Source organism: Bacillus sp. SRI_025, assembly GCF_057592095.1.
Genome location: NZ_JBYEGB010000004.1, coordinates 1 through 57,671, shown reverse-complemented (window position 1 = coordinate 57,671; position 57,671 = coordinate 1). Strand labels below are relative to the sequence as shown.

Below are 57,671 nucleotides of genomic sequence, written 5' to 3'. Positions count from 1 at the left end.
CTTGCACTTGTTTGTACCAGTATAAAACAGCCATGAGATGGAAGTCTGTCAATTCTTGTTGGGGATGATAGAGAACTTTTGGTGGATTGTTATTGTTTTTGTCGAGGAATGAGAGCGTAAAGCAAGGGAGTGTGCTCCTGGACAAGCCTTCAAACAATTGTTCGAAATGAAAAAGACACACTCCTAGGAGTCGTGCCTTTTTTCAAGGATTATTTTTCATTGATATTTAATGTGCCTGGAGCCTTTTGTCGTGTGACATTTCCATAATCATCCCGCACAATCACTTCAATGACTGCACCTTTTGCTTTGGCAGTAGAGGTAGCTGTCCAGTAGCCTTCATATGTTCCGTTAGCTACCTCGCGAAGCGGCAGCTCTGTTGTATTTTGCAGCTTTGATCTAGCATTTGTCAGCGGCATATGAATGACAAACGTTGCGTCTAACTTTTCTCTGCTGTGAAATGAAATTTTAACAGACTCACCTGATGATAGATTGACATTCTCTGCTGGGGTCAGCTTCGAAATTTCAGGTGCTTCGTATTGAACATCGATATCGACTTTTTTAGTCGTTTTGTTTCCTGCTGCATCTTTCGCTGTTACTTTGATCGTATTTTTCCCGTTTTCAAGCAGTATTCTTGCAGTATATTTCCCATCTTTTATTGCTGCCTTTTTTCCATCCACAGTGACTTGATCAAGATGATCATCCGTTACCTTTCCTTCTACAGTGAGAGATTCTTTGTTAGACTTTTCCCCTTTTTTCGGTGTATCTATCGTTAACGCTGGGGCTGTTTGATCAATGATCACCTTTACTGATTTGGATTTTTTCGTTGCGCCTTTATCCGTAACAGTAGCAGCCGTGAATACATGCTCTCCGCTTGACACTGTGACCTTCTCTTTGAAAACACCTGACTGGTCTGCTTTTACTTTGGCAATCTCTTCATCATTTTGATAGATCGCTACATCAAGCCCTGGAGAGGCTTTTCCTTCAATCTCCAGTTCATCTTTGTTCGTGACCGTTCCTGCTTTTGGAGACGTTATTTCTGGTACATCTGCTTCATATTGGACAAGCGCACGAATCATATAATTTCCCTCTTCTTTTGGAGAAGGAGAAAAGGCACCGCTTGTCAGCTGCCAACTTCTTTCAGCATTTGGTCCATCTTCATCTGTTGCAAGGCCTGGAGATTCCGTATTCTTTTTCGTTTGAATATAGACAAGGTAGAAATCTCCCTCCACCGTAATGGCTTGATCTTCTAAATCTACTTTTGTCCATTCACCATTGCGCAGCGCATTCGCTTTGAAAGGTCCAGCGACTTTCTCACCTGGAGCGCCGTCCTTCCCGGATGCATCATACACTTCAACCGCAAATTCATTCCCGCCAGGGGCTGGCCACTCTGTTGTCCAGAAACGGAAAAGCCCACCTGTGACTTGCGCTTGTTTCTTCCCCTTTTCTAATGAAAATTTCACCGCCCAGCCATTGCCAGGATCATAGAACGCCCGCGCATTTTCAGCTGTTCCGTCATCGTAGCCAATTTCGCCAGCAAAACCGATGAATGGTTCAAGCTTAATTGCTTTTTCAAGCGGCTTTTCTGTCACATCCGCTGTAAACGAATATCCTTTAAACCCTTTCGCAAATACTTTGACTGTATACACACCGCTCAATGCCTCTAGAGAAAACTCGCCAGATTCATCTGTTTTGACCGGCTCAATTTTCGCATCTTCTACAAGATAAACCGTGGCATCCTTGACTTTTTCACCCGTTGTTTCGTTTACAATTGTGCCGGAGATCGTTCGTTTCTCAAGTGGCTGCAAAGAGAAATTCGCCTCTGCCGTGTCATTTGAGGAAATATTGACTTTTTGGGTGCGTGATTCAAATCCATATGCTTCAGCTTTCACTGTAAACTCCCCTGCACCATGAGAAAGCTGATATCTCCCTGTCGCTTCATCTGTGTACGTGGACTTGCCGCTTTCAAGAACACTGATTTCTGCCTTCATCGGAAGAGCTTTGATAGACGGAGCATCTAAGCTTTTTTCCTTTTTCATCTGGACATGTTTTTCTTTTATTTTAGCAGGCTTTGCCCTTTTCGGATCAACGGGTTTCTTCTGCTCCTGTGCTGGCTTTTCTTTTTTGATGATGCCAAGTTGTTTCTTTGCCTTTTGAGGCAAGGCTTCATCTGTTATTTTCACATCATCTAAATAAAAACCGTCTTTTGTCACACTGCCATCCGTTCTAAGCTGAAAAATAACCCTCACGTTTTGACCTTTGTAGGCAGATAAATCAACTTCTCCTTTTGTCCATGCACTTGTTTTACCTGTATAGGCTGCCACCTGGACAGCATCTTCCCCCTCAGGCTGCACATGAATATGCACATAGTCATAATTTGCTTCAAGGTCATGCCAGTATTGATATTGTAAAAAGGAAGAGCCTGACTCAGGTACAGCAATCATCGGCATAGATAAATGAGCATCTGTTGAATTTTCATAAGGACTGTCTAGGTTTGTGGCGTAAACATGATCTCCAGTAAAGGCTTGTTTCGGACCTGTGGTCGGCTTTCCCCACTGCCAAGGATCTTTTGTTCCACCACTGAACCATCCACTAGGCCACGCTTCAAAATCTTGCGAGTAGCCAGTCGTGATGGATGTTTTAATCGGAAGCGTATACGGTTCTGATGCGGCTTCATTTTCTCCAAAATCTTTCACAATCCATCGGTACGTGACGTTCTCTCCCTCAAGTTCTGGCAGCTGGACAACATATGTCCCCTTTAAATGATTTCCATCCGTACGTTTTGCTTGCAGCGTCTCCCTTTTCCCTTGATCCACTTGATAGCTCAAGGAGACATTTGTCACAGCTACTTCATCTTCGGCTGTGATGCTTAGAGGAGTTGGCGTAGAGGCAAAAATTTCATTCGGTCCTTTATGAGAAAAAACAGGTGGTTCTGTATCTTCTCCTTCTTTTGTTACCTGTCCTTCAATCTTGCCAATTCCATCTGTTAATGCTGTGATCGCCTCTCTTGCATCAACTAATCCTGCCCCATAGCCATTGTTAGGGGATTCCGGGAATTGCTGATCTGTCAGCGGCTTTGCAGTATCAATGAGAATTTCTTCGATCTCTTCCACAGACAGATCTGACTGTACTTGGCGAAGAAGAGCCACAACAGCTGAAACATGCGGACCTGCCATCGAGGTTCCATTCCAGCCATCCTCATACCCTTTTCCAGGTATAGAAGAACGAATGTTTACCCCTGGGGCCGCAATATCTGGTTTCATGACGCCATATGGAGAGGGACCTTGCAAAGAGAAAGAACCCAATTTGTTGTTTTGATCTGTTGCACCCGTCGCAAAGGCTTCTGGATAGTTCGCAGGATTTGCAATAGATCCCTCACCGCCAGGGTTAAATAAATCCGTATTACCAGCTGAAAACTCTGGGAAGATGTCTGCCGCTCTCCAAGCATTGACCACATCTTTATACCAATCATCAAGACCAGGCCCGCCGCCCCAAGAATTATTCACTACGTCAGGTGCCTTTTCCGGATGAGGGTTCCCATTTTCATCTTTTGGGGCTAAAATCCATTCACCTGCGTCAAGCAGATCAGCATCTGATCCACCATCTTCTGAGAAAGCTTTCACCGCAATCCATTTTGCACCTGGTGCGACGCCAATTTGATTCTCTCCATTTGGCTCAGAGCCAACCATCGTTCCCGTCACATGTGTACCATGCTCTAAATCATCGTATGGCGTTTCAGAACCTGTCGTTGCATCGTACCAATTGAATTCATGTGAAGGTTCATTCGGACGTGCAGGATCAAATCCGCGGTACTTTTCTTTTAATGCAGGATGATCCCATTCCACACCTGTATCAATACTTGCCACAACGGTACCAGTACCGTCATAGCCTAAAGCCCATGCTTCTGGGGCATGAACTTGAGAAATATTCCACTCGATTCCATCTGCTGCTTTGATTTGTTTGTTCGGCTTTGAAGTCTTCAAATCAACAGGACGATGAATTTGACGGATTTCATTTGGCAGCACTTGATCTACTTCTGGGAAGGAAGCAACCTTTTCCATGACTTCTTTCGTTCCCGTCACAGCGAGACCATTCACAATATAGTACGAATGAATATCCTTCACTTGCTTTTTCTTTTGTGCCTTTTGTAAATAAGCAAGCAGCGCTTCCTGCGTCTCTTCAGATGTTGCTCTTAGTTCTGATACAACAGCTGATCTTTTTGTGTACTGCGTTTTAGCAGCTGTTAACTTCTGTTTTTTTGCTTTTGACACAGCATCCTTCGCCACTTTTTTGACATTTGTTTGTTCCTTCATTTTGACTAAAAAGGTCACCTTGTCTTCTTGTTGAAACTGTTTCATTAACCTAGATGAGATCTTGGCTTTTGTTTTCTTGGAGGAAACAGCTTCCTCTTGATATGAGGTAGAAGTCGATTTTGCTTGAACCATCCCAAAGCTTGTCATCGTTAAAGTACCAATCACCAAAAGACTCATCAAACGATAGCCGGCGGTTTTGTGAAACTTCACTTTCAATCAAATCCCTCCTCCTCAAATGGTCAAACAGAGTGCGGGTCTCACTCCTCCCTTTCCTTTGTTCATGACAAGATTCATGGTGTTCTATTTAATGTAGTCAAATAAAGATCATCATTTTGTCGCTTTTTGTAATAGGATTTAAAAATGATTCTTTTTACTTAATCACTCTAAGCCAAAATACACATGTTGAATGAAGTGACCCAGACACATTCAAGACTTTTTATTCAGAAGAGATGCTGGTTTCTTTATATATGAGACATGAAAAAATCCCCTTCCAATGGAAGGGGATGAGTAATACTTGATTAGCGTTTATTACGATTGCGCAAGAACGTTGGGATATCCAGCGTATCATCGCTTGATTGTGTATTTTGTCTCGGCTGAGATGATGGCTGCTGATGCTCCTCACGTTTCACTTCACGCTTTTGAGGAATGGATTGATTTTGCTTTAATCCTTGTCCTAATGGATTTCTTTGTGGTTTTGTCACCTCTGGCTCTTGCTCAATAAATCCAGTTGCGATCACGGTTACCACAATTTCATCCTTCAAGTTATCATTAATGACAGACCCGAAAATCATGTTTACATCTTCGTCAGATGCAGAAGCAACAATGTCCGCTGCTTCTTGTACCTCATAAAGGCTTAGGTTCGTACCACCAGTAATATTCATGATGACACCTTGTGCACCATCGATTGCCGTTTCCAGAAGCGGTGAAGAAATAGCTTTCTTCGCAGCTTCAGCAGCACGATTTTCACCTGTTGCGACACCAATACCCATAAGAGCAGAACCTTTATTGGACATGATCGTTTTCACGTCAGCAAAGTCAAGGTTGATTAAACCTGGTGTAGCAATAAGATCTGAGATCCCTTGAACACCTTGTCGTAGTACGTTATCTGCTGCACGGAATGCTTCAAGCATTGGCGTGTTTTTATCAACAATTTCAAGCAAGCGATCGTTTGGAATCACAATTAATGTGTCAACTGCTTCTTTCATAGAAGCAATTCCTTCTACTGCTTGAAGCTGACGTTTTCTTCCTTCAAATGTGAAAGGACGAGTCACGACTCCAACTGTCAATGCACCAGAATCTTTTGCGATTTTTGCAATGACAGGTGCAGCACCCGTACCAGTTCCACCGCCCATACCAGCAGTAACAAAGACCATGTCTGCGCCTTTTAATACTTCTTCAATCTGTTCTTTGCTTTCCTCAGCAGCTTTTTTACCGACTTCAGGATTCGCACCTGCTCCAAGCCCTCTTGTCAGCTTAGCACCGATTTGCATTTTCGTTTCTGCTTTTGATAGATTTAACGCCTGTGCATCTGTATTAACTGCAATGAAATCGACACCTTGTACGTCATTTTCGATCATTCGGTTGACAGCGTTATTTCCGCCTCCACCTACTCCGATTACTTTAATTGATGCTAGGCCGTCTATATTTGTTTCAAACTCCAACATGCTGAATCCTCCTAATCCGTCGAAAATCTAATTCTATTCCCAGAACATATTAAATAGTTTTTTCATTTTGCCCGGTTTTTTATTTGTCTCTTCTTGTGCTTTTTGTTTTACTTTCGGTCTTGGCTGCGCTTCTTTTACTTGTGGTGCAGAAGAAACCGGCTCCATGGATGCGCCTACTTCATGAAACGCCTCATCCGGCATTTGGAATCCAACCTGTCTGCCCTGAATCTTTGCATTGCGATAAGCAAAGTGGATCAGACCCACTCCTGTCATATACTGAGGTTCTCTCACCCCAATATAATTCGGACTTGCAATTCTAACATTGTTTTGCAAGACCGTTTGTGCAAGAGAAAGGATACCTGGTATAGCTGCCTGTCCACCTGTTAGAACGAATCCGCCAGGCAAATCATGGACACCCATATTTCTTAATTCCTCTGCCACAAAGAGCAAGATTTCTTCCAGCCGAGCTTCGATGATATTGGCCGCTTCAAGCTGTGTATACGTCTGTTTCTGATCGGTACCGATGACAGAAACTTCAAATGTTTCATCAGACGATGCCTCATCATAAAACGCATGTCCAAATTGTTTTTTGATTCGTTCAGCTTCTTCAGTAGAAGTTCTAAGTCCTATAGACAAATCTTTTGTAATGTTCTCTCCGCCCAAAGGGATACTGTGAGTAGAATAGAGATGCCCGTTTTCAAATACGGAAATCGTTGTAGATCCGCCGCCAATATCAACGAGAGCTACCCCTAGATTTTTTTCATCTTTCGATAATGCTGCTGAGCCCGATGCGAGCGGCTGCAAGCAAATATCCATAATTTCAATTCCAGCTCTCTCTACACATCGGAGCCAGTTATGTAGAATCGTTTTAGAACCTGTAATTAACGATCCATCCACCTCTAGCCGAACACCAAGCATTTTTTTCGGATCAGTGATCTCATCTCTTCCGTCGACGATAAATTGCCTCGGGATGACGTCTACGACGAGATGTTCTTGAGGAATAGATACTACCTGTGCAGCATCTAAGACACGTCTCACATCTTCAGCATGTATTTCTTTGTTTTCACTAGATACTGCGACCACGCCGCTCGTATTCTGAATATGAATGTGGTTTCCGTTAATTCCGACAATCGCCTTTTGTAAAGGAAAACCTACCATTCTTTCAGCCTGTTCAAATGCTTGTCTAATAGAATGAACTGTCTCATCTATATCAACAATCGATCCTTTTTTTAACCCTTCTGAAGGGACATTTCCAACACCTATAATGTTAAGCGAATCATCCGCCATTTCTCCGACGATGACTTTAATATTGGATGTACCGATGTCAAGGCTGACGTAAATTTCATTGTTGTTCATTCTATGGCACCTCCTCACATATCAATACTTTCTATTCTATTATTTGCTGAACAACAATACAATGAATGTGTTTTTACAAGTGTGTAACAAAACTTAAAAAATCAACATTTTTTATTAGGATTACTGAAAATATTCGTTACATCATATGTATATCCTTTTTTATGACTCACTTTTTTTCTTTTTTTCTCTAGAAATTGTCCATTTAGTTAGTAGAATTCTTCGAATAACTGCTATATTTTGAAACAATCTAACGCCGAAAGCAAACATTCCGACTAAATACAAGTCTACACCAAGATGGACGCCCAGAAAAGCTAAACTTATTGCAAGTATAATATTAAAAAAGAAGCCTGATACAAACACTAGTTCATCGTATGCCCCTTGCAGATGTGCCCTGATTCCACCAATCAATGTATCAAGTGCAGCAAGTACAGCGAGGGAAAGATAATTAGAATACTCATTCGGTATCGTAAAATTTGTTAAGAAACCGATCGCAACTCCTATGATTAAGCCAAGTACAGGAAGCCACATTAAGATTTCCCCTCCTTTACATCGTCAAGAGGCTTCAACTCGTTTACCTGAATTGCACCGTCATATGCTTTTAATTGTATTTGTTGCTTTGGCTGGCTAATACTCAAGCCGAAATTTTCCTGAGCAAACAAATCAGCAATATCTGATACATTTAAACGGCTGTATAATTTGTCGGCCTGGTCGCTGATCATCTTGATGGTCACTTCATCACCATCTAAGCTGTAGCCATCCATTTTTGTCGTGCCATTAATATCTCGAATCACACTAGTATTAATCACACGGTGGTCATTAATGGAAATATGCTTTGCCCCATACATATTGGCTTCGTTGATTAGCTTTTTCAGAAGATCAGGCGGGATATTTTTCACTTCTTCTCCAGTCAGATCCTTTGAGAAGAGCTGAGAGATATCAACTTCAATTCCCTCTCCTGTCACTTCTGTAAAACCAGCCTTTTCTTTTAAATCTTTTAATGTTTTTGTTAGTTGAGCTTCTTTTGATTGATCACCTTGATGACCATACTTTTTCAGCATTTCATCATATTTATCAATTTCTTTCAGTAAATCCAATTCTTTACTTTTAGATGCAGATAAATCCTCTCTTAGCTCCCACACATCGCGAGTATCACGAACTTTGGGCTTTTGCAATGAGTTAAATTGGATGGAGACCATGATGCCGAATATCACCATTAAGACTGTCAAACTAAGTAAAGGCTTCTTTTTCCTCAACACCACTCACCTTTTCACTTTTAATCTTTGTGTTTTAAAAGAGGATTCATACGAATATCCTTTTTTTCAATCGTCATCGAAATATGATCACTTGTCAGCTGATCGACCACTCCTCCTGCAATATTTAATGCAGGTATTAACACAGCCGGATCACCGATAGCAGAAATGACAAACGGCGCTGGATGCTGTACACCGTCAACTGTGACAACTGGGCCGTTACAATGTATGTATGATTGGTGTGTAATTCTCTGTCCATTAATAGATACGGCAGAGGCTCCTGATATAAATAGTTCGTTTATCACATGAAAAATGTGGCTCTCATGAACAATGTAATTATTGACATTTTGTCCACTCGGGATATAAGATGCATCTTCAAGGGATACTTTTACCCCTTTTCCTTTTACGCCGATCTCTCCTGTAAACATCCTGTATTTCTCAACATCTTCCAATACATTAAAATACTGCTCTTTTTCATTTTTCAAATTGGACTCAGTGGCTTGAACCTGTGATTGAAGGCTGTATAATTCTTTTTCAAGTTTCTGATTCGCCTTTTCTTGCTTTGTCAGCTGACTTTTCAAGGAGTATTCTTTTTTCCATTGCTCTGTGCGAATGACCTCTGCCTGATGCTGCTTAGTATATTGGTATGAAAAAGAAATCAGAAAACCAAGAACAAGCATTACAATTGAGAATATAACTGTTTTGCCTCTCAACGTTCATCTTCCTTTTTCTTAGATTTAAACGCTTCAAAATACGTCGCGACTTCCATATGGATTGTGCCTTTTTCAGAAGGTGAAAGTTCTTTTACAATGGCAGGATAGGTTTCCATTTTATCAGCGAATGTTTTAATTGAAGCAATCACAGTGTTCCCATCATTCATATAAAATTTAACGAGCCATTGGTTTGAGCTTGTCGGCACATAATATATTTCCGAGATGAGTTCCTGAATAGAGGCTGGCAGCTGATTTAAAGATCTTACAGTTTGCTTCAGCTTCTCTTTATTGTCCCAATCCACAAAAATAGGTCCTGCATGACTTGGTGTGACTTCTTCTGGTAATGCTGTCCCATTTTCAAGAAGCTCATAGTATAGATTTCCCTTTTGAAGATACGCAATATTGGCATATTCTTTGACAGCAATACTGACCTTATTTGGAAAATGTTTTTTGATACTGACACTTTTAATCAGTTTGTTTTGTTTAATATGATCTGCTGTTAAATCTTTATTTAAATTCCAAAACTCTGTTTCGCCTTCTTTGATTTGAGAAAGTTTCACAAGCTGTTTTGTAGGGACATGCTCGTTACCCGTAATAGTTAAAGAAGAAATTTTACTGATTGGTGTCTGCAAATAAATAATGATTAAAACCATGATAAAAAACAGTAGAATAAAAGAGATTAGTCTCCGGTTCGCTTTCTGCTTCCTTTGTTCTTTAATTTTAGGAATTCGTTCTTCTATATTGACGATCTTTTCATTTTCATGATCAGGTCGCATGTATATTCTTCACCCCATTCAAAGCTGCTTGTCCACACCTTTGGGTCATCATTTTGATGAGAAAACAAACGGCATTCTTTCATGCCGTTTGTTTTCCTGTGATGCCATCATTCATAAAAACTAGCTTTTAATTTGCTTCACCGATAATTTCTACTTCTGTATGCATATCTACATTGTAGTCATCTTTAATTTTCTTTTGGATGTACTGAATTAAGTCCAGCACGTCTTGAGCAGTAGCACCACCAGCGTTCACAATAAAGTTGCCATGCATATCCGAGATTCTTGCTCCGCCAATTTGGTACCCTTTTAAATTCGCTTTTTCTACAAGCTGTCCTGCATATTCAGGCAGCGGATTTCGAAAAATACTTCCGGCACATGGTCGATTATAAGGCTGTGTTTCCTTACGATAGTCTTTATTTTGCTGCATTTTCTTTGTGATTTTCTCGCGATCATCCTGTTTGAGCTTAAACACGGCCTCGAGAACAATGCCTGGTCGTTCCTTTTGAAGGACAGATGTTCTATAGCTAAAGTTCATCTGCTCATTTGTTAGCCACTCGATGCTTCCATCTTCAAATAAGATTCTCGCTTTCACAAGGATCTTACTAATATCAGATCCGTGCGCACCTGCGTTCATATAAACAGCACCGCCAATAGATCCCGGGATACCAGCTGCAAACTCCAGCCCTGAAAGACCCTGCTTACTAAGAGACGTTGCAAGCCTTACAACAGAATAGCCGCCGCCAACTGTAATTTCTTCATCATTTACAGTTAAATGATCAAGTCCAGCGCCTAACTTCAGGACAACGCCACGTATTCCTTTATCAAGTACGAGTAAATTCGACCCTCTCCCAATAACCGTCCAGTCCGCGTGGTGTTTTTTTATCTGATCCATGATCGTTTTAACTGCATCGATATCTTTAGGAACGATCAATAGATCTGCCGGCCCGCCTATTTTCATTGTCGTATGATTTGCAAGCGGCTCATTTTCAAGCACTTTACCGACTTGCGTTTCTAATAATTCATTCTTCAAGTTCTCCATATTACCCTCCGCCTTACCTAATATCATTCCATCATGTAGTCGTAATTTCTTTTAATACATTATATAAACGTCCAGCCGCATCTGGTACTCCAAGTTCTTTTGTTAAGCGGCTCATTTCGTTTAACTTTTCTTCATTACCAGCAATTTCATCAATGGCATGAAGAAGACTCTCTCCAGAAAGCTCTGATTCTCTTAAAACGATTGCAGCGTCATGCTTTTCTAGTGATCTTGCATTAATTTCCTGGTGATTTGCTGTGACGTATGGGCTTGGAATAAAAATAGTTGGGATTCCAAGGGCTGTCACTTCAGCGATCGTTGTGGCACCCGCTCTTGCAACAATCACATCAATTGATTTCAAGTACTCCGGCATTTGATGCAAGAAAGGCTTTGTGATCATATTAGGTGCTGCATCTTTTTCCTTTAGTTCGTTCAGCACTTTTTCATAATGAACCTCACCTGTGATATATAAAAGCTGATAGTTCTTAGCCTTTAATTCATTTTGCATGTCAATGACTGCTCTATTAATCGGTGCAGCCCCCCGGCTCCCGCCAAAAATAAGAACTGTTTTTTTCTTTTCATCCAACCCAAACTCTTTAAGAGATTTCCCCTCTTTTATAGAGACGACTTCAGAGGCTCTAGGGTTTCCCGTAAATACAACCTTTTCAGAAGGAAAATGTGCCTTTGCTTCTTCAAAACAGATGGCTACCTTATCAACATATCTCGCCAGAAACTTATTTGTAATTCCAGGCAGACTGTTCTGTTCGTGAATAATAGTCGGGATTTTCAGCTTAGAAGCTGCATAAACAACAGGGCCGCACACATAACCACCTGTTCCAATGACCGCATCTGGCTTGAATTCTTTTAAGTAAGATTTACTTTTTTGAACTCCCTTTAGAAATCTCATCACCGTTTTTACGTTATCAAAGGAAAGCTTTCTTTTAAAACCTGAAATTTCTATGGACTTGAAAGGGATATTTTCTCTTTCTACAATTTTCTTTTCAAGTCCATTTTCAGTACCAATATATAAAAATTCTACATTAGGATGCAGTCTTTTCACTTCTTTAATAAAAGCTAAGGCCGGATAAATATGTCCGCCTGTTCCGCCTCCACTGATTACTATACGCATTATACCATTTCCCCTCAATTTTTTTCTGCTCTGAACAAAGTATAAACCCTGTTTTAAACAACAGGGCTCCGTTAAAACCTGTAAAGAAGAGTCAAAAAAACATGTTTTCAATACGAAAGCTGTCTTTTTCACTCTTCAAATCATTTTTTTGTACTTTTGCAAAATAAATGTCATCATGGTTTCATTAACTAGCAGCACATTAATATCTAGCGTACCTGCTTACATTCAGAAGTACACCAATTGCCATCAGCATTAATGTCAGTGATGAGCCGCCATAACTTAGGAATGGGAGCGTGATCCCTGTCACAGGGATGAGTCCAGTAACAACTGCGATATTAATCATCACTTGAATGGCAACCATTGAAATAATGCCAACTGCTAGGAAACTTCCGTATAAGTCTGGGGCTCCAAGTGCTATTCGTATGCCTCTCCATAATAGAACACTAAAGAGCAGCAAAATGAGTGATCCTCCTATAAAGCCAAGCTCTTCAGACAATATCGCAAAGATGAAGTCTGTTTGAGGCTCAGGTAAATAAAAGAATTTCTGTCTACTTTGACCGAGACCCATTCCGAACAGACCGCCTGGACCAACAGCGTATAAGGATTGAATAATTTGAAACCCACTGCCTAGTGGATCTTCCCAAGGATTTAAGTACGATGTAATTCGTTTTATGCGGTAGGGCGCTGATAAGACGAGTGCAGCAAATCCGCTGAGCCCTAAAAGACCGAGAAATATAAAGTGAGCAATTCTCGCACCTGAAACAAATATCATAATAATACAGGTTCCAACCATTACCGTCCCTGTTCCCAAATCTGGCTGCAGCATTATGATGGCAAATGCAGAAAAGACAATGCCTAATGCTGGTGCGAAACCTTTACGAAAGGATGTGATATTTTTTTGTTTTTCAGATAAGAATTTTGCAAGAAACGCAATCATCGCAAGCTTCATAAATTCAGAGGGCTGAATACTAAACGCACCGACACCGATCCAGCTTCTTGATCCATTTCTCTCCATACCGATACCTGGAATAAGTACAAGCAGTAAAAGGAGAAAACAAACAGCAATCAATATCTTTGACCAAGTCCGCCACGTCCAATAATCGACTCGCATAATGAAAAACATCGCGATAACTCCGATTCCGGCAAACAAAAGCTGTCTTTTTGCAAAATAAAACGAATCATCAAATTTATACGATGCCCACACAGCACTAGCGCTGTACACCATAATTAAACCAATCGTCAATAAAAGTAACGTAATGACAACAAGCAAAAAGTCCGGAGAAGTTTTCTTATTCGTCAAGAGACCGACACCCCAAGCATAATTCATTTGGGCTGTCAGTCATTATGAGAGACAAGCCCTTATTTAAGCATATGCACGGCGTTTACAAACATGTCTCCACGTTCTTCAAATGTTTTATGTTGATCCCAGCTTGCACAAGCCGGGGATAATAAAATCACGTCTTCTTCTTCAGAAATGTTAAACGCCGCAGGTACTGCTTGTTCAACATTATCGACATGTTTTACGTGATGTATTCCCAGTTCTTCACCAAGCTTCACAAACTTAGGTGCCGTCTCACCAAATGTGATGATTCCTTTTACATTTTTCATAAAAGGCTTCAATTCATCAAATTCATTACCGCGATCAAGCCCGCCGGCTAGTAAAATGGTCGGCTGCTTAAAAGCTGACAATGCTTTACTTGTTGCCAGTATATTGGTGGCTTTACTATCGTTATAGAATTTTCTGCTTTGAATTGTATCTACAAACTGGAGACGATGCTTCACTCCACTAAAAGTCGTGAGAACGTGTGCGATTGCTTCATTTGAGCAGCCAGTATTTTTCACAACACAAATAGCTGCTAAAATATTTTCTTGGTTATGCTCACCAGGAAGAACAACATCCTTTAAATCGATGATATGTTCATTCATGTAGTAAATCGCACCATTTTTAATATAAGCACCATGTTCTACTTGCTCTTTCACCGAGAAAAATACTTTTTTTGCTTTTGAAGCTTCAGCCAGTTTTACGACTGATGGATCATCGAGGTTAATGACAGCTATGTCATCTTCAAGTTGATGTGCGTATACTTTCTGCTTTGCTTTTTCATATTCATCACGAGTGTGGTGATAGTCTAAATGGGCATCAAAAATATTTAATATTAAGCTGATTTTAGGTCTAAAATCAACTGTTCCCATCAACTGGAAAGAAGACAACTCAGTTACAATCCACTCATCGCCAGCTGCCTTTGCAGCGACTTCGCTGGCAACTGTGCCAATATTACCTGCCACTAAAGTTTTTTGACTATCGCTTTTCAGCATTTCATAAATCAAAGTCGTGGTGGTGGTTTTTCCATTTGATCCAGTAATCCCAATAAAAGGAGCTGAGGTTAAATGATAAGCTAATTCAATTTCTGTCCAAACTGGAATTTGGCGGCGAATCGCCTCTTGAACCATCACATTTTCATATGGAATTCCTGGATTTTTAATTAAAATCGTTATTTCATTATCATCGAACATACGAAGAGGATGGCTGCCACAAATGACATCAATCCCCTTTTCAGAAAGAAGCTGAGCTGGTTCATTTTCTTCAAACGGCTTTTGGTCATTTACTATGACATTTACTCCATGCTCATGAAGAATTGAAGCTGCCGCATATCCGCTTTTTGCAAGACCTAATACTAGTACATGTTCGTTTTTTAACATTTGCATCTTATTCAATTATAACCACACCTCGATGTAAATTCCTAAAACAGCAAGTAATAAACCAGCTGTCCAGAAGGTGACAACTACTCTCCACTCAGACCAGCCAACTAACTCATAGTGGTGGTGAAGCGGACTCATCTTAAAGATTCTTTTTCCAGTTGTTTTAAAGGAGATCACTTGAAGAATAACGGATAACGTTTCGACAACAAATACTCCTCCAATAATGACAAGTAAAATTTCAAGCTTTGTTAAAATGGCAATCGCTACAATCGCTCCGCCTAAAGCAAGCGACCCTGTATCGCCCATAAATACTTTTGCAGGATGCGCGTTAAACACAAGAAACCCAAGAACGGCTCCAGCAACAGCTACTGAAAAGATCGCTACATCGTACTGTGATTGATTCCAAGCCAGTATAGCAAAGGCTCCAAAGGCAATAGCAGCGGTACCAGATAATAGACCATCCAGTCCATCCGTTAAGTTCACAGCATTAGAACCCCCGACAAGCATGAAAACGACAAGGATAAAGTAAGCCCATCCTAAATCGAAGCTGACATCTGTTCCTGGAATGCGAATCGTCGTTGCAAACTGATAATAATGGAAGACTGCATAAAAAATCACTGCGATCACAATTTGACCGATTAATTTCTGTTTTGATGTTAAACCTAGGTTTCGTTTCATCGCTACTTTAATATAATCATCTAAAAATCCTAATAGACCGTAGCCAAGCGTGACAAATAACAATAAAAACATTTCTGGACTAATCTCAGAAAATTTGTTGATCATCACAATCGTCGTAATTGTGATAGAAAAGATAATCATAATTCCGCCCATTGTCGGAGTACCTGATTTCTTTTGATGAGACTGTGGTCCTTCTTCTCTAATACTTTGACCAAATTTAAGTCTTCTTAAAAACGGAATAAAAATCGGGGATAAAAGAACACTGATTAAAAATCCCATTATGATTGTAAACAATATCACCTGTTCAAGCATCGTTCTTTACTCCTTCCGAATTTCCAAAGCCGTTTTCCATCAGAAAATTGCATTCATTATTAAGGTATTCATTCGCGTTCTTCGTATGTTGTTTTTGTACAAAATGCTTCATTTCATTACACTCTTTTCATCATTTTAAGATTTGTTTAGATCTAAAATAGCGTCCATTGCAACCTTTGCATCATCAAAATCGTACACTTGATCGCCAACGATTTGATATGTCTCATGGCCTTTACCCGCTATTAAGACTGTATCGCCTTTTTTCGCATTGGCAATTGCAAAAAAGATGGCTTGTTTGCGATTCACAAAGCTATGATAATATGCGTCTGGCACACCATTTTCCATATCCTTTAAGATAGCTGAAGGATCTTCGCTTCTTGGGTTGTCTGATGTAAATACAGGCTCATCTGCATACTTCACAGCGATTTGGGCCATTTGAGGACGCTTTGTTTTATCACGGTCGCCGCCGCAGCCTATCACACAGAAAATTTTGCCGGCTGTTAATTCTCTACACGTTGTCAGGACATTTTCTAAGCTGTCAGGTGTATGGGCGTAATCGACGATCACAGGGAAATCTTGATCACAGTTCACAAGTTCAAATCGGCCTTTGACTCCCTCCAGCTCTTCAATAGCACTTACAATCGTTTCAAATGTTAAGCCAGATACGATCCCTACTGATACAGCTGCTAGGATGTTGTACACATTAAACTTACCGATGAGGGCAACTGTCACATTTTTGGTGCCAATTGGAGTGATTAAATCAAATTGAGTTCCCTTCGGCTTGATTTGAATATTCTTTGCCATGACATCTGCTTTTTGCTCTAAGCCATATGTCATGACTTCAGCAGCTGTCACTTTTTCATAGTAACTCGAAGCATCATCATCCGCATTTAAAATCGCATGCTTTGGCTTATCGTGATGAAAGGCACTGCCCAGCTGTGAAAACAGCAAGCTTTTCGCATGTTTATATTCTTCCATTGTGTTGTGGTAGTCAAGATGGTCCTGCGAAAGGTTTGTGAAAACGGCAATATCATAGTCACATCCATGTACCCTGCCAAGATGCAGTGCGTGTGATGATACTTCCATAATGGCTGTGTCTACATCTTGATCAAGCATCTGTTTAAAGGTCTTCTGAAGTGTGACACTTTCAGGTGTCGTGTTTTTCACATCGAGAATGTCATCATTCACCTTCATATACATCGTACCGATTAAGCCTGTTTTCTTTTCGGCTTTTCTCATCATTTGTTCAATCATGTGTGTTGTGGAAGTTTTTCCGTTTGTGCCTGTGATCCCGATGAGATTCAGCTTATGAGTTGGCTGTTCGTAAAACGCATCAGCTATTCTTGCAAGAGCTCTTTGAGAGTGTTTCACAATAATGACTGGTACATCTGTTATGTTAAGAGGGTGTTCTGCTACAATCGCTGCAGCCCCGCTTTTCACCGCTTTTTCAGCATAATCGTGTCCATCTACTGTATAGCCTTTTATACAGACAAAAAGGCTTCCTTTTTTCACCTCTCTAGAATCCATTTCGATGGAAGTGATATCAGGATTTTCGTTTATTAATTCGTTGTTTTCACTTTTAAAGTATGTAAGGAGTTCTTGTAATTTCATTTCATATCAAACCTCTCAAATTCGTTCACGTGCATGTCTTGCGAAAAAAACACACAGTCTATATTTTATCGTAAAAAAAAGGATACATCCAGCGTATTCCTTAAGTTTCTCTTGGAAAAAACACACTTTAGGTTCTTTTTTTCAAACAGACCTTCTCTTTCAACAAAAAGAGGCAGCCGAATGAGTGCGGCTACCCTCTGTTCATTCTTTATTATTCATCGTTTAAGTATAATCTGATGGTGGAGCCTTCTTTGACCTTCGTCCCAGCAGCAGGTGATTGCTTCACCACTTTACTGCCAGTTCCAGAAGCATCGATCTTAAGATTAATCAGGAGGGATTCAAGGTCTGAAACAGATCCCCCTACAAGATTCGGTACTTCAATCGTTTTTGTGTCCAGCCACTGGTACTTCTTTTCAATTTGTCCTTTTCTTTTTTTCACACCCATTTCAGGCAGGCTGTCCCGCATAATATGACCCACAATTGGCGCAGCAACTGTCCCGCCAAATTGAATAGTGCCTTTCGGGTTATCTACAGCCACATATACAACGATACTTGGATCATCAGCAGGCGCAAACCCGATAAACGACACAATGTGGTTATTTTCCATGTACTTGCCGTCTTTTACCTTCTGTGCTGTCCCTGTTTTTCCGCCAACTCGATATCCTTCAACAAATGCATTTCGGCCAGTCCCTTGAGCGACTACACTTTCAAGCGCATATCTGATTTCTTTTGATGTTTCTGCTGAAATCACTTTCTTTTTGGCAATCGGTGATTGCTTTTTCACAACCTCTTTTGTGATTGGATCTATCCATTCTTTTGCAATGTACGGCGTGTAAAGTGTTCCGCCATTTACCGCTGCGGCTACGGCAGCTACTTGCTGTATCGGCGTAACAGATACACCTTGACCAAAGGCAGTTGTCGCCTGCTCTACAGGGCCAACCCGGTCCAGCGGGAACAAAATGCCTCGCCCTTCCCCTTGAAGATCAATTCCTGTTTTTTGGCCAAACCCGAAATTTTTAATATAGGAAAATAATTTATCCTTTCCTAGACGGTCGCCTAGTTCAACAAAGCCGGGGTTACAGGAATTTTGCACCACTTCTAAAAATGACTGTGATCCGTGGCCGCCTTTTTTCCAGCACCTAAGCCTTGCACCATCAACTGTTACAGATCCGCTGTCAAAAAAATGATCGCGTTTTAAATTGACTTTTTTCTCTTCTAGCGCTGCTGCAAGCGTAATAATTTTAAACGTCGAACCTGGCTCATATGTGCTCCACACCGGTAGATTTCGGTTAAACACTTTCGAGTCAACTGATTGATAATCCGCTGGATCAAAATCCGGTCTGCTCGACATTCCAAGCACTTCACCGTTCTTCGGATTCATCGCAATTGCAATCATGCCGTCTGGGTTATATTTCGCCTGCGCGTTGTCTAATTCCCGCTCTATGATGGTTTGTACTTTCGCATCGACAGTTAACTTCATATCAAGGCCATCTTTAGGCGGTGTATAATCATCTGCTTCATCTGGCATTTTCTGCCCTTTTGCATCGGAATAGAACTTTACAGAGCCTTTTTCACCTTTCAGGTCATCATCATAATAGGCTTCAAGTCCAAGTAACCCTTGATTATCAATTCCAGCGAAGCCAAGCACATGAGAAAGAAAACTGCCGAACGGATAGTGTCTGATGCTGTCTTCCGCAACATAAACGCCATCTAAATCAAGCTCTCTGACTTCTTTTGCTTTTTCATGAGATACTTTTCTTCCCTCTGGAGAAATTCGTTCGATCGATGTTTTCTTTGTGACGTGCTTGTACGCTTTTTCCTCTGACATATTCAGTACTGCCGCCAGTTTCTTGCTTGTTTCTGCGGGATCTTTAATTTGACGCGGAACGACCAATATAGATGGGGCACTTTTGTTCGTCGCAAGCTCTACCCCATTTCGGTCCAAAATATCTCCCCTTTCTGGTTCGAACGGGAGGTTCCGGCTCCATGAATCTTTTGCTAAGCTTGTGAGCTTCTCACCCATAATAAACTGTACATATCCTAATCTAGTATCTATGATGAAAAAAATGATCACCCCAATCAGCAGCACGAAAAGCAATCGTTTTCTCACTGTTACACTTGATACTCGCACGCCCGGTTCACTCCTTACATACATATGGCTTGTTTCCATCATATGCAGGCCCGTCCTTATGTAGAACGTCTCGTCTATCCCGCTCGGCAAAAGAAAAAACCTAGCAAGTCGTTTGCTAGGTTTTGCAATTAATTCGGGCTTTTAAATGTCACTGTAACAACTTTATCTGAAATCTCCGCTCCACTTTTCACACTTTGTTTGATAGCATATCCTTGTCCCTTTGTTTCGATATGCACACCGGAAATGGATGCATATTGAAGAACTTCTCTTCTCGACCAGCCTGTCATATCAGGCATTTTGATGGTTTTTCCTGCTGTTTTCAAGAAAACTTTCTGGCTTTCAGAGAATTCAGAGCCTGCACTTGGCCACTGTCGTTTAATGGAGAGGCCATCGCCGATGACAACAGGCGTTAAGTTTTTGTTTTTGGCTTCTGTTTCCGCCTGCTTCACTTCTAAATCTAAGAGTGAAGGCATTGTTTCTTGCTTCACTTTTTGTTCGCCTGATTTTTTATCGTCTGTTTTTGTTGGTGCAATATTTAAATATAGCAGACTATTTTTCATCACTGGGTTAAAGATTTGTGCAACTGGGGCAGAGCCAGTTTCTGTGTCAGACAGCTGCGGCTGCTGTACAGCTACATAAACGAGCAGCTTTGGATCATCTTTCGGCGCCATTCCCATAAATGAAAAGACGTAATCATTTCTTCCTTGGAGATAACCACCGGCACCACCGATTTGTCCTGTTCCTGTTTTTCCAGCAACGTCAAAGCCTTTGATTTGGTAAGGCTGACCTGTTCCAATCTTCGAGGAAACAACCTCACCTAAAATGTCACGTACTTGCTTTGCTGTATCTGAAGAAATTGGCTTTCCAGCTACTGTTGGTTCGTGCTGTAAAATCGTTTTGTTTGTGTTCGGGTCTGTAATATGATCAATGACATATGGCTTCATCATCGTTCCACCGTTTGCTATCGCTGTCGCTGCTTCGATTTGTTGAATCGGTGTAATGGCAGACGCTTGACCGTAAGCTGTCGATGCTTTGTCATATTCGTATCTGTAATTGATTTTACTAGACGCTTCGTTCGGCAAGTCAATACCTGTTTTGTCATAGAAATGGAACTTCTGCAAATATTGTTCGTAGCGCGTGAAGCCTAACTTTTCTTTTGCCAGCTTTGCAAAGGCTACGTTTGACGAACGGAGAACACCTTCATGAAAGTCAATTTTCCCCCAGCCATTTCCGTTGTTGTGGTCTCTTACAAGGCCGCCGCCTACTTTATAAGTACCAGATTGATATTTATCATTGCCTTGGTAGGCCCCTTCTTGGATTGCCGCAGCAAGTGTAAAGATTTTCATCGTTGAACCTGGTTCAAACGCATATGAAATGACATCATTGTTATAATTCGTAATGTCTAATTCATTTAAATTAAAGCTTGGCCGCTGTCCCATCGCGAGCACCTTTCCCGTTTTTGGGTCAACGACTGTAGCAATGATTTTCTTCGGTTTATATTTTTTGGCAACCTGCGTCATACTTTCTTCAAGGAACGCTTGAATTTTTTGATCGATTGTCAGCGTGACATTTTTTCCATCCTTCGGAGCGACAATGTCTTCTTTACTATTTGGAAGAGCCCATCCACTTCTGTCACTGTTATATGTCACATAGCCGTCTTTTTCTTTTAAAAATTTGTTCAGCGCCTTCTCAAGTCCCATCGCGCCTGACATGTCCTTTGTCGCCTCATCTAATCTTGCATAACCGATCAGATTTGAAGCAAACATGCCGTTTGGATAATATCGCTTCGTGTCTTTTTCAAATGCGATCCCTGGAAGCTTCAGCTTTTCAATTTTTTCCTTTGTTGAAAAACTGATGTCTTTCCCAGCTTTACCAAACTCAACTTGGAACGCATCTTTTGTATTCAGACGCTTTAAAATTTCGCTTTCGCTCATATCAATTACTTTTGACAGCTCTTTTGCTGTCTTTTCTTTGTCGACGACATGCATTGGGTGCTTTGGATCGACCGTCATTTTCTTGCTCATGATCGCAATGAGTTTATAGACAGATGTATCCTCGGCAATCACATTCCCATTTCGGTCTAAAATAGACCCTCTTTTGGCTTCAAGTGTTTTTTTCGATTGATATTGTTCATTTGCCTTTGCGGCTAACACTTGACCATCGACCGTTCCTGTAATCTGAATATAAATAAAACGTGCAAGGATGATAAAGAAAAACAGGGCGAAGCAAATACTCGCAATTGCCGCGCCTCTGTTCATCATTTTATTCTTTTTAGGCATCGCCATCTTAATCGACCTTCTTAACATCTTTCGAAATGCTTAAGCCAGCTTTTTTCGCAGCTTCGATGATTCTTTCTGGTTCACTCAGCAAGTCTTTTTCCTTTTGAAGCTCAGTAATCTTCTTCGATTCTAAAGATACTTGCTGCTCTAATTTCTGCACCTCGATATTGGCGTGATAGACAGCAAAGGCTTTAGAAATGATGAGAATGGAGCTGCACATAAGAGCCATGACAAACATGACAAGTAAGATTTTTTCACCAAGTGTGATAGAACCTCTTCTTTTAATAACAACCGATTGGCCTTGCTGCTCTGTTTGATATTGTTTTACTTCTCTTTGGTAAGCCAAATTACTCATAAGAAACCTCCTTTTTATCATCATCTATGGTGTCGTTTTACTTTTTTTCTGCAATTCGGAGCTTCGCTGAACGGGCACGGTTGTTATGTTCCAGCTCTTGTTCTGATGCAACGATTGGTTTTCTCGTGATCAGCTTCAGCTTTGGTTCAAGTCCTTCTGGAATCACTGGTAGTCCGTGCGGAAGTTCTGGAAGAGAAGACATTTCTTTAAATGTACTTTTACAAATCCGGTCTTCAAGTGAATGGAATGTAATGACAGAAATTCTCCCCTTCGGATTGAGTAACTCTATTGCTTGTTCTAGTGCTTCTTCAAAAACTTTCAATTCATCATTTACGGCAATTCGGATCGCTTGAAACACTCTTTTTGCTGGATGTCCGCCAGTTCGTCTTGCAGGTGCGGGAATTCCTTCTTTGATAATGTCGACAAGCTCACCTGTTGTTTCAATTGGCGCTTTTTTTCTAGCTTCTTCAATTTTGCGTGCGATTTGCTTGCTGAATTTTTCTTCCCCATATTTGTAGAAAATCCGAACTAGATCTTCAAATGGCCATTCATTCACCACTTGCTTTGCCGACAATGCGGCTGTTTGATCCATTCGCATGTCAAGAGGTGCATCATGGTGATAACTAAAGCCTCTCTCTGGTGTGTCGAGCTGAGGAGATGAAACCCCAAGATCAAAAATCACACCGTCTACGCTTGTAATGCCTTGTTCATTCAGACGTTCTTTTAAATATCGGAAGTTGCTTTTTATGAAAAGAATGTTCGCTTTAGAATCCGCGAGCTTCTCTCGTGCATGATCCAGTGCAGCATCGTCTTGGTCAAATCCAATCAATGTACCTTTTTCTGATAGTTGAGATAGTAAATATGAGCTATGACCTGCTCCGCCCAGCGTGCAGTCTACATATGTACCGTCTTCTTTGACGTTTAAACCGTCAACTGTTTCTTTTAATAATACTGTCTCATGTTGAAACATGATGTTATGGTCCCACCTTTTTCAAATAGAAATGAATGTGTAGAAAGCTTGCTGCACAAGGGATTATTATATATCAAACCCAATCATGTTTTCAGCAATTTCAGCAAAAGAATCTTCTTGCTCTTCTGTATATTGTTCCCAGATCGACTTACTCCACAACTCAATTCGATTTGAAACGCCGATGACCACACATTCTTTTTCGAGTTTTGCATATTGGAGTAGGTTTGATGCGATGTTAATGCGCCCCTGCTTGTCCAGATCGCATTCAACTGCGCCGGAGAAGAAGAACCGGGTAAACGCACGTGCATCTTTTTTCGTTAGCGGCAGTGCTTTGAGTTTCTCTTCAATTAGTTTCCACTCACTCATAGGGTAGCCAAATAAACATTGATCAAGCCCTCTCGTCAGCACAAACTGTTCTCCGAGACCGTCTCTAAATTTAGCAGGGATGATCATGCGCCCTTTTGTATCAATCGTATGTTGGTATTCACCCATGAACATGATAATCAGAGCCCCACTTTCTCACCCTTACTCTCCACTATCCACCACTTCTCTCCACAAAACTTATTTTACACTGTTTCTACATAAAAAAAAACCCTGAACTAGTCAGGGTTCATTAAAACTTTATTTCAAAGTTTGACAATTTGCTGCTTGTTTTGAAATGAAAATGGCAGATTTTTGAACGTTTTGAAGAATTCTGGACCATATTTGTTTAAAAAGTACATGATATTCCAAATTCTTTCTTGCGGGGCATCTAGTGGTTTTAAGCTGTTTTCAATCCGTTCAAAATCCCGAAGGATATATCCTTCCTTCTCTTCCACACGCTGCGCCACCTTTTGATAAACAAATTGAAGCTGTTCTTCGATAAATTTGGCATTTTTATCTAGCAGCTGCTCGAAGTTTGGTTCAACCTCCAGTGCTTCTTTTCTCAATACACCGTGGACATTCGCTAATTCACGTTTCGCATGATCAACGGCTTGAACAAAGCTGTCTGGAAGGCTTTGCTCAAAGTGAGCCTCTTTCTTTTCTTTTACTCCGCTTGTGAGCACTTCTTCTACAGAAAGTTCTCTGACCGGGAGCTTCTTATCGATATGCCTTTCAAGAATGGTCACATGCAGTCTTGGAAGAACAGGTGCCATCTTTAATTTAAAATGCTCAAAGATTCCTTTCAGCTCTCCCCAATAGTTGACTTCACCGTGTCCTGCCATAAAAGCAAGTGTCGGAAGAAGGGTTTCCTGCATTAAGGGGCGCGTCACCACATTGTTGCTGAACCGTTCTGGGTGCTCCTCAATTTCCTGCAAAAGCTCTTCTTTTGTCCATGTAAGCCCCACTTCTGATATAGAAAACTGGCCGTTTTCTTTTTCAATAAGGAAACGCTCCTCATCATATTCGTAAAACAGGTTCGCCTGATTGTCACCAGCTTCAATGATCGGCTGATATCCCGCTCGTTTCATGGCAGCCTGCGTTTCATTCAAACGAGCTGTGACCGCATCATTTGTCTCGACAATGTTCTTGAACAACGTACGCTCAAGTGGTTTAACGCCTAAATCTCCTGAATTAAATAGAAGAAGTCCATCTTCTTCAAAAAGGTCGCATACAATCCATTCAAAGAAATCCGTAAACGTTTGTGATTTGCGTAAACATCGAAGAAGCTGATCAAGCAAGTCATTTGTATATGCAGATTCCTCATACGTTGAAAACACGTCACGTAGCCATTTCTCTGTTTTTTCTTGATGCAGCGGTGTTCTTTTTGCAGCAGTTTTTTTAACGTTATGTAATGGCAGCTTTTGCTTGACTGGACCTTTTTCGCCAGATGTGTAGACAAAATTAATTTCATCTACGTCATGATCCTCACCTGCTACCCAAAAGACTGGAATCACAGGAACGCCAAGCGCTGATTCTTTTTCTTTTGCGAACTGAATAATGGATATGATTTTATGTATGGTATAAAGCGGTCCTGAAAGTAGGCCTGCCTGCTGCCCTCCAACCACCATGACACTCCGCTTGTCACGGATCTTTTCAATGTTCTGACGCATCGCTGCCGATTCAAACTTTGCGTGGTATGCGCTCATATAATCTGCTAAAGCCTCGCGCGGGAAGCTCATTTCCATGAGATCGTCGTATCTCTTTTTCCATGTGTGCTCAGAATGTATATCATAATCAAAAAAAGCAGTCATCTCTTTTTTTTCTTCTATATAATCACGTATGAATAAATTCTGACTTCGGATGGAAAGTTCAGTCAATTGCATGTTTAGAACTTCCTTTCTTCAATAAATAGTTAGTTTCCCGAAAAAGTATAGCATGTAAATGAGCTCACTCAAAAGATTTTGTTTGCTTTTTTTCCAATACTTCCAAGCTTCGATTGAAGAAAGTAAGATGTGGCGCCTGAATCTCTTGAGCTTGAGCCTTTTTTAAAAGATAGCCAACGATGGCTTTTCTTTCGGTTTCACGGCCTTTGATGATATCTTGAAGCATCGACGATTGATTGGCGGCCGTTTTCTTACAAATTGAAACGACGTGTGACCAGAGCTGCTCTTTTTCAGCCAGACCTAAAATGGACAATGCTTCTTCAAATGCACATTTCATCATGTATTCATATGGAGGATTTGCAATCAATTCCCCATTTTTCACATGCAATAAAGCCGTGAGCGGGTTAATGCATACATTGACTAGCAGTTTTTCCTCCAGCACTTTTTTCCATTCATCCGTATAAATCATCTGAAAATGAGCCGGCGTTTCGTTTAAAGCATTTCTCACATCAGCTGCATCCTCAGGATGAAAAGCCCCCCACTTGATGACACCAATCCCTGTATGGTTTACCGCATGATCTGATACCTTCATCGCCCCGTGCTCTACGACACCTATATATATTGTATGCGCCGTTTTCCAGTTTTCTAAATCTAATAAGTGGGCCATGCCATTTTGTAAAAATAAGATTCGCTGACGAGGTAATGTCGATAGGTCATCAAGCACCTTTTGCAAATGATGATATTTCACCGTCACAATCAGAAGATCAAATCCTCCTGTAATCCCTGCCCTTGCCTCAGCAGACGACCAGAATGTCTCTCCTTTTACCGTTCGCTTAATTCCTGATGTTCGAATCTCCTCTGCCTGTTCTTTTCTTCTTGTCAAAACAGTGATGTCATGATGCTGTGATAAATAACTAGCACAAAGCAGACCAATTGCACCACCGCCAATGATTCCAATGTTCAACTGCCGCACTTCCCTTTTTCTGTTTACTCCATCATATCAACCATTTTAACAGTTTCATGCCGCGATGCAAAAAGCAGATGGCGCGCCGCGATTGAATTTTTTTAATTTAAAAACTATAATAATAAGTGTAAAAACTTTTTGAGGCGGATGGGATGAAAACGCCTTCAACGAAATCACTGTCAACATTATGTGTGTAAGGGGGAAGATCATATGACACAAGTAAAGCGACTTCTAATCAATTACAAAACTTTAGAGGAATTTAAACAATTTAAGGAATATGGCATACAAGAACTATCTATGCTTGAAGACCTTGAAAGTAATATGATAGAAAATGACAGCAACTCTCCATTTTACGGGATTTATTTTGGAGATAAGCTGGTTGCACGTATGAGCCTTTATCAAGTGGACGGCTCGACGACAACGTATTTTGACCACAATCATGATTATTTAGAGCTGTGGAAGCTGGAAGTGCTTCCTGGGTATCAGCGTAAAGGGTACGGCGAGGCACTTGTTGATTTCGCCAAATCTTTCGGATTGCCTATCCGGACCAATCCACGCGTCAAATCTGCCGGTTTTTGGGATAAAATGGGCTTTGAAGCAGTGAAATATGATATGGAACGCGATAAAGGTGAAAATCCACTCATCTGGGAGCCCGCCCATATTCAAAAGAATACAGGTGAATCCGCTTAATACTGATGGCAAAACGCCCCTCCTTTCTCTGTGAGGGGCGTTTTCTTATTTAGCATATTCTTTTAAGTTGATATTCTGTTTGACTCTTTCAACAATCCCAATGAGTGCCCGGTAATCTTCTTCTGTTATTTTTAATTGCCGCTTCAAATGTTCATTTTCTTCCGTGAGCGACTTCAGTTGATGCTGTGCATCCTCTAGTTCTTCGCGTAAATAAACAGAGCCAGCAGGTTCTTTTTCAAGCTGCTCTAAAAACTGAATCACTTCTCGCAAGGTTAATTCAGCCTGATTTGAAGATGCCTTCTCTTCTATCGTTAACGTATTTTGCGGTAAACCAGAGGAATGAATTCCAATCTTTTTACGCAGTTCTTTTCGCTGTTTTTTCGCCAGCTCAATGCCTGCCTGATATTGTTTTCTAACGTATGAGTTCCATCTGAATCCACATGCTGCAGCTGTTCTTGACAATGCTTTCCCGACTTCCTCAAATGCGGAAAGCTGCGTTCCTCCATCTCGAATGTGCCTTAAGACGACTTCTGCTAAAAGTAAATCTTCATCTTGTGTCCATGCATCCTGCCTTGTAATCGTCAATTGATCATCCCCCCTGAATCTGAATACCACATCATATGCGCTTACTAGAGTAGATAGACTATTTGCAGGAGAGAAACCTAAAAAATAGACAAATAAAAAAACGCAAGGGAAGATTCCCTTACGCTTTTTTATCAAGCATTAGTTGCTTTTTACGTCTTTGCCTTTGTATGTTCCGCAAGATTTGCAGACACGATGAGAAATTTTCATTTCACCGCATTCTGGGCAAGCTACCATACCAGGTACTTGTAGTTTGAAATGCGTACGACGCAATCTTTTTTTCATTTTAGAAGTTCTTCTAAAAGGTACAGCCATTATTCCCACCTCCTTAAAGAGTTAAGATTCATTATTTTCTTCTAAGAGCTTCTTCAAGCCTTCCAGACGCGGATCAATTCGGTTTTGATGTGCATCTTCCGAAATGACCGCCCAGTCATTCCCTTCCTGTGGTGCAGCACCTTTTACGTCTGTTTGGTCGCAAAAGATTTGCATCGGCACTTCAAGAAGAATTTCTTCCTTGACTATAGGCGTTAAGTCGATGATATCGTCTTCTACAACAGATACGTCTTCATCTTCTATATCGTCTGTCTTATGAAGTACAAATAGTTCTTTCGTTGAAATCGCAAATGGATAATTTACATCAACAAGCGTTCTTGAACAAGGCAATGTCATTTCACCTGTGATGGTTAAATCAAATGCGACTTGCTTTGATTCGATCACTCCAGTCCCTTTCACCTCTACTGGTGAAATGCGACGTATATCTGAATGAAGGCTAGTAAGTTCATTTAAGTCAACCGTCTCATGAAAATCGAAGCTGTTTTTAGCTTTTTGATGTAACTGATAAACTGTCCATTTCAATTGTATCACCTCTAAGAGCAACAAACATGATTATAGCTTTCATCATGCTATTTGTCAATATTTTTTCTTTACAGTCCTTTGTGATGTCAGAGCGTTGTTTGACATCAGTTCACGGAATGCCTACACTGAAAAAAATGGGCTTCATTTTTCCCTTATGCTACTGTAGCATAGACCATTTAACCATAGCAAGAAAGGCGGAACATCTATTGAAAGCAACAGGAGTCGTTGTCGAGTACAATCCATTTCATTATGGACATGCCTATCATGTTCGTCAGGCGAAAACACATACCTCCTCAGATGTAGCCATTGCCGTCATGAGCGGTTCCTTCCTCCAGCGCGGAGAGCCTGCCATCGTCTCCAAATGGGCACGTACTAAAATGGCATTACAAAACGGTGTAGACATCGTATGTGAGCTTCCATACATCTATGCAGTGCAAAAGGCAGAAACCTTTGCAAACGGCGCTGTGTCCATTTTAGACGCTTTAAAATGCCGCTCCCTTTTTTTCGGAAGCGAGGATGGAGATATCAAAGCATTTGAACGAACAGCTCACGCTTGGCATGAGAAAAAAGAAGAAATTGATCTTTTCACAAAAGCAAAGGTCAAAGAAGGACTTAGTTATCCAGCCGCCTCTGCCGCTGCGTTTCAAGAGATCATTGATCCTAAACACTTACTGGATCTGTCTAAGCCCAATAACATTTTAGGCTTCCATTATGTCAAAGCGATCTTAGAGAGATCTCCTCACATAGAGCCCTTTACCTCTCAAAGAATTGCATCAGGTTATCATGATCAAGAGCTTCCTAAACATCAGAAAATCGCAAGCGCAACAAGCATCCGAAAAGCGTTAAAAGAGAATGGGTCATTTGAAACTGTCGCCTCTTATCTTCCGGAAGCTTCGCTTAAGCAATTACATGACTATTATTCTTCTTATGATCTTTTACATACACAAGAAGACTATTTCAGCTTCTTAAAACATGTGTTTCACACAATGGATACAGCAGAATTAGAAGGCATCTATGAAATTGAAGAAGGCATCGAACACCGCATGCAAAAGGCGATCACGCATGCGTCCTCCTACGAGGAATATCTATCACTTTTGAAAACAAAACGATATACGTGGACAAGGCTGCAGCGGATGAATACGCACCTTTTAATGAGGGTAAAGAAAACTGTGATGCATGAGCTGCTAAACGAGAAACACACGCCATACATTCGTTTACTTGGTATGTCAAAGAAAGGACAGCAATACTTATCACTTGTCAAAAAAGAATTGGACGTACCGCTCATCAGCAAGCTGTCTTCCTTTTCACACCCTGCCCTTGATCTTGACATTCGTGCTTCCCGCGTCTTCAGCCTTCCCCTCAGCGAACCAATGCAAACAAAGCTAACAGAAGCAGAATTTAAAACCTCACCGATCCGCTATGATGAAGAGACTGGTCTCTTCCAATCTTGATAAAAAGAGCAGCCTTTGATGAAGGCTGCTCTTTTTTTAGTTAAGATGCTTTCTCTTTTAACTTGTTTAAATAGTTCAGTGCGTCCTGCATTGTGTCTACAGGAACGATTTTCATATCACTTTTAATATCTTTCGCTGTTTTCACTGCATTTTTGTAGTCGGAATTTGGATCACCTTTATCGTTTGGTGCAAAGAAGATATCTTTTCCTGCTTTATCTGCTGCAACGACCTTTTGATCAATGCCGCCAATTGGCCCGACCGTGCCATCTGCGTCAATCGTTCCGGTCCCTGCAATCGCATAGCCATGAGTTTCGTCTTCTTTTGTTAGCTGGTTATAAATTTCAAGTGACATCATTAAACCTGCCGACGGGCCGCCTATATTCTCAATATCCACCTTAATAGAAGGCGAGACTTTCACATTTCGGTCTGTAAATAATGATACGCCAATTCCAACTCGATTCGGCTCTTCTTTAAAAGGTTTTAACTTCACTTGCTGCGTGATATCCTTGCCGTTTCGTTCAAGGACAAAACGGACAGATGTACCAGCTTTTTGACGGCTGATATACGAAACCATTTTATCAGCAGAATCATACGTCTTACCATCAACGCTTTTAATCCGGTCGCCCACTTCAATTTTACCGTAAGCAGGCATGCCTTTCATGACGTAGCTCGCATATACCCCATTAAACGTATAATCTACTTTTTTACCTGCTTTTGTATACGCTGCAATCATGGCATTCTCTTGAGAGCTTTTCATCAGCTGAAGCTGTCTTTTCATATAATCTTCATCCGACTCTCCGTCCGCTTTAATATTTTCTTCTGGGACGATCTCGTCATATTTATTCATTTTCGCAAGCAAATACGTATACGGATTGGCTGGACCTACTTTAATCGTCATAAGAGAGAAGCTGCCCTTCTCACCGTATCCACCGTCCACTTGAATGTGGGGGGCAATCTCTGTTGCATCACCCGGCTTTGTCACGTAATACGGCAGTTTGACAAAAGTTAAGCCAAATAAGACAAGAACAACGACAAAAAAGCTGAGCCAGCGAATATTCAATTTTTTCATTCGATTAACACTCCCATTTATCAATGACATCTTTCAGTTTACCTGTTAATTGGTCTACGGCGAGTTCCCCAGCTTCAATCATCTCCTGAACCTGTGTGAACGAACTAGAGCTAAATGTTTCAAGCCTCGGCCGAATCATGAGATCTGCATGAATGGTTTGATGACGGACCAATTCATTTTGAAGGATGTCCAAACTTTGCATAATCACATCCGATAATCTCGTCGCCTTTTCTGTTTTTTTCACCCTTGATACATCAGAGGCGATAATAAGGTCTGCGCCCATTTCTTTTAACACAGACACAGGAATGCGGTCAACAACCGCTCCATCCACTAGCTGTCTGCCGCCCATTTCGTGAGGAACAAACACGCCTGGAATGCTGATGCTTGCTCTGACTGCTTGTGAGACAGACCCTTCTTTAAACACAACCTTTTCCCCTGTTTCGAGGTCACAGGCGACCACCGCAAGGGGCATTCTTAATTCTTCGAATGTTTTCCCATATGTAAACGTGTGAATCAGCTGCAAAATTCGATTTCCTTTTAAAAGACCGATTTTTGGCAGTGTATAGTCAGCATAATACTTTCTTCTGAAGACAAGTGCAAGTTTTTTCATTTTTTCTACGTCTTGTCCTGCCGCATAAAAGCTCCCAACAAGTGCGCCAATACTGCTTCCTGCGATCATATCTACCTGTATCCCTTGCTTCTCAAGACTAGACAAAACCCCGATATGCGCCATTCCCCTCGCACCCCCGGAGCCTAATGCAAGCCCGATGATCGGTCGCTTCATGAAAATCCACCCTCCTCTTTCTATGCATATATACGAATCTATAGGTCTAAACATGCCCCTACTGCTCGTATAGTAATAGAAGACAGGCTCGGCAAATTTCTTATCACGAGCTCGCCAATAGATCATAACGGCAAGGGGCGAAATCTCCATGAAAAAATGGAACACTCTGTTCATCGCTGCTTTTTTTATTTTTTTAACAGCCACTGTGATTACACACCCACAAGCCTCTTTGCAAGCGTCGAAAAATGGACTTGCAATGTGGTGGGAGGTTGTGTTTCCATCATTGCTTCCTTTTTTTATTTTGTCCGAGCTATTAATTAGTTTTGGGATTGTCAGATTTGTCGGAGTATTATTAGAGCCATTTATGCGCCCCATCTTCCGGGTGCCAGGTGTAGGCGGATTTGTCCTAGCAATGGGAATGGCTTCAGGGTTTCCTTCCGGTGCGAAATTAACGACAAGACTGAGGCAGGAAAGGCAGCTGACGCGGATCGAAGCAGAGCGTCTCGTTTCCTTTACAAATTCATCGAATCCATTGTTTATTTTCGGTGCGGTGGCTGTTGGTTTTTTTCATCACCCAGCTTTAGGCATTGTATTGGCAAGCGCACATTATTTAGGGAACCTTGCTGTTGGTGTGACGATGCGGGGATATAAAGCGCGGCATGATACGCATCTAAGAAGCCGCAAGAAATTTTTAATCCCGCCGTTTAAAGAGGCTTTCAATGCTCTTCATACAGCAAGACTCGCAGAGAAAAGACCGCTCGGCCAAATTTTAAGTGATGCAGTCATGTCATCAGTCCAAACACTCTTTATGATTGGCGGCTTTATTATCTTATTTTCTGTGTTTAGTAAAATGCTGTCAGTTGTCCATGTGACAGACCTTTTATCCATAGGGCTCGGATATATGCTGCAAACGATGCACCTTCCGCCAGAATTAGACCTTGCCATGATTGCTGGTTTATTTGAAATCACATTAGGAAGCCAGATGACGGGGGCACAGGAAGTCACCCTTCTCGCTAAAACCATTGTCGTCAGCTTTATTTTAGGATTCAGCGGGTTTTCTGTTCAAGCCCAAGTCGCCGGCATTCTAGCGGCAACCGATATCCGCTTTAAACCATTTTTCTTCGCCCGTTTGCTTCACGGGATTTATGCAGCTGTTTTTGCCTTTTTATTATTCAAGCCTCTTTATGTCTCTCGATCAGACATCGCTCTCCCGGCGGGTGCCTTTGATGCAGGCCAGCAGGTCGTCATGTTCAGCAGCGTGCTTTGGAATCAGCTTGTGACAGCTGGTCCTTTGATCACACTTTGCAGCTTGATTGTGTATATCGCGCTCTACTATCGGAAATTAAAAAATGGATGAGTGCCAGGTGCACTCATCCATTAAATTTTTCCTTCAGCGCTGCTTCTACCTCTTTTGGTACAAGATCTTTGACTGCCCCATGATATTTCGCTACTTCTTTGACAATGCTGGAGCTTAAGAAGGAATATTGATTGTTGGTCATCATAAAAAACGTTTCAATTTCATCGTCTAACACTTTGTTCATTGAGGTGCCTTGCATCTCATACTCAAAGTCCGTCACAGCCCTTAGTCCGCGTAAAATAACTTTGGCTTCTTTTTGTTTCGCGTAATCAACGAGCAGGCCGTGAAAGGATTCAACTTTGATATTTGGCAGCTCTTTCGTCGCTTGGCGAATAAGCTCACACCGTTCTTCAACAGTAAATAACGGTTTTTTAGATGAATTATTTAATACACATACATACACTTCATCAAAAATCTTTGCACCTCTTTTGATGATATCCAAATGCCCCAATGTGACTGGATCGAAGCTGCCCGGACAAACGGCTATGTTCCCCATATTAATTCCCCCGCTTTCTATAGATCGTAATACCAGTCAATCCGTACAGTTCCTGTCTTGTGATGTGAAGTTGTCCTGCTTCTTCTGGCAGCTTCACATCTTTATCGTGCTCACACACGATCACGCCGTCATCTGTTAACAAGGCGTGCTCGTCAATCATTTCAAGAAGTGCTTTTAGCTGTTGATCTTTATAGGGCGGATCAAGGAAGATGGCTTGAAAGGATTCATCTCGTTTCACAACAGCTGCGAGTGCACGCTTTGCTTCATTTCGAAACACTTCACTTTGATCCATTAGCGACAATTGATTCAGGTTGCCTTTAATCGTCTGAATCGCCTTCATATCTCGATCAACAAATATGCAATGATCGAATCCTCTAGAAAGCGCTTCAATTCCTAAACCACCGCTTCCTGCAAATAAATCAAGGGCCCATCCGCCATCGAAATACGGGCCGATCATATTAAATATCGATTCTTTTACTTTATCTGTCGTCGGTCTTGTTGATTGACCTGGTACCGCTTTAAGTGTGCGGCCTTTTCTCGTTCCAGAGATGACTCTCATTTTTCCACCACTTTTTCTGCTTGCTTCTATTGGTCATTGTTGATGACAAAAAATTCAACATTATCTTACCACATCACTCCTCAAGGAACAATGCGCGGATTTTCATTCATTTTCTATGTATAGATCAAGAAATCCGGGGTCATACTACTTATAACAGCATCTGATGTGGTGCTGTTGCCAACCGCGGAGAAGACTTACGTTTCCCCATAAGTTCTTCCTCCGGTTTCTCCTCTCCCTTTGCCTTCTCCTTAATGAATCATTAAGAATAGAAGGACCCCGCGGGTGATGCCGCGGGGATTTTTTTGTGTCTTTAAAAGCCCACCTTATAATCATACTCTTTTGCTTTGTCCAATTTGGATTCGTACTCTAATTTAATAAAAGGTTTATATGAAGGCTCAACACGTTTCACAAATGGTAACGAGCTGAGCTTAGCCATATGGCGCTCAAGATCATTCATATCACAATAGATCACCGCATATTTCATTTTCCTTGAAATATAGTGAACATTCCCGAATTTTCTTAGCGCTTTTGACTGCTTTAACGAATGCAGCCAGACGACCATCCCTTGACGTTTGGTTTCCATCTTTTCACCTGCCGCTTTTCAATTCTTTTCATTCATTATGTAAAAGACGAGACATTCAAGTCTCGTCAAGATACTTTACAGCCACAGCTGCCACCTGATCCACAGCCACCGCCGCATGATGATAGACCATCAAAATATGGGTTCCCTGTTGGAACTTTAATATATGCTGATACAGCTTGACCGATTTCAATACTAATCTCATCTAAGATGGATTGAATCGCTGTTTCTGCTTTTTTGAAATCAACCACTGTATCGTGAAGATCTAGCTTTCTTTTGACCTCACGCATTTCCTTTGAGATCGTTCTATAGTCCGGATGGTATTTGCCGAACCGCTGCACATCCTCATATTGCTCTTTTACTTTTGTAAAATGGGCAATAATTTGTTGGGCTTCTTCGTCTTGCTGGAGACGCTTAAAGCAGTTGCGGTAATGTTCAGCCTCCTCCGACTGAAGAATCATGGCAGCCAATTGATTTGCTTCCTCTTGGAGCTCCACAGATTCGATTGTCGCATACATAAATGTTGCACCTCCAATTCATAGTTTACCACGAAACCTATGGATCAGAAAATGCTTTTACGTGACAAATACATCCCATGTTTCTCTTTTCTGTTTATATTCTGGATGACGAGAATTCAGCACAACGGTCATTTTATGCTTTCCTTTTGAAAGGTGCTTGACCACAAATGCCGCAGTATACTCATTCCCTGCACGTTTCCCGTCTACATACACTGTGAAATATCCCGCCTTCTCGTTCTTTTTTAGACGCTCTGGCTGAAGATGAAAATCTTGAAGTGTACTTTCTATATAGACCGAAGATCCCTGCACTTTGTATTTCAAAAAGCCTTGCTGCTTCATTTCGCTTTGGGCTTGCTGCATGACTGGTAATGCTGGGTCTTGCTTGATCACTTGCTCTTCTCCATGTTGCCTTTGACACCCGGTAACAAGAAAAAGCAATGCGCCTATTGACAGCATCCATTTCATCATCTGATTCTCCTTTCATCTACTTTTATAGGATGCTCAGGAAATAGACATCTTAATCAACTCAAAAAAGCCTCAACCGGCTCCATTTTGATTGCGCATTGCTTGGAACATTTGAATCATCATTTCAGCCATTTGGACGCTATTGCTCAACTGACTTACACGATGAGGAATGGTTTTTTCGTAAAAGTTCATTTTATCTAATTCAAAGGACGATAGATTTTCAGGATGTCGCGTCAGCTGTCTGTACCAGAGAGGACGCTGCCTTATGAATTTGATTCGATCCTCTTCGGCCATGACAAATTCCTGTACTTCTTTTCGCACCAGAAGCATCCCCTTTCACTTAATCTTTCCTGAAGGAGAATGGGTGCTGACTGCCTCCAGATGAACCTTTCTTTGAACCATTGGATGAAAATTGGCCGAGTAAGCTTTGTAAAGAGGAAATAGACTGGCTCATTTTGTTAATCTGTTCATTCATTTGATCAGCGTCCATTTTTTTCACAGCAGAAACCATTTTAGACATAAAATCTGCTTTTCCTGCTTCACTTGGCTTAGAGGCTTTTTCTTCTTTAGCGTCTTCAGATTTCGATTGCCGGTAAGGTGACCACATCTCATCTTCCTCACCAAACATGACCCAATTCTCATAGACACTTTGCCAGCTTTTTTCTTGCGTTTGCACTTCTTGAATTAACTTCGGATGGCGTCTGACGAATTGTTTAAATTCATCAATGGATGTTTGTTTTTGCTTGTTTGTCATATCCTCACCCCCCATACAAATGCCTACTATACTATATACACCACCATCTATTTTGGTGAGCCTCTTTTTAAACATCAAAAAAACAGCTGCGACTTATGCAGCTGCTTTCGTTTAAGATGATTTCTTGATGAAATTCTGGGTGTAATATTTTTCTTTCACCCCAACGCCAAGATGCGTGTAATCTTTATTTAATAACGCCTTCCTGTGACCTTCACTATTGAGCCAGCCCTCTACCGCTGCAGGTCCATCGACATAGTTATAGGCAATGTTTTCACCTGCGAGCTGAAAGCCCACCTCGCCTCTTTCTAACCGGTCTTTCAGCGTACCGTATTTTTTAGATTCATGGGAGAAATAATGATTCTCTTTCATGTCCTCACTATGCATGAAGGCCACTTCAGAGGTTTCATCATCCCACTTTAAGATCGGCAGGTTGTACTTATGGCGGATAATATTGGTCATATCAAAAATTTGTTTTTGACTGGATGTTTCGATATCTTTCCACTTTTCGCCCGATATCGGCTCAGGTTCTACCAATTGACCTCGGTAGACGACCTCATACGGCTTTTGTTTCACAAATGTATCTGCGTTGAAGGCCCTGATACTTGAAAGGGTGCTTTCAAACTTATCCATGTAAAGCTGAACATACACATCATCTCCCACTTTCACAGTGGGTCTTGTATTCATATCATCTTCTGAGAATTCAAAGCGGTATGAATTTTGTTCATCCTCTACATGAATGTAAGGTGCAATTTGTGTTTTCTTAAATACTTCACTCGTGGCTTGACCGATTTTAAATGGTTCTACATTCAGTCCGTCTCCTGTTGCAAACAAGGTCACCACTTTACTATCCTTTACCCCTACTTGAATATAGTGCTTCTTCGATTGGTTGTAAATCCACCAGTCATAATCATATGCGGAAGGATCAATGCGATCTGGTTCTCCCAGCTGTTTAAGCACCTCGTTTGAAGATTTCCCCATAAAGGACATGAGCCCCTTCTTTGGGATATTGATCGGCTTATCGCTAGATGTTTCTTCATTAGACACCTTCGGTTCATTGCTGTTTTCTTTTTCTGGTGAAGATCCATATTGAATAAACAGAACGTACGTTCCAGATATAATCAGGAGGATGAGGAGTGTTTTGAGCACAGTTTTCAAATAAACACCTCCGTTAAATTGGCAAGGTACAAAAAGTACCTTCTACTGTCATTTAAACAAAACTTGCTCCATTTATCAACGACAATACAGCCTATTTAACACGAATTTAAAATATGCCCCTCTTAATGAAGAAATCCTTGTCCATGATCTTGATCCTGTTGAGAGATTTCTGTCAGTGCATCTCCCGCGCGATCATTTGATAAATCTTCGACTGATAAATCTCCAAGAGCGACAATCCCTGTTAATGAACCGTTTTTCACAACGGGAATGCGGCGGAGCTGATGCTCTGACATGAGACGGACAATTTCTTCAAGCGTTGCATCTTCTTCAGCTGTTAGTACTTCCTTTGTCATCAGCGAGCCCACTTCCTGTGAATTTGGCTTTTTTTCTGCAATACCTCTAAGCACAAGGTCACGGTCTGTCACTATTCCAACGAGCTGATCTCCGTCAACTACTGGAATGGCACCGATGTCAGCATCTCTCATTTTGACTGCTGCTTCATACGTATTGTCATCCTGCTGACATGTCACTACTTTTTTTGTCATAATATCTTTGATTTTTTTCGTTTTCACGTTGATTCCTCCATCCGTTATTTTCTTTATTACTGTAACCAGCTTATAAAAGAACATACCTTTCACAGTTGAAAGTTTAACGCTTTCATACTATGATTGTCAGTAAAGGGAAATTTTATAAGGAGGGGTTTTGGGTGAAGTTTGAAGGTACGGGGATTGAAGAGGTATCAGCTGACTTAAATAAATTAGATTTCATTATGGAAAGTGAAGGATTTGTACGAGCCGATCAATGGGATTATGAGCGTGTGACGTACGACAGAAAGTACAGCATGGTAGAGGGAACCTTTTATTTACGAATTTCCGGCTACGCCACTGAAGGAGATGTCGGTTCCAAAAAGGCACACATCCAGCTTCTAACACCATTACTTGGAAAACATTATTATCCACATGGCGTTGAATATGGCGAAGGCGAAGAATTCCCTAAGTCTCTCATCCAATCAAGCAAAAAAACACTCGCACAGCTGAAGGAAAAACTAGAAGCCATGACGGCTGAAGCATAAAACAAGGCTAAAATGATCTTTTAGCCCTTTTTCTAAGATGAAAGCACAGCCAGTCGGCTGTGCTTTTTTATTCATATTTCGGAATAAGCGCATCTGGTACGGCATCTTTTGCTCTTTCTTTTCTTGCCCAGTCAAAGAAGACAACAGCAAGAATAGAGCCGTACACAATCTCCTGAATAATTTTCATCAAAATGGCACCTAGCTGCTGATCCTCTAGCAGCGGCAAGGTGTGGAACATATCAGGTCCAGTGAGAGCAAGACCTGCCAGCATATCACTTGGCACACATAAATGCAGTGCTTGTATCCATGCACCTGCATCAGAATAGGTTGCATAGATCGGCGCCTCACTAAACATGATGAGTGCACAGGCCGGAGTCATCAATATCCCGTCTGCCATGATATATCCAAGCTTCAAAATGCCTGTGATCTGCGGCAGACTTTGAACTTTATGGACAAGCGGCCACCACATGAAAAAGGCAGCGATAAAAATAACAACCGTCATCAATGCGTGGTAAAACGGATCTGTTTTCACAAAATCAAACACAAGCGGAATGTGATACAGCGAAAACAAGCCGTTAAACCCAAGCAGTGCAATTAAAGGCTTGGAAAACAAACGGAAAACGGCTTGAATACCTGGTGTTTGAATGATCCGCTCCCAGATGGCTGCAGGCAATCCTGTAATAAGGAGAGGCGGGATGACTAAATAGAGCACTGCCATTTGCGCCATATGTGCACTAAACATAATATGCCCCATTAAATCAATTGGGCTCCCTTTCACAGCATATAACAGAACAAGCCCCGTCAGAAATAACGTTTTCTCTTTCACCGTCGCACGGTGCTTCCCCTTTGTCACAAGAAGCAGATAAAGAGCAGCTGCTATCACAATACAAGTCAAATAATAAGGGCTCCATAATGCCCGAAATCCGAATATTTCTAAGTTCTCCATTGCTGCGCCTCCTTCAAGGGCAAAGCGGGTTTACCACCATATAATGGTCAAAAAGGCTAATACGGTAATAAACGCAACAAACACACCTGAGTATAGAAACAAGGCGGGTGTTTCATGCCCTTTTTGGTTCATGTGCATAAAATAATAAAGCTGAAAAGCCACCTGAATGCCTGCAAGCAGTAAAATAAACGGTACAGCGAACCAATTTCCAACGTCTTCTGAGGCGATCGTTAAAAACGCAACAAATGTTAATCCAATCATCAAGCCGAAAGAAATGAGCTGATGCTTCATTTCTTCGGCATTTTTCTTTTTACGATATACAAGGTCGACTTTGGACTGATTTGTGTTTTTATTTCCCATTCTTATCCCACCATTCCCATTAAATATACAACGGTAAAGATGAAGACCCACACAACATCAATGAAGTGCCAATAGAGACTTGCCACATAATATTTCGGTGCATTGTATAAATCGAGTCCGCGTCTCATATTTCGAATCATGAGAGCGGTAATCCAGCAAAGTCCGAAGGCGACGTGAGCTCCGTGAGTTCCTACAAGTGTATAGAAGGAAGAACCAAGAGCTGAGCTGGTAATCGTAAATTCATACGCATGCACGTAGTGATAAAACTCATAAATCTCAACCCCTAAAAATCCAGCACCTAAAAGGACCGTGATACCAAGCCAAAGCTGCATCTTTTTAAAGGCAAAGTTTTTCATATGATACATGGCATACACACTCGTTAAACTGCTCGTTAATAGAAGCATTGTGGCAATAAAGACAAGTGTGAGGTCAAACATATCAGTTGTTTTTGCTCCGCCTGCATTTGAGTTTTTCAGCGCCAAATACGTGGCGAAAAGCGATGCAAACAGAACGGTTTCTCCTCCAAGAAACAGCCAGAACCCGACAAACTTATTCTTCCCTTCTAACGTGGCTTTCTCAGGAGAAGCCGGAAAGGTTTCCGCCGTCATTTTTTGTGGTTCCATTATGCTTTCACCCCTTTATCATCGTCGTCGGTCAAATCTTCTTTGTGAATATGGTATCCATGATCATCTTTCAGAGACCTAACGAGCATGGTCGCAAACGTAATACCAAGACCAATGAAGATCACTGGAAGCCCCCAGTCGTGCTCTTGGCGATACATGAAACCAAACGCTGACACAAATAGACCGAATGAGATAATGACAGGCAAAATGGAGTTATTCGGCATGTGAATATCATCGAGCGGTTCAGATGCTGTCATTCCTTTTTTACCATCCATTTTTTCAATCCATAATGGATCTAGTCCTCTCACAAGCGGAAGCTGTTTGAAGTTGTATTCTGGTGGAGGCGAAGACACTGCCCATTCAAGTGTTCTTCCATCTCCCCAAGGATCGCTCGATACACGCTCCCCTTTTGCTGTTGTCCAGATGATGTTAATCAGCATGATCACAACAGCTACAAACATAAACAGTGCCCCAATCGTACTGATCAAGTTCCCAAGCTCGAGACCCTGACCTGGCAGGAACGTAAAGACCCGGCGCGGCATGCCCCATAGACCAAGAAAATGCTGGATAAAGAAAGTTAAGTGGAAACCGATGAAAAACAGCACAAAGCCAATTTTTCCAAGTTTCTCATTCAGTATCTTTCCAAACATCTTCGGCCACCAGTAATGCACACCTGCTAAAATACCGAATACAACCCCGCCGATAATGACGTAATGGAAATGCGCCACAACAAAATACGTATCATGGAACTGATAATCCGCTGCAGCTGCCGCAAGCATGACCCCGGTTACCCCGCCAAGTAAGAACGACGGAATAAAGGCAACAGAATAAAGCATCGGCGTTGTAAACTTCACATTACCGCCCCATATCGTGAGCAGCCAGTTGAACACTTTAATTCCTGTTGGCACCGCAATTGCCATGGTCGCTACGGCAAAGATCGCATTGGCGATAGGTCCAAGCCCTGTTGTGAACATGTGATGCGCCCACACCATGAATCCAAGGAAACCAATCAATACAGTAGCGAACACCATGGACGAGTAGCCAAACAGTCTTTTTCTTGCAAACACAGGAATGATCTCAGAGAAGATTCCAAATGCCGGCAGGATCAAGATATATACTTCCGGGTGTCCGAAAATCCAGAACAAATGCTCCCAGATGATTGTATTTCCTCCAAGCTCTGGATTGAAAAAGCTCGTGTCAAACATTCTATCAAGCATCAGCATCGCAAGCCCTGCTGTCAGCGGCGGGAATGCGAATAAAATAAGTGCGGAGGCGACAAATGTCGTCCAAGTAAAGAGCGGCATTCTCATATACGTCATACCAGGCGCTCTCATATTTATAATCGTTGCAAGAAAGTTAATCCCGGCAATCAGCGTACCAATACCCGCAATCTGCAAACCCAAAATATAGAAATCCATTCCATGCCCTTCAGAATTCAACGTGAGCGAAGCGTATGCAGTCCAGCCTGCATCAGGTGCTCCGCCCATAAACCATCCAAGGTTTAAGAAAATTCCTCCGAAAAAGAATAACCAAAAACCAAGTGAATTCACAAACGGAAATGCTACGTCACGTGCACCAATTTGAATTGGTACAACCGCATTCATTAATGCAAATAAAAGCGGCATAGCTGCAAGGAAAATCATTGTCGTTCCATGCATCGTCATGATTTCATTGTAAACCCCTGCACTGACAAAATCACTTTCAGGGATGGCTAGCTGAATACGGATAAACATCGCTTCGATTCCGCCAACCAAAAAGAAAAATCCCCCTGCCACTAAATATAATATGGCAATTTTTTTGTGGTCAACCGTTGTCAAGTAATCCCATAAGACAGCGCCAAACCCCCGCTTTTTAGCTATTGTACTCACCATGAAATCCCCCTCTTATCTCCCATTTGCCCCTTTTCATATAGATGTCTTTCTTCACGATCCTTTAAACAGACTATGTCTGACAGATGACGACTTCTCGGTTGTAGAGACATATTCGGGAGCTCTTAACAAAAACTTCACATCGATCACATACCCTCTTGCATATCTGCTTCTAGTTGTTACTCGACTTTAAGACCTTTTAAATACTCGTAAAGTGCATCTGCTTCTGAGTCATTTAATTTAGGGTACGTTCCTGTCATCTTATTACCTGGTTTAAAGCTTTCTGGATCTTTCAGCCATGCTTTCACATTTTCTTTGTTCATGTCTTTGATTCCAGCTACTTTCGTCCGTTCTCCGAAGGTCGCAAGGTTTGGTGCTGTCCTTGCTGCTTCCGGCCGTTCGTCACCAGGCTCTACTGCGTGACAGCTTAAACAGTTTTTCTCTTTAAATAGCTTTTCACCCTCTAAAGCGAGATCTTTTGTGGATTCAGGCTTCTTGTAATCAGCCATTTTTTTCGTCCATCCTAAGAACTCATCTTGAGAAAGCGTTTTAACTTTAAAGTCCATTAAAGCATGTGACGGTCCGCAAAGCTCCGCACATTTCCCGTAGAAATATTCCCCTGCATCTTTCGTTCGTTTCGAGTCAAAGATTAAATAAAATTTGTTCTCATTATCTGTGTTTGTATCAATTTTACCGCCAGCCGATGGAACCCAGAATGAGTGTTTGACATCGGATGCTTTTAGCTTAAAGTACACCTTTTGATCTGTTGGTACGATCAATTCCTGACTTGTGACAATCCCATAATCAGGGTATTCAAATTCCCACCAATATAAGCTGGCCCTTACATTCACAACAAGTGTCTTTTCAGGATCTCGTTTTTTCTTATCCATAGCGCTTGTATCCCCTAGTTCAAGCGTGTATGCCACAACAGGTACAACGAGAATAATAAGTAGAAGAATCGGAATCGCTGTCCATGTGATTTCCAAGTTGCGGTTCCCTTCCACCTGCTTTGGAATCGTATCTTCTCCCACTTTAGAACGTTTGAATTTAATGATGACGTAAAAGAAAATGATCGATACAACAATGACGACAAGAACCATAATAAGTGTACTCAGTACCGTTAGGAAAAACTGTTTATCTGCTACTTCCCCAACTGGCTTGAGTGTTGATAAGTATGGTTCACCACAGCCCGCCAAAACGAGCGTCAGTAAGAGAAACAGTGAATACACACGCCATTTTCTTATCATAATTTGTCCCAACCCCTTTTGCTTGATCTCCTTTGCCTTTCGCTTTTTACCTCTTATTTATAAAATCACTTCTCACCCATCTATAACCCCCGCCTCTTATAAAAGCACTTACATTTCCTCTTTTCATAAAAAAATGATGTTTTTACTCAAAATACCATCTATGTATAAACAGAAAGCCGCCTAAATAGAACTGAATATCAGGCGGCTTTCATAGTTGTTAGAAAATGTTGTGTTATAAGATATAGCCATTGTTTTGATGTGATCAAAGTGTATTTCACTCTAGAATAGTGTAATAATAATCATCGCTACGAAAAAGATGGTTAAGTAGTTTAATGAATAAACGAACATGAGCGTTGACCACTTCATGACGTCTTTCATTTTAAAGCCCATAAGGCCAATAACAAGCCATCCAATATTAAGCAGTGTACCAAGTGCAACAATCGGCCATCCTAATCCACCTAAGAAAAATGGAAGTGGAAGAAGACATGCTGTCCAAATGATGATTTGGCGTTTTGTGACTTCAAATCCGTAAACAACTGGCAGCATTGGAATGCCAGCCTTACGGTAATCTTCTGTTTTCTTAATCGCAAGTGATAGGAAGTGCGGGATTTGCCAAATGAACATAATCATAAACAAAACCCAAGCCGTTGTGTCGATTGTACCTGTGACAGCTGTCCAGCCAATTAATGGCGGAACCGCGCCAGATACACTTCCGATAACTGTATTGATGGTGTAATGGCGTTTAGACCACATGGTGTAAAGAACCGCATAAGTAAAGACTCCAATAAATCCAATCACTGCTGATGTAATGGTTGTCATCAGAAGCATAATGAGTCCTAATACAACAAGCAGAATGCCAAATGCATACGCTTGCCCCGGCTGAATTTTACCTGTAACCGTCGGCCTTGTTTTTGTTCTTTCCATTAATATATCAATATCACGGTCAAACGCATTATTAATCGCGCATGAACCAGCAATAATAAGAGAAGAACCAATCATTGTTAACAGCACAATATCAAGATTTCCAAGAAAACTCATACCTGTAAAATAAAAAGCAAGCCACATTCCAGTAAATGTCGTAATGAAATTGGAATTGACGATGCCCATTTTAATCAGAGCAAGAAAATCTTTCCATGCTGTTGTTTCTTCTATTTGTCCATGAATAGCTGCTTCCGCGGCTGTTTTGGAATTTGCCAATGTGTATAACCTCCCTTGCCCAAACCTTCAAACGAACGAATGACACGTAAAATCATTACAACTCTATCATACAAGATAAACAGCTGTAAAAAAACATCCTATTAAATAATAAACGACAAACTTGAAGTTATTTGTGAACTTTTCGTGAATTTATTAGGATATATGTGTGTTTCAGAAGGCGGTGCAAAATGAATATTCTCTCCTCTATTTCTATCAGACTGTCAAAGAAAGATCAAGCACTCTAAATCTGTAAACTTTGTGAACTAACATATCATTTTTTTGTGAACTTTGGTCATTATGAATTGCAACAGAACACGCATTTGGCTTAAACTTGAGAGCATGTGAGGTTTTCATTTACATCAGAAGTTTTTTAGAGAAGGTGAAATAATTTGATGAAATTTGCTTTAAGGCTATTGAGCGTGATCACAACGTTTGTGATGCTGATCGTACTGATTGGCGGTGCGCTTGTTACGAAAACCGGTTCGGGTCTTGGCTGCGGTAGACAGTGGCCCCTTTGCCACGGTCGTTTCTTTCCTGAAATGAACCCCGCTTCCATCATCGAATGGAGTCACCGCATGTCAACAGGGGTTTCCACCATTCTTGTTCTGGCACTAGCGGTCTTATGCTGGAAAAAAATTAGTCCAGTATTCCGTGAAACCAAATTTTTGGTCATCATGTCCATTATATTCTTAGTGCTTCAAGCGCTTTTAGGAGCTCTTGCCGTCGTATTTGGTTCTAACGCACTTGTGATGGCACTGCACTTCGGTATTTCACTCATTTCATTTGCTTCAGTATTACTGCTTGCCCTTCTTGTCTTTGAAGCAACCAGATCTGAAACAAAGCTTGTGAAGCCGCTTCATATCGGCAAAAAGATGCAGTTCCATATTTATGGGTTGATCACGTATACGTATATCGTTGTCTATACGGGTGCTTATGTGAGACATACAAAGTCAAGCCTTGCTTGCTCTGTCTTCCCGTTTTGTTCAAAAGACGGTGCGCTTCCAACTTATTTTAATCAGTGGGTTCAAATGTCTCACCGAGCAGCAGCACTTCTTTTATTCGTCTGGATATTTGTCGCTATGTTCCATGCCATGAAACATTATAAAGAACAGAAGCAGCTGTATTATGGATGGATCATCTCAGCCATTCTGATTACACTTCAAGCCATTTCAGGTGTGATGTCTGTTTATTCTCAGCTTGCACTTGGTTACGCGTTGGCTCATTCATTCTTTATTTCTTGTTTGTTTGGGGTACTATGCTACTTCTGCTTACTTATTGCCCGGTTTAAATATGAAAGCAAAGAGCCATTTAAATAAGATTTACATCCCCCTATCATGCCGAAAGGGGGATTTTTTTATTGTTGTTTTGCTTCTTCGAATAGCGAGATGGCTTTTTTGCGTCTTTCCCCGTGATCAACTGTTGGCAGCGGGTATGTATCCCCTAGTACACAGCTCGATTTCAGTTGTTCATCGATCGGCATTTTACTTGGTTCATGAATCCATTTTTCATCGACATGCTTAAGCTCTGGTACATATCTTCTAATATATTCCCCGCTCGGATCAAATCGCTTTGACTGAGTCGTTGGGTTAAAAATACGGAAGTATGGAACGGCATCTGTCCCAACAGAAGCTGCCCACTGAAATCCTCCGATATTCGAAGCCTCATCATAATCCACAAGCTTTTTTGCAAAATACGCTTCTCCCTTTCTCCAATCAATCAAATAGTCCTTTGTTAAAAATGAGGCGGTGACCATTCTTAAACGGTTATGCATCCAGCCTTCCTCATTTAACTGCCGCATCCCTGCATCGACGAGGGGAAAGCCTGTTTCACCTTTACACCATGCGTTAAACAGCGTCTCATCTTCATTCCATTTCATCCCTTGAAACGCCGAATTAATTTCTTTTTCTTTCATCTCTGGATAATGAGCATAAATCATATGGTAAAAATCTCGCCATGCTAGCTCTTTGATAAAGGTTTCTCTGCCCTCGTCTTCAAACAGCGCTTCCTCCTGAACCGCATGGAAGATCCTTCGGATTGAGATTGTCCCTGTTTTTAAGAAACGTGACAGCTTGCTCGTTCCAAAAACAGATGGAATATCTCGTTTTTCATGGTAACGTGTTAATCTTTTTTGGATAAAGTCATGCAGCGTGTTCATCGCTTTGTGTGAGCCGATTTGATCAAATTTCCTTGAGCATTTCTTGATCATGCTGCGTAGTTTGTCATTCCCTTCATGCGAAAGTGACTCATCACAAATCGTATGAGCGCTGCTGAGAAATGATTTGTCAACTTTTATCACAGGCTGCTTCTCTTGCTTTCGCCATGATTGATAGTATGGAGTAAACACTTGATAATGAGTGCCATCCGCTTTTAAAATATCTTGCGCCCCGTGAAGGTGTGTATCTTGCCATTTTGACACATGAATGCCCTTCTTTTCTAAAAAATCGGTTACGTGATGGTCACGCCTTTGTCCGATTCCCACTTGATCTTCATTAAAAAAAACAGCTTTGATGTCATACAGATCGATAACTTGCTGAAAGGCACGCAAGACATCTCCATAGAGAAGGTGAACATACATTTGAGATTCTCTTGCTTCCTTGACGAAATGCGCCACGTTTTGGAAAAAATGTTCGTTGTTTAAATCGAGGTCCATTTCAGTAAAGAATGGATCTAGATGATAAAGAGCAAATAATTTGTACTCGTGTTTTTTTGCATATGTGATCGCTTTTGATAAGGCGATATGATCATCTAATCGCATATCCCGGCGAAACCATATCACAACAGTTTTGTCCAACCTTCTTCACCTCACTCTATAGTGTAATCACTCTCACTTGCTGCTGCACATTTTAATGCGCTCAAAAAAAAGACACATCACGGTGGATGTGTCTCACTTCTTATTCAGGCTTTAATACAATGAGCAAATCACCGGTTTGAATCGGTTCTCCATTTGTCACATGTATTTCATCTACGACCGCAGAAAATGGGGCTTGTACAGTCGTTTCCATTTTCATGGCTTCGTTGATCATCAAATGCTCGCCTTGTGAAATTTTTTGTCCTTTTTCCACGAGTACTTTAATGACAGTGCCTGGCATCGACGCGGCGATGTGATTTGGATTCGAGCGGTCCGCCTTCATTTTTTCTTGAACGGAGGATTTGATGCTTTCATCCTTAATCACCACTTCACGTGGCTGGCCATTTAACTCAAAGTAAAGAACTCTTGTGGCATCTGGATTCGGTTCGCCAATTGATACGAGTTTGACAATAAGGGTTTTTCCTTTTTCGATTTCTACCTCAATCTCTTCTCCAAGTCTCATCCCGTAGAAGAACGTTGGTGTATCAAGAACAGAGATGTCACCATAGCTTTCTGCTGTTTGGACAAATTCAGAAAAGACTTTTGGATATAGGGCATACGCAATTGCGTCTTGCTCTGTTAACGTCAGGTCATGAGATTCTTTGAACTGCTTCTTAATGTCTTCAAAGTCCACTGGCTTCAGCTTCTCACCAGGTCTGACAGTAAGAGGCTCTTCCCCTTTTAAAATCAGCTTTTGCAGTTTTTCTGGGAATCCGCCATGCGGCTGGCCTAAATAGCCTTTAAATAATTCCACAACAGAATCCGGGAAGTCTAATGTTGCTCCTTTTTCATAGACATCTTCTTCTGTTAGATCATTTTGCACCATATAAAGTGCCATATCTCCAACTACTTTAGAGGATGGTGTTACCTTTACAATATCACCAAACATGTCATTCACACGTCTGTACATTTCCTTTACTTCATTCCAGCGTTCGCCAAGACCGACACCTTTCGCCTGCTGCTGCAAGTTACTATATTGACCGCCAGGCATTTCATGCTCATAAATTTCTGTATGAGGCGAATTCATGCCGCTTTCGAATTCATGATAGTATTTTCTGACGGAATCCCAGTATTGAGAAAGGCGTTCGACAGATTGGACGTTCATGTCTGGCTTTCTTTCATGTCCATCTAAAGCATAATAAAGTGAGCTTGCACTTGGCTGCGATGTGAGTCCTGCCATAGAGCTGACGGCAACATCCACAATATCAACACCTGCATCAATCGCTCTTGCATAGGTGAACAGTCCATTTCCACTCGTGTCATGCGTATGAAGATGGATAGGGATTGTAAGCTCATCTTTTAAAGCAGAGACTAGCTCATAGGCTGCCTGCGGTTTTAATAACCCCGCCATATCTTTAATACCTAAAATATGTGCGCCGGCAGATTCAAGCTCCTTCGCAAGAGATACATAGTACCTAAGATCATATTTTGGACGAGACGGATCAAGGATGTCCCCCGTATAACAAATGGCCGCCTCTGCCACTTTGCCTGATTCCCGAACAGAATCAATGGCAAGCGTCATGCCTTTGACCCAGTTTAAGCTATCGAAAATACGGAACACGTCAATGCCTGCCTCGGCAGATTCTTTTACAAATGCTTTGATCACATTATCCGGATAGTTTGTATATCCGACAGCGTTTGATGATCTTAATAGCATTTGGAACAGTGTGTTTGGCACTTCTTGACGAAGCTCTTTCAATCGTTCCCACGGATCTTCTTTTAAGAAACGGTACGCGACATCAAATGTAGCACCGCCCCACATTTCCATACTAAACAGCTCTGGCCATAAACCTGCTGTTGGCTGGGCAACTTTCTTTAAATCATGAGTTCTAAAGCGTGTCGCAAGCAAAGACTGATGTGCATCTCTAAAGGTTGTATCAGTTAAAAGGACGTTATTTTGTTCTTTCACCCAGTTGGCAAGTCCTTCAGGTCCATGCGTATCTAACAATTGTTTTGTCCCAGACGGGATCTCTTGATTGAGAGGAAGCTTCGGTACGTCTGGCTTGTCAAAATGAGGCTTCTTTTTCTCCGCAATACCAGGGAACCCATTAATGGTAACGTTACCAATATAAGTTAACATCTTCGTTCCGCGGTCTTTTTGCTTAGGGAAATTAAATAGCTCTGGCGTTGAGTCGATAAACGATGTATCGTATTCTCCTTTTAAGAATTTCTCATGCTTAGCTACGTTTTCAAGAAATGGGATGTTTGTTTTAATCCCGCGAATCCTGAATTCTTGTAAATTTCGGACCATTTTAGCAGCCGCTTGATCAAATGTGAGCGCCCATGTGGACAGCTTGACCAATAGTGAATCGTAATAAGGTGTAATGACCGCACCTTGGAAACTGTTCCCTGTATCAAGACGTACACCAAATCCCCCACCTGAACGGTAGGCCATAATTTTTCCTGTGTCTGGCATAAAGTCATTGAGCGGATCTTCTGTTGTGACCCTTGATTGAATGGCAAAGCCGTGTGTAAAGATATCTTCCTGCTTTGGAATACCAACTTCTTTGCTGTGAAGGTTATGCCCCTTTGCAACAAGAATTTGGGTTTGGACGATATCGACACCTGTGATCATTTCTGTGATCGTGTGTTCTACCTGCACCCTTGGATTAACTTCAATAAAGTAAAACTCTCCATTTGCAACAAGGAATTCTACAGTCCCAGCATTAATGTACGATACATTCTGGGCCAGCTTGACAGCTGCTTCGCAAATATCTTCACGCAATTGATCTGTTAGAGACACACTTGGCGCCACTTCAATGACCTTTTGATGCCGCCTTTGAACTGAGCAGTCACGCTCATATAAATGAATGATATTGCCGTGATTGTCACCAATCACCTGCACTTCAATATGTTTTGGATTCTCAATCAGCTTTTCAACGTATACTTCATCATTTCCAAAAGCAGCTTTTGCCTCTGACTTCGCACGGTCATAGGCTTCCTTCAGCTCTTCTTTTGATCTGACAATCCGCATACCCCGGCCGCCGCCGCCTAGTGAAGCTTTAATAATAAACGGGTAACCGTATTCTTCACCGAATTTTTCGACTTCTTCGACCGAATCAACTGGTCCGTCACTTCCTGGAATGACTGGAATACCAGCTTTTTTCGCTTCTTCTCTCGCCTTTACTTTATCTCCAAACATATCTAAATGCTGAGAAGTTGGACCGATAAATTGAATGCCTTCCTCTTCGCATCGTCTTGCAAAATGAATGTTTTCGGATAAAAATCCGTAGCCTGGATGAATCGCATCCACGTCATTTCGTTTTGCAATTTCGATGATCCCCTCGATATCAAGGTAGGCATCAATCGGTTTCTTTCCTTCTCCAACTAGATATGCTTCATCTGCTTTATAGCGATGATAAGAGCCAGAGTCTTCTTTGGAATAAATGGCCACTGTACGTAAGTTGAGCTCCGTACAGGCCCTGAAGACTCTGATAGCGATTTCCCCTCTGTTTGCAACTAGAACCTTTTGAATTGTTCTCTGTGACATTCTCACTCCTCCATATCCCTTAAAATTTTATATGTACTCTATAATAAAGGAAGAAATGAAAACTGTACACTTTTGTTTTCTAAAGATTCAAAGTTTTCTGCAATCCATTTTTTTCAACCGATGGTTTGCTCATTGATTTTTTCTTTTTGTAACGCTCTTTATATTCAGTAAACATGCTGATATTCAGCAGCATGCCCATACAGATGCTAAGTAAAATGATGGACGATCCCCCGTAGCTGATAAACGGAAGTGTCACCCCAGTGATTGGAATAAGACCTGAAACACCGCCTAAATTGATACAAGTTTGGATCGCAATCATGGAGGAAATTCCTATTGCAAGCAAACTTCCAAACGGATCTTCACACTTTCTCGCAATATAAAAACCTTTCACGACGATGAAACCAAGAAGAGCGATAACGAAAAACACGCCGAAAAAACCAAGCTCTTCTGAGATAATTGCCATGATAAAGTCTGTGTGCGGTTCTGGCAGATATCCGTACTTTTGAACGCTTTCTCCTAGACCGAGTCCAAAAAAGCCGCCTGATCCAATGGCATAATATGAATTAATCAATTGATGCCCAGTAGCCCCTGCATCTTTAAATGGATCTTGGAAACTCTCAAAACGTCCGAGACGATTTTGCGTGAAAATTTTATCCCAAAAAAGAATAATAAATGGGGTCACGACGACCATTACTGCACTAAATAGCGCGAGCAGCTTCGCTAGCGTTTTGCCGCTAAAACCTGAGCATAAAATCATCGCAAGGGCAATCATGCCAATGATAAAGGCTGTCCCATAGTCTGGCTGCAAAATGATAAATCCGCACAGGATAGAGACAATCACGATCGGAGGCGTAACACCTCTTAAAATATGATCAATATAATGCTGCTTTTTGGCATACACCGCAGCAAGATAGATGATGACGACAATCTTCACAAATTCAGCTGGCTGAAGACTAAAAGGTCCTAATTTGATCCAGCTCCTTGCGTTCCCTGCAATATGACCGCCAAAATACACATAGATGAGGGAAAAAACTGAAAGCAGCAGCATACCAATCTGGAATTTCTTATTTGAAAACAGCTGATATGGAACTAATGCTGTAAAGATCAAGATGGCTGCTCCAACAATCATAAATAAGAGCTGTTTCTTAAAAAAGTTATCTGGCGCGGCATCGTATCTGATAACAGATGTAATCATACTTGAGCTATACACCATAACCAAACCGAATGCGCTGATTAAGATAATGGCGAACAATAATGAGTAGTCATACGATTTTAGCATTCTCTTTAACATATAATCCTCTTCCTAACGTCTGTTTCTACTGCTTGATATCTTCTTAGCTGTTCTTATTCTACTACATTTTCTCCGTTTGATCCCGTTTTACCTCTTTTATATTGTTCGTCATTCATGAAAGAATCAAGTCCGTTTGCCGTTAATCCATCAAAAGAAAATAGAGGACAAAAAAACTCAAACTTAGTTGTGGAAGTTTGAGTTTTCAATCATTATTTTTTTGTGAACGCATCATGAAGTGCGGAAAGCTCTCTCTCAAGTTTATCGAGTAGTTTCTTACCTTCATGTTGATCAACTAATCCAAGCCGGACAGCGAAATCAATTTCTCTCGATAATCCGAACATTTGAGTATCTAAAACCTCTTCATAAAGAGGACATTGCGGCATCGTTAAGTTGTCCATTTGCACTTGGATCAATTTTAAAATTTTATCTGCATCCAATTTTAATAAAGCCAGTGCTTTTTGCCGATGATCGACTAAAATTTCTGACGCCAAAAGTATCCCTCCGTTCCCCAGGCGAGTACCTAATTCTTCTATTTATCATAAAGCGAAACGCCCAAAATTGCAAGCAGATTTGTACAGTTCGCTTTGTAAAAATAAAAAGAAGACATTCATCATTAAAAGATACTCATCTCATATTTTTCACTCATGAGCTCAAGCAGCTTAATCCCAGCAATACTATTCCCTTTTTCATCCAGTGCAGGACCAAAAATTCCGATCCCAAAATCATATGGAGCCGCTCCCATAATCCCGCCTGAAACACCGCTTTTAGCGGGTATGCCGATATTAATGGCAAACTCCCCGCTTGCATTGTACATGCCGCACGTCACCATAAAGGTTTTACAAATTCTAGCGACATCTTTTGAAAGAATTTGCTGCCCCGTCTCTGGATGTCTGCCATCTAATGAAAAAACACAAGCAATTTTCGCCAAATCTAAGCTGTTCATCATGATGGCACATTGTTTCGTATACACGTCCATGACCTCTTCTACGTTCCCTCTAATAATATGATATTGCTTCATATAATAGCACATTGCCCGGTTAATCATAGATGTCTCGAATTCGGATGCGGCTGTTTCCTTGCAGTATGTAATGCTTTTGTCATTTGCAAGCTCTCTAATAAAGCCAAGCAGGCGGTTTAGCTGATCTTGCGGCGTCGCGCCTCTTATTAAGCTTGTAACTGCAAGCGCTCCTGCATTAATCATTGGATTCAGCGGCTTATTCGGACTTGCTGTTTCCAGCTTAATCATTGAATTAAACGGGTCACCTGTAGGCTCTTGTCCAACAAATTGAAAAACTTTTTTTGGCCCTTCTTCTGAGAGTACGAGCGCAAGGGCCAATACTTTTGAAATACTTTGCAGAGTAAAGCGTTTATCTACATCTCCTGCCGAGTGGCAAGTATTACTCACATGATACACAGCTACAGATAAATCCGTCTGATCCGCTTTGGCGAGAGCGGGAATATAGGATGCTACTTTGCCATCTTTGGCCACTTTTTTTGCTTCTTCTACAAATCGCTGAAGCTCTTCATTGTCGCGACATGCCATGCCCAATATCCTCCCTATCTTTCATGTAAGAATAGTGTGTACAAGGAGATGCATGTTTATGAAAGTGACAAAGCAGGCGAAAACTTCTATAATTTATGGTGGAAAGGGGTTGTCTTGAACATGAGCATCATTCAAATTAAGGGGAACGTAAAGTACAAGATCACCATTGATCCAAGTGTATGGATTTTTGATGACCGCAAATTTTTAATGGATTCATTTTTTGAAAAAAGCGCAGCAAATGAAGAAAATCAGCTGGATCAGGAGCTTGACCAAGAGCGGGTGATCAGAGAAGGACAAACACTTCCACCCACTTTAAAAACAGAGAAGAAGTACGAAAAGGAAAGACTCGTCACAGGCAGCTTCGGAATGAAGCTAGGTGATATGCTGAAAAATGCAGAACCGCTTGAACATGCAGATACATGCGAATTTGTCACAGAAACAGGGACAATTGCTGTTCCACTTTCTCAGGCAATGGAAAGCATTGCACACTTCAGCCAAAATGGGAAGCCGATGACTGAAGAAGGACCAATCCACGTTTATTTCGCGGATCAGTCCAACCTCACTCAGCCGATAAAAGGTGTCAAAGAGCTCATCATTACATAAGACAGGGGGTCTGGACTATAGCAAATCAGCTGCAAGCTGTGCAAGTCCAGACCTTTCTCCTTTGACAAGCTTGACATGTCCAGATATTTGCTGTCCTTTGAACCGCTCAATGACATACGTAAGTCCATTATTTAAGCTGTCTAAATAAGGATGATCGATCTGCTCTGGGTCTCCCATCAGCACAATTTTACTTCCCTCTCCGACTCGCGTTAATAATGTTTTCACCTCGTGTTTCGTTAAATTCTGCGCCTCATCAATGATAATAAATTGATCAGGGATACTTCTTCCGCGGATATACGTTAAAGCTTCCACTTGAATCGAACCAATTCCCGCCAAAATCGCATCAAGTTCACCAGGTTTTTTTGTATTAAATAAAAATTCTAGATTGTCATAGATCGGCTGCATCCATGGTCTGAGTTTCTCTTCCTTTTCACCTGGCAAGTAGCCTAAGTCCTTGCCGACAGGAACAATTGAACGGGCTACGATCAGTTTTTTAAACATGCCGAGATCCTCTGTCTGCATTAATCCGGCAGCCAGCGCAAGGAGTGTTTTACCAGTTCCCGCTTTTCCGATCAATGTCACGAGGGGAATATCACGGCGCAATAGCAGTTCTAGTGCCATCGTCTGCTGAACATTTTTCGGACGAATTCCCCAAACATGCTCTTGATCATAAATGAGCCGTTTCACATTCTCTGCTTTTTGGTCAAGCATTCCTAAAGCAGAGCCGCCTTCATTCCCCTTCATAATGACAAACTGATGAGGGTTTAATGGTACACTCGTGACTTCTTTTATCGGTAATTGGCTTTGTTTATAAAATGTATTTAATTGCTCCGTCGGAATATAGAGCTCATGATAGCCGTTATCAATGTCTTCGTTTTGCAGCACACGGTCACTTAAGAAGTCTTCAGCTTGGAGGCCTATAGCATCTGCCTTTACCCGGACTAAAACATCTTTACTGACCAAAATAACTGGCCGGCCGTGAGGCTTTGTTTCTTCCTCTAAGCTCAAATTTTTCGCGACAGCCAAAATCCGATTATCGTTCGTTTTTTCAATAAAAATTTCTTGAAGTTCATGGAAAGAGCGATGATTCAGCTCGATGCGCAGCGTTCCTTTTGACTCTAGCGTAATTTTTTCATGCAGTTTCCCTTTCGATCTCAAACCGTCGATTAAACGTGAGACGCGCCGAGCGTTTTGCCCAACCTCGTCCATGTATCTCTTTTTCGAGTCTACTTCTTCTAACACAACGGCCGGAATGACGACCTCGTTGTCTTCAAATGAAAAGATTGAATTCGGATCCTGTAATAACACATTTGTGTCTAATACATAAATTTTACTCAGGTCCTTCGCCTCCTGATCGGGGTTTCATTCATCCTTGTCTTTCCCAAAACGATTGTTAAAATATATGTTTTCATGAATAAAGTTAGAAGGTTAATTCAACAATAAAATAAATCATGCAGTTTGTGAAGGAGGGAATTTAGATGCGACTATTTTTAACATTATTCATGATTCAAACGATCATTCTGTTAGGCGCTTGCCAGCAGCAGGAAAAGCCAGAGGCGCTGAACAAGCAAGATGGACGCCAACACTTAGTACGGGTATCAGACTCATCGAAGAAAAAGACAAATCAAGCCCGCCCATCCACAGATGTTGCGCAGCATCTTGTCAATGTGACAGAGCACGTAGCAGATGTCAATGATGCAACAGCAATCGTCATCGGCCGCTATGCTGTTGTTGGTATTGATGTAAAAGATGATTTAGATAGAAGCAAAGTAGAAACCATTAAATATTCAGTTGCAAAAGCGCTGAGAAATGACCCGGAAGGTGCAAATGCTGTTGTGGTTGCTGATCCGGATACAGTCAGCCGTTTAAAAGAAATGGGCAAAGAAATTCAAGCAGGCCGTCCTGTAAGCGGTATTATGGATGAACTAGCTGCTATTGTCGGCCGCGTGATGCCAGAGATGCCGAAAAATGAGATCGACCGTAACGAAAAGGATCCGACAAATGATCCGAATAATCAGCTCAAAGAACAAGATCAAAAACAGTTAGAAAAAAATCAAAACGACCAATCAAACCATCATATGAATCAGAAGAAATAATGAGAACGGCTTATATCTCCTGTGATATAAGCCTTTTTCTACGCTGATTTTAAGTGGCTGGAAAACATGCTATAATAAATGCATTAAAGTGAGGTGAAAATGATGAGAGTGAAGTGCTCATTATGTGAAAAGCTTGAAACTATTGATGATGATACACTCGTTGCGAAACGGTTAAGAAACCGGCCAATTCATACATATATGTGCGATGACTGCCAAGAACGCATTAAAATAAAGACAGAAGCTCGCATCAAAACCGGCAGATTCTCTCTTTATCAGGATCCTGCGACAAAAGAGAAAAAGAAGAAAAAAGGAAAGAAAGAACAAAAGACATAAAAAAAGACCTGACACATGTTCAGGTCTTTTTTTACGTATTGACTGTTCCTTCTTTTTTCGCACGATGCAGCCGTATTTTATAAATAATCAAAATGGCAGCTGCCACAACAAGGCCTTCCGCTACTGGCAGGAAGATTCCTAGAAATGTGAGAAACGTGCAGCCAAAAATCAAAAACAAATAAATCACGAGCGCTTTTAAAATCGGTAAACGTCTTGCAAAGCCGAGCTTAAAAACAATAATCGCTAAAACAAGGATGGTGCCATATAGGAGCCACATCCCTGTTTGCGGATTTTCATCGACACGAAACAGCATCGCGAAAAAGGATAGATTTTCACTTACTTCCTGATCATTCAAAAAG

At 41.3% G+C, this 57,671-nt stretch carries 55 protein-coding genes; 8 read left to right on the top strand and 47 right to left on the bottom strand.

Annotation, left to right across the window (positions count from 1 at the left end):
• Nucleotides 1–209 precede the first annotated feature (209 nt).
• The 20 genes from AC20OE_RS12585 to AC20OE_RS12490 form a co-directional block, all read right to left on the bottom strand.
• Nucleotides 210–4,526 carry a S8 family peptidase gene (locus AC20OE_RS12585; RefSeq protein ID WP_099663236.1) on the bottom strand — a complete coding sequence of 1,439 codons (4,317 nt, stop codon included), beginning with the start codon at nt 4,524–4,526 and terminating at the stop codon, nt 210–212.
• A 302-nt stretch (nt 4,527–4,828) separates the two neighbouring features.
• Complete coding sequence (ftsZ, locus tag AC20OE_RS12580; RefSeq protein ID WP_024424252.1) at nt 4,829–5,974, bottom strand: cell division protein FtsZ; 1,146 nt, start codon at nt 5,972–5,974, stop codon at nt 4,829–4,831.
• A 33-nt stretch (nt 5,975–6,007) separates the two neighbouring features.
• Entirely contained in the window at nt 6,008–7,330 is a 1,323-nt protein-coding gene (gene ftsA, locus AC20OE_RS12575) for a cell division protein FtsA (protein ID WP_039178353.1), read from the bottom strand.
• A 159-nt stretch (nt 7,331–7,489) separates the two neighbouring features.
• The gene (locus tag AC20OE_RS12570) at nt 7,490–7,858 is read right to left on the bottom strand and encodes a small basic family protein (RefSeq protein WP_003210988.1); all 369 of its coding nucleotides are present in this window, start codon (nt 7,856–7,858) and stop codon (nt 7,490–7,492) included.
• Nucleotides 7,858–8,583, bottom strand: coding sequence for a DUF881 domain-containing protein (locus tag AC20OE_RS12565; protein WP_058837740.1), 726 nt, complete (start codon nt 8,581–8,583; stop codon nt 7,858–7,860). Before AC20OE_RS12565 ends, AC20OE_RS12570 begins: the two co-directional genes overlap by 1 nt.
• A 20-nt stretch (nt 8,584–8,603) precedes the next feature.
• Nucleotides 8,604–9,293 carry a DUF881 domain-containing protein gene (locus tag AC20OE_RS12560; protein WP_039178348.1) on the bottom strand — a complete coding sequence of 230 codons (690 nt, stop codon included), beginning with the start codon at nt 9,291–9,293 and terminating at the stop codon, nt 8,604–8,606.
• On the bottom strand, nt 9,290–10,069 hold the full coding sequence (locus tag AC20OE_RS12555; protein WP_039178345.1) for a cell division protein FtsQ/DivIB: 780 nt from the start codon (nt 10,067–10,069) through the stop codon (nt 9,290–9,292). The genes AC20OE_RS12560 and AC20OE_RS12555 overlap by 4 nt, the downstream gene beginning before the upstream one ends.
• A 127-nt stretch (nt 10,070–10,196) precedes the next feature.
• Nucleotides 10,197–11,108, bottom strand: a complete 912-nt coding sequence (murB, locus tag AC20OE_RS12550) for a UDP-N-acetylmuramate dehydrogenase (RefSeq protein WP_099663235.1) — start codon at nt 11,106–11,108, stop codon at nt 10,197–10,199.
• A 31-nt stretch (nt 11,109–11,139) separates the two neighbouring features.
• Nucleotides 11,140–12,234 carry an undecaprenyldiphospho-muramoylpentapeptide beta-N-acetylglucosaminyltransferase gene (gene murG, locus AC20OE_RS12545; protein ID WP_039178340.1) on the bottom strand — a complete coding sequence of 365 codons (1,095 nt, stop codon included), beginning with the start codon at nt 12,232–12,234 and terminating at the stop codon, nt 11,140–11,142.
• A 199-nt stretch (nt 12,235–12,433) separates the two neighbouring features.
• Nucleotides 12,434–13,534 carry a stage V sporulation protein E gene (gene spoVE, locus AC20OE_RS12540; RefSeq protein WP_024424259.1) on the bottom strand — a complete coding sequence of 367 codons (1,101 nt, stop codon included), beginning with the start codon at nt 13,532–13,534 and terminating at the stop codon, nt 12,434–12,436.
• 59 nt (nt 13,535–13,593) lie between these two features.
• The gene (gene murD, locus AC20OE_RS12535) at nt 13,594–14,940 is read right to left on the bottom strand and encodes a UDP-N-acetylmuramoyl-L-alanine--D-glutamate ligase (protein ID WP_052196550.1); all 1,347 of its coding nucleotides are present in this window, start codon (nt 14,938–14,940) and stop codon (nt 13,594–13,596) included.
• Between the two features lie 9 nt (nt 14,941–14,949).
• Nucleotides 14,950–15,924, bottom strand: coding sequence for a phospho-N-acetylmuramoyl-pentapeptide-transferase (gene mraY, locus AC20OE_RS12530; protein WP_003211854.1), 975 nt, complete (start codon nt 15,922–15,924; stop codon nt 14,950–14,952).
• Between the two features lie 135 nt (nt 15,925–16,059).
• A complete protein-coding gene (locus tag AC20OE_RS12525; protein ID WP_039178333.1) occupies nt 16,060–17,535 on the bottom strand; it encodes a UDP-N-acetylmuramoyl-L-alanyl-D-glutamate--2,6-diaminopimelate ligase in 1,476 nt (491 codons plus the stop codon).
• A gap of 211 nt (nt 17,536–17,746) precedes the next feature.
• Nucleotides 17,747–19,666 carry a stage V sporulation protein D gene (locus AC20OE_RS12520; RefSeq protein ID WP_039178327.1) on the bottom strand — a complete coding sequence of 640 codons (1,920 nt, stop codon included), beginning with the start codon at nt 19,664–19,666 and terminating at the stop codon, nt 17,747–17,749.
• Nucleotides 19,667–19,794: 128 nt separating this feature from the next.
• Complete coding sequence (locus tag AC20OE_RS12515) at nt 19,795–21,945, bottom strand: penicillin-binding protein (RefSeq protein WP_039183102.1); 2,151 nt, start codon at nt 21,943–21,945, stop codon at nt 19,795–19,797.
• A 7-nt stretch (nt 21,946–21,952) separates the two neighbouring features.
• Nucleotides 21,953–22,300 carry a cell division protein FtsL gene (ftsL, locus tag AC20OE_RS12510; RefSeq protein ID WP_039178324.1) on the bottom strand — a complete coding sequence of 116 codons (348 nt, stop codon included), beginning with the start codon at nt 22,298–22,300 and terminating at the stop codon, nt 21,953–21,955.
• Between the two features lie 37 nt (nt 22,301–22,337).
• Entirely contained in the window at nt 22,338–23,270 is a 933-nt protein-coding gene (gene rsmH / locus AC20OE_RS12505) for a 16S rRNA (cytosine(1402)-N(4))-methyltransferase RsmH (RefSeq protein WP_024426925.1), read from the bottom strand.
• Nucleotides 23,271–23,336: 66 nt separating this feature from the next.
• The gene (mraZ, locus tag AC20OE_RS12500; RefSeq protein ID WP_003211163.1) at nt 23,337–23,768 is read right to left on the bottom strand and encodes a division/cell wall cluster transcriptional repressor MraZ; all 432 of its coding nucleotides are present in this window, start codon (nt 23,766–23,768) and stop codon (nt 23,337–23,339) included.
• 128 nt (nt 23,769–23,896) lie between these two features.
• A complete protein-coding gene (gene bshC / locus AC20OE_RS12495) occupies nt 23,897–25,516 on the bottom strand; it encodes a bacillithiol biosynthesis cysteine-adding enzyme BshC (RefSeq protein ID WP_487268890.1) in 1,620 nt (539 codons plus the stop codon).
• Nucleotides 25,517–25,580: 64 nt separating this feature from the next.
• A complete protein-coding gene (locus AC20OE_RS12490) occupies nt 25,581–26,480 on the bottom strand; it encodes a 2-dehydropantoate 2-reductase (protein WP_059377057.1) in 900 nt (299 codons plus the stop codon).
• A gap of 210 nt (nt 26,481–26,690) precedes the next feature.
• On the opposite strand from AC20OE_RS12490, the gene AC20OE_RS12485 reads away from it, so the two are divergent.
• Complete coding sequence (locus AC20OE_RS12485) at nt 26,691–27,170, top strand: N-acetyltransferase (RefSeq protein ID WP_007499784.1); 480 nt, start codon at nt 26,691–26,693, stop codon at nt 27,168–27,170.
• Nucleotides 27,171–27,215: 45 nt separating this feature from the next.
• On the opposite strand, the gene gerR is transcribed toward AC20OE_RS12485, so the two are convergent.
• The 3 genes from gerR to AC20OE_RS12470 form a co-directional block, all read right to left on the bottom strand.
• Nucleotides 27,216–27,755 carry a sporulation-specific transcriptional regulator GerR gene (gerR, locus tag AC20OE_RS12480; RefSeq protein WP_059377055.1) on the bottom strand — a complete coding sequence of 180 codons (540 nt, stop codon included), beginning with the start codon at nt 27,753–27,755 and terminating at the stop codon, nt 27,216–27,218.
• Between the two features lie 138 nt (nt 27,756–27,893).
• Entirely contained in the window at nt 27,894–28,067 is a 174-nt protein-coding gene (gene rpmF, locus AC20OE_RS12475) for a 50S ribosomal protein L32 (protein WP_008354700.1), read from the bottom strand.
• Between the two features lie 21 nt (nt 28,068–28,088).
• Nucleotides 28,089–28,607: a YceD family protein gene (locus AC20OE_RS12470; protein WP_019743276.1), complete on the bottom strand. Its 519-nt coding sequence runs from the start codon at nt 28,605–28,607 to the stop codon at nt 28,089–28,091.
• Between the two features lie 206 nt (nt 28,608–28,813).
• On the opposite strand from AC20OE_RS12470, the gene AC20OE_RS12465 reads away from it, so the two are divergent.
• Nucleotides 28,814–30,058 (top strand): nucleotidyltransferase, encoded by a 1,245-nt coding sequence (locus AC20OE_RS12465; protein ID WP_059377113.1) that lies wholly within the window; start codon nt 28,814–28,816, stop codon nt 30,056–30,058.
• A gap of 40 nt (nt 30,059–30,098) precedes the next feature.
• Here AC20OE_RS12465 and AC20OE_RS12460 read toward each other — a convergent pair whose 3' ends face one another.
• On the bottom strand, nt 30,099–31,127 hold the full coding sequence (locus AC20OE_RS12460; RefSeq protein WP_039178313.1) for a SepM family pheromone-processing serine protease: 1,029 nt from the start codon (nt 31,125–31,127) through the stop codon (nt 30,099–30,101).
• Between the two features lie 4 nt (nt 31,128–31,131).
• On the bottom strand, nt 31,132–31,911 hold the full coding sequence (locus tag AC20OE_RS12455; protein ID WP_487268889.1) for a patatin-like phospholipase family protein: 780 nt from the start codon (nt 31,909–31,911) through the stop codon (nt 31,132–31,134).
• A gap of 148 nt (nt 31,912–32,059) precedes the next feature.
• Here AC20OE_RS12455 and ylbJ point away from each other — a divergent pair, with 148 nt between their 5' ends.
• Nucleotides 32,060–33,268 (top strand): sporulation integral membrane protein YlbJ, encoded by a 1,209-nt coding sequence (gene ylbJ / locus AC20OE_RS12450; protein WP_487268888.1) that lies wholly within the window; start codon nt 32,060–32,062, stop codon nt 33,266–33,268.
• A 13-nt stretch (nt 33,269–33,281) separates the two neighbouring features.
• On the opposite strand, the gene coaD is transcribed toward ylbJ, so the two are convergent.
• The 9 genes from coaD to AC20OE_RS12405 form a co-directional block, all read right to left on the bottom strand.
• Nucleotides 33,282–33,764, bottom strand: coding sequence for a pantetheine-phosphate adenylyltransferase (gene coaD, locus AC20OE_RS12445; protein ID WP_024426917.1), 483 nt, complete (start codon nt 33,762–33,764; stop codon nt 33,282–33,284).
• A gap of 1 nt (nt 33,765) precedes the next feature.
• Nucleotides 33,766–34,323 carry a 16S rRNA (guanine(966)-N(2))-methyltransferase RsmD gene (gene rsmD, locus AC20OE_RS12440; RefSeq protein ID WP_216100332.1) on the bottom strand — a complete coding sequence of 186 codons (558 nt, stop codon included), beginning with the start codon at nt 34,321–34,323 and terminating at the stop codon, nt 33,766–33,768.
• A gap of 310 nt (nt 34,324–34,633) precedes the next feature.
• Nucleotides 34,634–34,906, bottom strand: coding sequence for a YlbG family protein (locus AC20OE_RS12435; RefSeq protein ID WP_003212137.1), 273 nt, complete (start codon nt 34,904–34,906; stop codon nt 34,634–34,636).
• 65 nt (nt 34,907–34,971) lie between these two features.
• Complete coding sequence (ricF, locus tag AC20OE_RS12430; RefSeq protein WP_007499807.1) at nt 34,972–35,421, bottom strand: regulatory iron-sulfur-containing complex subunit RicF; 450 nt, start codon at nt 35,419–35,421, stop codon at nt 34,972–34,974.
• Nucleotides 35,422–35,478: 57 nt separating this feature from the next.
• Complete coding sequence (locus AC20OE_RS12425; RefSeq protein ID WP_487268887.1) at nt 35,479–35,886, bottom strand: hypothetical protein; 408 nt, start codon at nt 35,884–35,886, stop codon at nt 35,479–35,481.
• A 72-nt stretch (nt 35,887–35,958) separates the two neighbouring features.
• Nucleotides 35,959–36,207: a YlbE-like family protein gene (locus AC20OE_RS12420; RefSeq protein WP_039178297.1), complete on the bottom strand. Its 249-nt coding sequence runs from the start codon at nt 36,205–36,207 to the stop codon at nt 35,959–35,961.
• 19 nt (nt 36,208–36,226) lie between these two features.
• Nucleotides 36,227–36,640, bottom strand: a complete 414-nt coding sequence (locus tag AC20OE_RS12415) for a YlbD family protein (protein WP_024424279.1) — start codon at nt 36,638–36,640, stop codon at nt 36,227–36,229.
• A gap of 111 nt (nt 36,641–36,751) precedes the next feature.
• Nucleotides 36,752–37,795: a CAP domain-containing protein gene (locus tag AC20OE_RS12410; RefSeq protein WP_058837749.1), complete on the bottom strand. Its 1,044-nt coding sequence runs from the start codon at nt 37,793–37,795 to the stop codon at nt 36,752–36,754.
• Between the two features lie 122 nt (nt 37,796–37,917).
• Entirely contained in the window at nt 37,918–38,340 is a 423-nt protein-coding gene (locus AC20OE_RS12405) for a CBS domain-containing protein (protein WP_260776087.1), read from the bottom strand.
• A 161-nt stretch (nt 38,341–38,501) separates the two neighbouring features.
• Between AC20OE_RS12405 and AC20OE_RS12400 the strand changes: the two genes are divergently transcribed.
• A complete protein-coding gene (locus tag AC20OE_RS12400) occupies nt 38,502–38,867 on the top strand; it encodes a YugN family protein (RefSeq protein WP_039178290.1) in 366 nt (121 codons plus the stop codon).
• Between the two features lie 67 nt (nt 38,868–38,934).
• Here the strand turns inward: AC20OE_RS12400 and ctaG are convergent, their stop codons facing one another.
• The 6 genes from ctaG to cyoE all read right to left on the bottom strand — a co-directional run bounded on the left by ctaG (nt 38,935) and on the right by cyoE (nt 45,108).
• Entirely contained in the window at nt 38,935–39,813 is an 879-nt protein-coding gene (gene ctaG / locus AC20OE_RS12395) for a cytochrome c oxidase assembly factor CtaG (protein ID WP_144491175.1), read from the bottom strand.
• Nucleotides 39,814–39,843: 30 nt separating this feature from the next.
• On the bottom strand, nt 39,844–40,173 hold the full coding sequence (gene ctaF, locus AC20OE_RS12390) for a cytochrome c oxidase subunit IVB (RefSeq protein ID WP_024426910.1): 330 nt from the start codon (nt 40,171–40,173) through the stop codon (nt 39,844–39,846).
• 2 nt (nt 40,174–40,175) lie between these two features.
• Nucleotides 40,176–40,796, bottom strand: coding sequence for a cytochrome c oxidase subunit III (gene ctaE, locus AC20OE_RS12385; protein ID WP_024424780.1), 621 nt, complete (start codon nt 40,794–40,796; stop codon nt 40,176–40,178).
• Nucleotides 40,796–42,667 (bottom strand): cytochrome c oxidase subunit I, encoded by a 1,872-nt coding sequence (gene ctaD, locus AC20OE_RS12380; protein ID WP_039178285.1) that lies wholly within the window; start codon nt 42,665–42,667, stop codon nt 40,796–40,798. Before ctaD ends, ctaE begins: the two co-directional genes overlap by 1 nt.
• Nucleotides 42,668–42,843: 176 nt before the next feature.
• Nucleotides 42,844–43,911: a cytochrome c oxidase subunit II gene (coxB, locus tag AC20OE_RS12375; RefSeq protein ID WP_039178282.1), complete on the bottom strand. Its 1,068-nt coding sequence runs from the start codon at nt 43,909–43,911 to the stop codon at nt 42,844–42,846.
• A 279-nt stretch (nt 43,912–44,190) separates the two neighbouring features.
• On the bottom strand, nt 44,191–45,108 hold the full coding sequence (cyoE, locus tag AC20OE_RS12370; protein ID WP_003211774.1) for a heme o synthase: 918 nt from the start codon (nt 45,106–45,108) through the stop codon (nt 44,191–44,193).
• 392 nt (nt 45,109–45,500) lie between these two features.
• On the opposite strand from cyoE, the gene AC20OE_RS12365 reads away from it, so the two are divergent.
• Entirely contained in the window at nt 45,501–46,424 is a 924-nt protein-coding gene (locus tag AC20OE_RS12365; RefSeq protein WP_039178279.1) for a COX15/CtaA family protein, read from the top strand.
• A gap of 38 nt (nt 46,425–46,462) precedes the next feature.
• Here the strand turns inward: AC20OE_RS12365 and AC20OE_RS12360 are convergent, their stop codons facing one another.
• The 5 genes from AC20OE_RS12360 to glsA all read right to left on the bottom strand — a co-directional run bounded on the left by AC20OE_RS12360 (nt 46,463) and on the right by glsA (nt 54,280).
• Nucleotides 46,463–47,899, bottom strand: a complete 1,437-nt coding sequence (locus tag AC20OE_RS12360; RefSeq protein WP_487268886.1) for a cryptochrome/photolyase family protein — start codon at nt 47,897–47,899, stop codon at nt 46,463–46,465.
• A 100-nt stretch (nt 47,900–47,999) separates the two neighbouring features.
• Entirely contained in the window at nt 48,000–51,446 is a 3,447-nt protein-coding gene (pyc, locus tag AC20OE_RS12355; protein ID WP_039178276.1) for a pyruvate carboxylase, read from the bottom strand.
• A gap of 79 nt (nt 51,447–51,525) precedes the next feature.
• Entirely contained in the window at nt 51,526–52,737 is a 1,212-nt protein-coding gene (gene ftsW / locus AC20OE_RS12350) for a putative lipid II flippase FtsW (protein ID WP_039178273.1), read from the bottom strand.
• Between the two features lie 209 nt (nt 52,738–52,946).
• Nucleotides 52,947–53,228 (bottom strand): Fpa/YlaN family protein, encoded by a 282-nt coding sequence (locus tag AC20OE_RS12345; RefSeq protein ID WP_003212509.1) that lies wholly within the window; start codon nt 53,226–53,228, stop codon nt 52,947–52,949.
• A 122-nt stretch (nt 53,229–53,350) separates the two neighbouring features.
• Entirely contained in the window at nt 53,351–54,280 is a 930-nt protein-coding gene (gene glsA, locus AC20OE_RS12340) for a glutaminase A (protein ID WP_034281651.1), read from the bottom strand.
• Between the two features lie 120 nt (nt 54,281–54,400).
• Here glsA and AC20OE_RS12335 point away from each other — a divergent pair, with 120 nt between their 5' ends.
• Entirely contained in the window at nt 54,401–54,883 is a 483-nt protein-coding gene (locus tag AC20OE_RS12335) for a hypothetical protein (RefSeq protein ID WP_048238850.1), read from the top strand.
• A gap of 15 nt (nt 54,884–54,898) precedes the next feature.
• Here AC20OE_RS12335 and AC20OE_RS12330 read toward each other — a convergent pair whose 3' ends face one another.
• Complete coding sequence (locus AC20OE_RS12330) at nt 54,899–56,221, bottom strand: PhoH family protein (RefSeq protein ID WP_039178271.1); 1,323 nt, start codon at nt 56,219–56,221, stop codon at nt 54,899–54,901.
• Between the two features lie 140 nt (nt 56,222–56,361).
• Between AC20OE_RS12330 and AC20OE_RS12325 the strand changes: the two genes are divergently transcribed.
• Together AC20OE_RS12325 and AC20OE_RS12320 are read left to right on the top strand one after the other, a co-directional pair.
• Complete coding sequence (locus tag AC20OE_RS12325) at nt 56,362–56,979, top strand: YhcN/YlaJ family sporulation lipoprotein (protein WP_058837752.1); 618 nt, start codon at nt 56,362–56,364, stop codon at nt 56,977–56,979.
• Between the two features lie 102 nt (nt 56,980–57,081).
• Nucleotides 57,082–57,312: a YlaI family protein gene (locus AC20OE_RS12320; RefSeq protein ID WP_024424769.1), complete on the top strand. Its 231-nt coding sequence runs from the start codon at nt 57,082–57,084 to the stop codon at nt 57,310–57,312.
• Nucleotides 57,313–57,343: 31 nt separating this feature from the next.
• Here the strand turns inward: AC20OE_RS12320 and AC20OE_RS12315 are convergent, their stop codons facing one another.
• Complete coding sequence (locus AC20OE_RS12315) at nt 57,344–57,625, bottom strand: YlaH-like family protein (protein ID WP_044334035.1); 282 nt, start codon at nt 57,623–57,625, stop codon at nt 57,344–57,346.
• Nucleotides 57,626–57,671 lie beyond the last annotated feature (46 nt).

Excerpts from the sequence above, each read along its gene's own strand:
- AC20OE_RS12435 (WP_003212137.1), bottom strand. The coding sequence starts at position 34,906 with ATGGAAACCAAACGTCAAGGGATGGTCGTCTGGCTGCATTCGTTAAAG.
- AC20OE_RS12320 (WP_024424769.1), top strand. The coding sequence starts at position 57,082 with ATGAGAGTGAAGTGCTCATTATGTGAAAAGCTTGAAACTATTGATGAT.
- AC20OE_RS12525 (WP_039178333.1), bottom strand. The coding sequence starts at position 17,535 with ATGAAATTACAAGAACTCCTTACATACTTTAAAAGTGAAAACAACGAA.
- rsmH (WP_024426925.1), bottom strand. The coding sequence starts at position 23,270 with ATGTTTCAACATGAGACAGTATTATTAAAAGAAACAGTTGACGGTTTA.
- ctaG (WP_144491175.1), bottom strand. The coding sequence starts at position 39,813 with ATGGAGAACTTAGAAATATTCGGATTTCGGGCATTATGGAGCCCTTAT.
- murB (WP_099663235.1), bottom strand. The coding sequence starts at position 11,108 with ATGGAGAACTTGAAGAATGAATTATTAGAAACGCAAGTCGGTAAAGTG.
- ctaF (WP_024426910.1), bottom strand. The coding sequence starts at position 40,173 with ATGGGAAATAAAAACACAAATCAGTCCAAAGTCGACCTTGTATATCGT.
- ctaE (WP_024424780.1), bottom strand. The coding sequence starts at position 40,796 with ATGGAACCACAAAAAATGACGGCGGAAACCTTTCCGGCTTCTCCTGAG.
- ftsL (WP_039178324.1), bottom strand. The coding sequence starts at position 22,300 with ATGAGTAATTTGGCTTACCAAAGAGAAGTAAAACAATATCAAACAGAG.
- AC20OE_RS12555 (WP_039178345.1), bottom strand. The coding sequence starts at position 10,069 with ATGCGACCTGATCATGAAAATGAAAAGATCGTCAATATAGAAGAACGA.
- rsmD (WP_216100332.1), bottom strand. The coding sequence starts at position 34,323 with ATGAGAGTCATCTCTGGAACGAGAAAAGGCCGCACACTTAAAGCGGTA.
- ctaD (WP_039178285.1), bottom strand. The coding sequence starts at position 42,667 with ATGGTGAGTACAATAGCTAAAAAGCGGGGGTTTGGCGCTGTCTTATGG.
- bshC (WP_487268890.1), bottom strand. The coding sequence starts at position 25,516 with ATGCAATTGACTGAACTTTCCATCCGAAGTCAGAATTTATTCATACGT.
- coaD (WP_024426917.1), bottom strand. The coding sequence starts at position 33,764 with ATGGGGAACATAGCCGTTTGTCCGGGCAGCTTCGATCCAGTCACATTG.
- ricF (WP_007499807.1), bottom strand. The coding sequence starts at position 35,421 with ATGTATGCGACAATCGAATCTGTGGAGCTCCAAGAGGAAGCAAATCAA.
- ylbJ (WP_487268888.1), top strand. The coding sequence starts at position 32,060 with ATGAAAAAATGGAACACTCTGTTCATCGCTGCTTTTTTTATTTTTTTA.
- glsA (WP_034281651.1), bottom strand. The coding sequence starts at position 54,280 with ATGGCATGTCGCGACAATGAAGAGCTTCAGCGATTTGTAGAAGAAGCA.
- pyc (WP_039178276.1), bottom strand. The coding sequence starts at position 51,446 with ATGTCACAGAGAACAATTCAAAAGGTTCTAGTTGCAAACAGAGGGGAA.
- ftsZ (WP_024424252.1), bottom strand. The coding sequence starts at position 5,974 with ATGTTGGAGTTTGAAACAAATATAGACGGCCTAGCATCAATTAAAGTA.
- AC20OE_RS12570 (WP_003210988.1), bottom strand. The coding sequence starts at position 7,858 with ATGTGGCTTCCTGTACTTGGCTTAATCATAGGAGTTGCGATCGGTTTC.
- AC20OE_RS12460 (WP_039178313.1), bottom strand. The coding sequence starts at position 31,127 with ATGAAAAAATTGAATATTCGCTGGCTCAGCTTTTTTGTCGTTGTTCTT.
- AC20OE_RS12485 (WP_007499784.1), top strand. The coding sequence starts at position 26,691 with ATGACACAAGTAAAGCGACTTCTAATCAATTACAAAACTTTAGAGGAA.
- AC20OE_RS12455 (WP_487268889.1), bottom strand. The coding sequence starts at position 31,911 with ATGAAGCGACCGATCATCGGGCTTGCATTAGGCTCCGGGGGTGCGAGG.
- AC20OE_RS12315 (WP_044334035.1), bottom strand. The coding sequence starts at position 57,625 with ATGCTGTTTCGTGTCGATGAAAATCCGCAAACAGGGATGTGGCTCCTA.
- AC20OE_RS12415 (WP_024424279.1), bottom strand. The coding sequence starts at position 36,640 with ATGACAAACAAGCAAAAACAAACATCCATTGATGAATTTAAACAATTC.
- AC20OE_RS12335 (WP_048238850.1), top strand. The coding sequence starts at position 54,401 with ATGAGCATCATTCAAATTAAGGGGAACGTAAAGTACAAGATCACCATT.
- AC20OE_RS12405 (WP_260776087.1), bottom strand. The coding sequence starts at position 38,340 with ATGACAAAAAAAGTAGTGACATGTCAGCAGGATGACAATACGTATGAA.
- ftsA (WP_039178353.1), bottom strand. The coding sequence starts at position 7,330 with ATGAACAACAATGAAATTTACGTCAGCCTTGACATCGGTACATCCAAT.
- AC20OE_RS12425 (WP_487268887.1), bottom strand. The coding sequence starts at position 35,886 with ATGAAATGGATGCTGTCAATAGGCGCATTGCTTTTTCTTGTTACCGGG.
- AC20OE_RS12365 (WP_039178279.1), top strand. The coding sequence starts at position 45,501 with ATGAAATTTGCTTTAAGGCTATTGAGCGTGATCACAACGTTTGTGATG.
- murG (WP_039178340.1), bottom strand. The coding sequence starts at position 12,234 with ATGCGTATAGTAATCAGTGGAGGCGGAACAGGCGGACATATTTATCCG.
- ftsW (WP_039178273.1), bottom strand. The coding sequence starts at position 52,737 with ATGTTAAAGAGAATGCTAAAATCGTATGACTACTCATTATTGTTCGCC.
- mraZ (WP_003211163.1), bottom strand. The coding sequence starts at position 23,768 with ATGTTCATGGGTGAATACCAACATACGATTGATACAAAAGGGCGCATG.
- AC20OE_RS12325 (WP_058837752.1), top strand. The coding sequence starts at position 56,362 with ATGCGACTATTTTTAACATTATTCATGATTCAAACGATCATTCTGTTA.
- rpmF (WP_008354700.1), bottom strand. The coding sequence starts at position 28,067 with ATGGCTGTACCTTTTAGAAGAACTTCTAAAATGAAAAAAAGATTGCGT.
- murD (WP_052196550.1), bottom strand. The coding sequence starts at position 14,940 with ATGCAAATGTTAAAAAACGAACATGTACTAGTATTAGGTCTTGCAAAA.
- coxB (WP_039178282.1), bottom strand. The coding sequence starts at position 43,911 with ATGATAAGAAAATGGCGTGTGTATTCACTGTTTCTCTTACTGACGCTC.
- AC20OE_RS12515 (WP_039183102.1), bottom strand. The coding sequence starts at position 21,945 with ATGCCTAAAAAGAATAAAATGATGAACAGAGGCGCGGCAATTGCGAGT.
- mraY (WP_003211854.1), bottom strand. The coding sequence starts at position 15,924 with ATGCTTGAACAGGTGATATTGTTTACAATCATAATGGGATTTTTAATC.